The sequence below is a fragment of the Phenylobacterium montanum genome, assembly GCF_018135625.1.
In the GTDB taxonomy this organism is placed as follows: domain Bacteria; phylum Pseudomonadota; class Alphaproteobacteria; order Caulobacterales; family Caulobacteraceae; genus Poindextera; species Poindextera montana.
Genome location: NZ_CP073078.1, coordinates 1,129,213 through 1,186,883 on the forward strand (window position 1 = coordinate 1,129,213; position 57,671 = coordinate 1,186,883).

The 57,671-nt window shown below is 64.8% G+C and carries 45 protein-coding genes (1 of these 45 running past the window's edge); 25 read left to right on the forward strand and 20 right to left on the reverse strand.

What is annotated here, in order from left to right; all coding sequences use genetic code 11:
• The 3 genes from ligD to KCG34_RS05155 all read left to right on the forward strand — a co-directional run.
• A protein-coding gene (gene ligD, locus KCG34_RS05145; RefSeq protein WP_211939319.1) for a DNA ligase D crosses the window boundary here: on the forward strand, positions 1-2,518 show its 3' portion. It extends 92 nt beyond the left edge of the window; only the last 2,518 of its 2,610 coding nucleotides appear in the window; the start codon falls outside the window, past its left edge; it ends in the stop codon at positions 2,516-2,518.
• A gap of 55 nt (positions 2,519-2,573) precedes the next feature.
• A complete protein-coding gene (gene ku, locus KCG34_RS05150; protein WP_211939320.1) occupies positions 2,574-3,419 on the forward strand; it encodes a non-homologous end joining protein Ku in 846 nt (281 codons plus the stop codon).
• Between the two features lie 167 nt (positions 3,420-3,586).
• Positions 3,587-4,153: a ferritin-like domain-containing protein gene (locus tag KCG34_RS05155; RefSeq protein WP_211939321.1), complete on the forward strand. Its 567-nt coding sequence runs from the start codon at positions 3,587-3,589 to the stop codon at positions 4,151-4,153.
• Positions 4,154-4,368: 215 nt separating this feature from the next.
• Here KCG34_RS05155 and KCG34_RS05160 read toward each other — a convergent pair whose 3' ends face one another.
• The 4 genes from KCG34_RS05160 to KCG34_RS05175 all read right to left on the reverse strand — a co-directional run bounded on the left by KCG34_RS05160 (position 4,369) and on the right by KCG34_RS05175 (position 6,862).
• On the reverse strand, positions 4,369-4,533 hold the full coding sequence (locus KCG34_RS05160) for a hypothetical protein (protein ID WP_211939322.1): 165 nt from the start codon (positions 4,531-4,533) through the stop codon (positions 4,369-4,371).
• A gap of 601 nt (positions 4,534-5,134) precedes the next feature.
• Positions 5,135-5,707, reverse strand: a complete 573-nt coding sequence (locus tag KCG34_RS05165) for a hypothetical protein (protein WP_211939323.1) — start codon at positions 5,705-5,707, stop codon at positions 5,135-5,137.
• Positions 5,688-6,425, reverse strand: coding sequence for a hypothetical protein (locus tag KCG34_RS05170; RefSeq protein ID WP_211939324.1), 738 nt, complete (start codon positions 6,423-6,425; stop codon positions 5,688-5,690). The genes KCG34_RS05165 and KCG34_RS05170 overlap by 20 nt, the downstream gene beginning before the upstream one ends.
• A 161-nt stretch (positions 6,426-6,586) precedes the next feature.
• The gene (locus tag KCG34_RS05175; protein ID WP_211939325.1) at positions 6,587-6,862 is read right to left on the reverse strand and encodes a hypothetical protein; all 276 of its coding nucleotides are present in this window, start codon (positions 6,860-6,862) and stop codon (positions 6,587-6,589) included.
• A gap of 236 nt (positions 6,863-7,098) precedes the next feature.
• On the opposite strand from KCG34_RS05175, the gene KCG34_RS05180 reads away from it, so the two are divergent.
• The 4 genes from KCG34_RS05180 to KCG34_RS05195 all read left to right on the forward strand — a co-directional run bounded on the left by KCG34_RS05180 (position 7,099) and on the right by KCG34_RS05195 (position 11,012).
• Positions 7,099-7,578, forward strand: coding sequence for an Hsp20 family protein (locus tag KCG34_RS05180; protein WP_211939326.1), 480 nt, complete (start codon positions 7,099-7,101; stop codon positions 7,576-7,578).
• Positions 7,579-7,655: 77 nt separating this feature from the next.
• On the forward strand, positions 7,656-8,159 hold the full coding sequence (locus KCG34_RS05185; RefSeq protein ID WP_211939327.1) for an Hsp20/alpha crystallin family protein: 504 nt from the start codon (positions 7,656-7,658) through the stop codon (positions 8,157-8,159).
• Positions 8,160-8,211: 52 nt separating this feature from the next.
• Entirely contained in the window at positions 8,212-8,505 is a 294-nt protein-coding gene (locus KCG34_RS05190; protein WP_249138227.1) for a hypothetical protein, read from the forward strand.
• Positions 8,506-8,819: 314 nt separating this feature from the next.
• Positions 8,820-11,012, forward strand: coding sequence for a PQQ-dependent dehydrogenase, methanol/ethanol family (locus KCG34_RS05195; RefSeq protein WP_211939328.1), 2,193 nt, complete (start codon positions 8,820-8,822; stop codon positions 11,010-11,012).
• Positions 11,013-11,277: 265 nt separating this feature from the next.
• Here KCG34_RS05195 and KCG34_RS05200 read toward each other — a convergent pair whose 3' ends face one another.
• Positions 11,278-12,513, reverse strand: a complete 1,236-nt coding sequence (locus KCG34_RS05200; RefSeq protein ID WP_211939329.1) for an acyl-CoA dehydrogenase family protein — start codon at positions 12,511-12,513, stop codon at positions 11,278-11,280.
• Between the two features lie 135 nt (positions 12,514-12,648).
• On the reverse strand, positions 12,649-13,593 hold the full coding sequence (gene lhpI, locus KCG34_RS05205) for a bifunctional Delta(1)-pyrroline-2-carboxylate/Delta(1)-piperideine-2-carboxylate reductase (RefSeq protein WP_211939330.1): 945 nt from the start codon (positions 13,591-13,593) through the stop codon (positions 12,649-12,651).
• 155 nt (positions 13,594-13,748) lie between these two features.
• Here lhpI and KCG34_RS05210 point away from each other — a divergent pair, with 155 nt between their 5' ends.
• From KCG34_RS05210 to KCG34_RS05240, 7 genes are all read left to right on the forward strand, one after another.
• Entirely contained in the window at positions 13,749-15,032 is a 1,284-nt protein-coding gene (locus KCG34_RS05210; RefSeq protein ID WP_211939331.1) for an NAD(P)/FAD-dependent oxidoreductase, read from the forward strand.
• Between the two features lie 149 nt (positions 15,033-15,181).
• Entirely contained in the window at positions 15,182-15,973 is a 792-nt protein-coding gene (locus KCG34_RS05215; protein ID WP_211939332.1) for a DUF2306 domain-containing protein, read from the forward strand.
• A 233-nt stretch (positions 15,974-16,206) separates the two neighbouring features.
• Positions 16,207-19,296: a hypothetical protein gene (locus KCG34_RS05220; protein WP_211939333.1), complete on the forward strand. Its 3,090-nt coding sequence runs from the start codon at positions 16,207-16,209 to the stop codon at positions 19,294-19,296.
• Between the two features lie 31 nt (positions 19,297-19,327).
• A complete protein-coding gene (locus tag KCG34_RS05225; RefSeq protein ID WP_211939334.1) occupies positions 19,328-21,418 on the forward strand; it encodes a TonB-dependent receptor in 2,091 nt (696 codons plus the stop codon).
• Between the two features lie 67 nt (positions 21,419-21,485).
• The gene (locus KCG34_RS05230; protein WP_211939335.1) at positions 21,486-24,656 is read left to right on the forward strand and encodes a VPS10 domain-containing protein; all 3,171 of its coding nucleotides are present in this window, start codon (positions 21,486-21,488) and stop codon (positions 24,654-24,656) included.
• Positions 24,657-24,756: 100 nt separating this feature from the next.
• Positions 24,757-25,311: a cytochrome b gene (locus KCG34_RS05235; protein ID WP_211939336.1), complete on the forward strand. Its 555-nt coding sequence runs from the start codon at positions 24,757-24,759 to the stop codon at positions 25,309-25,311.
• Positions 25,312-25,494: 183 nt separating this feature from the next.
• A complete protein-coding gene (locus tag KCG34_RS05240) occupies positions 25,495-26,175 on the forward strand; it encodes a hypothetical protein (RefSeq protein WP_211939337.1) in 681 nt (226 codons plus the stop codon).
• Between the two features lie 15 nt (positions 26,176-26,190).
• On the opposite strand, the gene KCG34_RS05245 is transcribed toward KCG34_RS05240, so the two are convergent.
• Both KCG34_RS05245 and KCG34_RS05250 read right to left on the reverse strand, forming a co-directional pair.
• Positions 26,191-27,486: an MFS transporter gene (locus KCG34_RS05245; protein WP_211939338.1), complete on the reverse strand. Its 1,296-nt coding sequence runs from the start codon at positions 27,484-27,486 to the stop codon at positions 26,191-26,193.
• Positions 27,487-27,601: 115 nt separating this feature from the next.
• On the reverse strand, positions 27,602-30,568 hold the full coding sequence (locus KCG34_RS05250; protein ID WP_211939339.1) for a TonB-dependent receptor domain-containing protein: 2,967 nt from the start codon (positions 30,566-30,568) through the stop codon (positions 27,602-27,604).
• A gap of 459 nt (positions 30,569-31,027) precedes the next feature.
• Between KCG34_RS05250 and KCG34_RS05255 the strand changes: the two genes are divergently transcribed.
• The 3 genes from KCG34_RS05255 to KCG34_RS05265 all read left to right on the forward strand — a co-directional run bounded on the left by KCG34_RS05255 (position 31,028) and on the right by KCG34_RS05265 (position 35,041).
• Positions 31,028-31,696, forward strand: a complete 669-nt coding sequence (locus tag KCG34_RS05255; RefSeq protein WP_249138228.1) for a response regulator transcription factor — start codon at positions 31,028-31,030, stop codon at positions 31,694-31,696.
• The gene (locus KCG34_RS05260) at positions 31,693-33,567 is read left to right on the forward strand and encodes a sensor histidine kinase (RefSeq protein WP_211939341.1); all 1,875 of its coding nucleotides are present in this window, start codon (positions 31,693-31,695) and stop codon (positions 33,565-33,567) included. The genes KCG34_RS05255 and KCG34_RS05260 overlap by 4 nt, the downstream gene beginning before the upstream one ends.
• 505 nt (positions 33,568-34,072) lie before the next feature.
• The gene (locus tag KCG34_RS05265; RefSeq protein ID WP_211939342.1) at positions 34,073-35,041 is read left to right on the forward strand and encodes a sterol desaturase family protein; all 969 of its coding nucleotides are present in this window, start codon (positions 34,073-34,075) and stop codon (positions 35,039-35,041) included.
• A 111-nt stretch (positions 35,042-35,152) separates the two neighbouring features.
• Here KCG34_RS05265 and KCG34_RS05270 read toward each other — a convergent pair whose 3' ends face one another.
• The gene (locus KCG34_RS05270) at positions 35,153-36,046 is read right to left on the reverse strand and encodes a class I SAM-dependent methyltransferase (protein WP_211939343.1); all 894 of its coding nucleotides are present in this window, start codon (positions 36,044-36,046) and stop codon (positions 35,153-35,155) included.
• A gap of 141 nt (positions 36,047-36,187) precedes the next feature.
• Complete coding sequence (locus tag KCG34_RS05275) at positions 36,188-36,715, reverse strand: cupin domain-containing protein (RefSeq protein ID WP_211939344.1); 528 nt, start codon at positions 36,713-36,715, stop codon at positions 36,188-36,190.
• 419 nt (positions 36,716-37,134) lie between these two features.
• Between KCG34_RS05275 and rfbC the strand changes: the two genes are divergently transcribed.
• From rfbC to KCG34_RS05300, 5 genes are read left to right on the forward strand one after another with little or no spacing between them, the layout of a single operon-like run.
• Positions 37,135-37,719, forward strand: a complete 585-nt coding sequence (rfbC, locus tag KCG34_RS05280; protein WP_249138229.1) for a dTDP-4-dehydrorhamnose 3,5-epimerase — start codon at positions 37,135-37,137, stop codon at positions 37,717-37,719.
• Positions 37,719-38,771 carry a dTDP-glucose 4,6-dehydratase gene (gene rfbB, locus KCG34_RS05285; RefSeq protein WP_211939346.1) on the forward strand — a complete coding sequence of 351 codons (1,053 nt, stop codon included), beginning with the start codon at positions 37,719-37,721 and terminating at the stop codon, positions 38,769-38,771. Before rfbC ends, rfbB begins: the two co-directional genes overlap by 1 nt.
• Positions 38,768-39,685, forward strand: coding sequence for a dTDP-4-dehydrorhamnose reductase (gene rfbD, locus KCG34_RS05290; protein WP_211939347.1), 918 nt, complete (start codon positions 38,768-38,770; stop codon positions 39,683-39,685). Before rfbB ends, rfbD begins: the two co-directional genes overlap by 4 nt.
• A complete protein-coding gene (rfbA, locus tag KCG34_RS05295; protein WP_211939348.1) occupies positions 39,682-40,557 on the forward strand; it encodes a glucose-1-phosphate thymidylyltransferase RfbA in 876 nt (291 codons plus the stop codon). The genes rfbD and rfbA overlap by 4 nt, the downstream gene beginning before the upstream one ends.
• Positions 40,541-42,361, forward strand: coding sequence for an endo alpha-1,4 polygalactosaminidase (locus KCG34_RS05300; protein WP_211939349.1), 1,821 nt, complete (start codon positions 40,541-40,543; stop codon positions 42,359-42,361). The genes rfbA and KCG34_RS05300 overlap by 17 nt, the downstream gene beginning before the upstream one ends.
• A gap of 402 nt (positions 42,362-42,763) precedes the next feature.
• On the opposite strand, the gene KCG34_RS05305 is transcribed toward KCG34_RS05300, so the two are convergent.
• Complete coding sequence (locus KCG34_RS05305; protein ID WP_211939350.1) at positions 42,764-43,540, reverse strand: WecB/TagA/CpsF family glycosyltransferase; 777 nt, start codon at positions 43,538-43,540, stop codon at positions 42,764-42,766.
• An 824-nt stretch (positions 43,541-44,364) separates the two neighbouring features.
• Between KCG34_RS05305 and KCG34_RS05310 the strand changes: the two genes are divergently transcribed.
• Entirely contained in the window at positions 44,365-46,134 is a 1,770-nt protein-coding gene (locus KCG34_RS05310) for an alpha/beta hydrolase (RefSeq protein ID WP_211939351.1), read from the forward strand.
• Positions 46,135-46,157: 23 nt separating this feature from the next.
• On the opposite strand, the gene KCG34_RS05315 is transcribed toward KCG34_RS05310, so the two are convergent.
• From KCG34_RS05315 to KCG34_RS05350, 8 genes are all read right to left on the reverse strand, one after another.
• Entirely contained in the window at positions 46,158-47,492 is a 1,335-nt protein-coding gene (locus KCG34_RS05315; protein ID WP_211939352.1) for an O-antigen ligase family protein, read from the reverse strand.
• Positions 47,493-47,617: 125 nt separating this feature from the next.
• Positions 47,618-48,376 carry an FkbM family methyltransferase gene (locus tag KCG34_RS05320; protein WP_211939353.1) on the reverse strand — a complete coding sequence of 253 codons (759 nt, stop codon included), beginning with the start codon at positions 48,374-48,376 and terminating at the stop codon, positions 47,618-47,620.
• Positions 48,377-48,410: 34 nt separating this feature from the next.
• Entirely contained in the window at positions 48,411-49,577 is a 1,167-nt protein-coding gene (locus KCG34_RS05325) for a glycosyltransferase (protein ID WP_211939354.1), read from the reverse strand.
• 63 nt (positions 49,578-49,640) lie between these two features.
• Positions 49,641-50,870, reverse strand: coding sequence for a glycosyltransferase family 4 protein (locus tag KCG34_RS05330; protein WP_211939355.1), 1,230 nt, complete (start codon positions 50,868-50,870; stop codon positions 49,641-49,643).
• A gap of 8 nt (positions 50,871-50,878) precedes the next feature.
• Positions 50,879-51,757, reverse strand: a complete 879-nt coding sequence (locus KCG34_RS05335) for a hypothetical protein (protein ID WP_211939356.1) — start codon at positions 51,755-51,757, stop codon at positions 50,879-50,881.
• Between the two features lie 26 nt (positions 51,758-51,783).
• Entirely contained in the window at positions 51,784-52,869 is a 1,086-nt protein-coding gene (locus KCG34_RS05340; RefSeq protein WP_211939357.1) for a Gfo/Idh/MocA family protein, read from the reverse strand.
• Positions 52,870-52,906: 37 nt separating this feature from the next.
• Positions 52,907-54,064, reverse strand: coding sequence for a glycosyltransferase family 4 protein (locus KCG34_RS05345; protein WP_211939358.1), 1,158 nt, complete (start codon positions 54,062-54,064; stop codon positions 52,907-52,909).
• A complete protein-coding gene (locus KCG34_RS05350; RefSeq protein ID WP_211939359.1) occupies positions 54,061-54,981 on the reverse strand; it encodes an SDR family oxidoreductase in 921 nt (306 codons plus the stop codon). The genes KCG34_RS05345 and KCG34_RS05350 overlap by 4 nt, the downstream gene beginning before the upstream one ends.
• A 203-nt stretch (positions 54,982-55,184) precedes the next feature.
• Between KCG34_RS05350 and KCG34_RS05355 the strand changes: the two genes are divergently transcribed.
• Complete coding sequence (locus KCG34_RS05355) at positions 55,185-55,481, forward strand: hypothetical protein (protein ID WP_211939360.1); 297 nt, start codon at positions 55,185-55,187, stop codon at positions 55,479-55,481.
• Positions 55,482-55,487: 6 nt separating this feature from the next.
• Positions 55,488-56,315, forward strand: a complete 828-nt coding sequence (locus KCG34_RS05360; RefSeq protein ID WP_249138230.1) for an exopolysaccharide biosynthesis polyprenyl glycosylphosphotransferase — start codon at positions 55,488-55,490, stop codon at positions 56,313-56,315.
• A gap of 30 nt (positions 56,316-56,345) precedes the next feature.
• Here the strand turns inward: KCG34_RS05360 and KCG34_RS05365 are convergent, their stop codons facing one another.
• On the reverse strand, positions 56,346-57,458 hold the full coding sequence (locus KCG34_RS05365) for a glycosyltransferase family 4 protein (RefSeq protein WP_211939361.1): 1,113 nt from the start codon (positions 57,456-57,458) through the stop codon (positions 56,346-56,348).
• Positions 57,459-57,671 lie beyond the last annotated feature (213 nt).

A 57,671-nucleotide genomic window follows, 5' to 3' on the forward strand; every position in this document is an offset into this window, starting at 1 on the left:
CGCCTTGCGGTTCGTGGTGCAGAAGCACGATGCGACCCGTCTGCACTACGACCTGCGCCTGGAAGTCGACGGGGTGTTCAAATCCTGGGCCGTCACCCGCGGCCCGTCGCTTGATCCGCATGATCGGCGCTTGGCGGTCGAGGTCGAGGACCATCCTCTGGCCTATGGCGACTTCGAAGGGACGATCCCCGAGGGGCAATACGGCGGCGGGTCCGTGCAATTGTGGGACCGCGGCTTCTGGGCGCCGGAAAAGGGCTTTGACCCCGCCAAGGCGCTGAAGGCGGGCCACCTCAAGTTCGTAATGGAAGGCGAGCGGCTGCACGGCGGCTGGGCGCTGGTGCGGATGAAGGACGACCGCCCAGGAGGCCGACGCCACAATTGGCTCCTGATCAAGCATGCCGATGCCGCGGCCCGGCCTGGCGACAGCGAGCTTCTCGCCGAGGACCGATCGGTGGCCTCCGGCCGGACGATGGCGCAGATCGGCGCCGGAACCGGGTCCGCCCCCAAGCCTTTCATGATGAAGGCGCCTGGGAGGGCGGACGCCGTCTGGTCCAGCGACAAGGATCGAAGCGGAACAAGCGCCGCCAAGCGTCCCCGACAGCGGTCCAAGCCAGCGCAGACGCAGCTCCCCGATTTCATCGCTCCCCAATTGTGCAAGGCGGTGGAGACGCCGCCGTCCGGTCCGGGCTGGGCGCACGAAATCAAGCTCGACGGCTATCGCATGCAGCTCAGCGTCGAAGGCGCCGCCGCCATCTTGCGGACCCGCAAGGGCCTGGACTGGAGCGATCGCTTCGCCGCGATCGCACAGGATGCCAGCCCCCTCCCCGACTGTGCGATCGACGGCGAGATCTGCGCAGTCGATCCGGACGGGCAGCCGGACTTCGCCGCGCTGCAAGCCGCGCTCGCCGACGGCGCCACCGCCGATCTGATCTTTTTCGCCTTCGACCTTCTGCTACTGGAGAGCTCCGACCTTCGGCCCCAACCTTTGACCGAACGCAAGGCGCGGCTGAAGGCGCTGCTGGAGCAAAACGCCAGTCAGCGCATCCGCTATGTGGAGCATTTCGAGACCGCCGGACGCGCAGTGCTGGAATCGGCCTGCCGGCTGGACCTGGAGGGCGTGGTGTCCAAGCGCCTGGACGCGCCCTATCGCTCCGGTCGCAGCGAAACCTGGACCAAGTGCAAATGCAGGGCCGGCCATGAGGTGGTGCTGGGCGGCTGGACCACCACACAAGGTCGGTTCCGGTCGCTGATCGGCGGCGTTTATCACGGAAAAAAGCTGATCCATGTGGGGCGGATCGGGACCGGCTTTGGGGCCGCCAAGCTGGAAACGCTATTGCCAGAACTCACGGCGAACGAAGCCAAGACCTCGCCCTTCTCCAGCGCCGCTGCGCCTAGGAACGGGCCGGAGGTGCATTGGCTGAAGCCTGTCTTGGTGGCGGAGATCGAATATGCTGGCTTCACGGCCGATGGCCTGATCCGGCAGGCGAGCTTCAAAGGACTGCGCATGGACAAGCCCGCCCGTGAGGTCGAGGCGGAAGAGCCGGCGCCCGCGACCGAGACTGTCCTGAAGCAGCCTGGACAACGCGTTAGCGCCAAATCTCAGGCGGATCTGCCGGGCGGCCTGCGCCTTTCCCACCCCGACAGGGCCCTGTGGCCCGCTCAGAACGGAGAGCCGCCCGTAACCAAGCTGGAACTCGCCCAATATTTCGCCGCCGTTGGCGAGTGGATGCTGCCGCACATCCAGGGACGGCCATGTTCGCTCGTCCGCGTTCCGGACGGCATAGACGGCGAACGCTTCTTCCAGCGCCACGCCATGAGGGGCGCTTCGGCGCTGATCCGGCTGGTCAAAGTCGACGGCGATCGCCAACCCTATCTGGAGATAGACACTGTCGAAGGCCTGATAGCCGCGGCCCAGATCGCGGCGGTCGAACTGCACCCCTGGAACTGTCGCGCCGGAAGCCCGAACAAGCCTGGCAGGCTGGTGTTTGACCTCGACCCCGCCCCCGACGTCGGCTTCCCGGCGGTCGTGGCGGCGGCCCTGGAAATCAGGGACCGGCTCGAGCGGCTCGGCCTCGTAGCCTTCTGCAAGACCACCGGCGGCAAGGGACTGCACGTGGTGACGCCGCTGGCCGATAGTAATCTGGAATGGCCCCAGGCCAAGAGCTTCGCAAAGGCGGTCTGCGCCGAGGCCGCCGCCGACAGCCCCGACCGCTTCGTGTTGAACATGGCCAAGGCTCACCGCGCTGGACGCATCTTCCTCGACTATCTGCGCAACGACCGCATGGCGACGGCGGTGGCGCCCCTCTCGCCCCGCGCCCGCCCTGGCGCACCGGTCTCCATGCCGCTGACCTGGAATGAGGTTCAGCCGAAATTGGACCCGTCGCGATACGCCATCAGGACCGCTCCCGCTTTGCTCACGCGGACCAAGGCCTGGGCCGATTGGCCGAACGCCGAGCGGCCCCTGGGAGAGGCCATTCGGCGGCTCGAGAGCAGGACACGCCCCCGGCGACGCCAATAGGTCCTCCGCGCGTTGATAGGGTACGACACATCGAAGACATCCAGTGGAGGTCACCATGGCCCTCAGGCCCACCTGGCAGGGGCACCTTCGGCTCTCGCTGGTCACCTGCCCGGTTTCGCTCTACGCCGCGACCACCCGGGCGGGCGACGTCCACTTCCACCTGATCAATCCGAAGACCGACAATCGCATCCGCATGACGCCCACCGATCCCGACACCGGACCGGTAGAGCGGGCCGAGCTGGTGAAGGGATACGAGGTAGACCGGGATCAGTATGTCCTGCTGACCCCGGAAGATCTCGATTCCGTCAGGCTGGAGAGCACCAGAACCATCGACATCGAGCGCTTCGTGCCGGCAGCGGACATCGACCGGCTCTATTGGGACGCCCCCTACTTCCTGGTTCCCGACGGTGACCTAGCCCAGGAAGCCTTCAGTGTGATCCGCGAAGCGCTGAAGGCCTCCGAGAAGCTGGCCCTCGGCCGGGTGGTTATCGCCAGTCGCGAACGGATGTTGGCGTTGGAGCCGCGGGGACCGGGGATGGTCGCCTCCACCCTTCGTTCCGCGGACGAGGTGCGCGAGTCCAGCCCGCTGTTCGAACCGATCAAGCCCGTGAAACCAGATCCGGATATGATCGCCATAGCCGAAAAAATCATCGACCAGCGATCCGGGCCCTTCGATCCGAGCCAATTCGTCGACCGCTACGAAGAGGCTTTGAAGGAGCTGATCGCCAGGAAGAGCAAGGGCCGGCGGCCGGTCTCCGCTCCCGAACCCGAAGACACCAATGTGGTCGACCTGATGCAGGCCCTGCGCCGAAGTCTCAAGAGCACCGCAACCACTGGCGACGCCCGCCACCGCGTCGGCGAGCGATCGAAACGCAGCGGGCGAAAGCGGAGCTCAAAGTGAGCCGATCGGGCCGCTGGAAGGCCGCATGACGCCAAGGCCACCCGGCGCGAAGAGCGCAACGCTCGCTACCGGCTTGAAACCAGAATCCTCCGCCGAGACGGGATCGATGCGCCCCGGCGGCACGTTGAAATCGGCGATCAAATTGCATTGTTGTCGGAGCCAGCGCGATGACCACTTCCAGCGAGCACACACCTTTTCTTAGCGACGTCGCCGCCTTGCGCGATCGGGCGCGCCGCCACCTGGAAAAGGGCGCGGTCACCGAGGCCTATGGCGGCGATGCGGAAAAGACGGTGGAGATATTGCAGTCGGTCCTGGCGACGGAGCTGGTTTGCGTCCTGCACTATACGATGCACTCGGTCGCCGCATCGGGGCTTTCCAGCCAGGGGGCCAAGTCGGAGTTCGCCGAACATGCTCAGGAGGAGCACGAGCACGCTTTGGCCGTGGCCGAGCGCATCTCCCAGTTGGGCGGCGTTCCGAACTTCAACCCCGATGGCCTCGCCAGCCGCTCGACCTCTGAATACGGCGTGGCCGCCGATCTGGTCGACATGATTAAGGAAAACCTGGTCGCCGAGCGTATCGCCGTCGACCACTACCAGGAACTGGTTCGGTATTTCGGCGATCGGGACCCGACCACGCGTATCATGCTCGAAGGCATCCTCAAGACCGAAGAGGAGCACGCTTCTGACATGCACGACCTGCTGGTCGCTCACGAAGGGCGACCGATGCTTCCGTGAAGACCTTGGCAGAGGAACCAGCGCGCATGTCCGCGTGGATTAGGCAGACAATATTGATGCTGCTCATGGCGCCCATTCTTCTGGTGGCGTTGATTTTCGACCTTGCATGGCGCCTGGAAATCCAGACGCGGGAATCAGCGGCGAACGTGCGAGGGCGTCTTCATCCGCCGGTCGCAAAGCACCAATGGACGGGTTCGATCCGGCTCGATTGGCGATTACCGAACACCGACCCCAAATAGCCAGATCAACCCAAGAACAACGATAGCCAGACCGAGGGAAATTCCCAAAACAAATACCAAGCCGCGATGCTCGGCGCCGCGAGCTTTCGTTGCAGGCAAATCGATTCCGTCACCCGCAGGATTTTTTTCCAGGCGCGCCATCGGACATACCTCTCACGCATAAAGCATATGATTCCTAAAGCTTAAATTCATGGATTCGGTTCCGGCGAATCCGGGCGCTCGCGTCAATCGGATCGGACGCAAAACCAGATTTGGATTTCGGTAAAACGCGGAAGGAAACTATTACGTTCTCAGCGCATTAAATATGTTCGCTTGAGTTACCGCAAGGAGCCAGAAGATGCGCTCGATATTGCTTTATGCTTTGGGTATTCCCATCCCAATCATACTTCTACTCGCCCTCTGCACACACCACTTTTGACGTGTAGGAGGGCGCGCCTCATGGCCGAGTTTGCGCTCCATCCAACGCGCCGATAGTGACGACTCTTCCCGTCTCGTGGCCGGCGCCACCAGTGTGCTCCTGACCATTCTCTTTCCCGGATTGGAACATGAGCTGGCGGGCGGTCTGTTCGCAGCGCGGCGATTGTTGACCACCCTTTACGCCTGAACTCGCCGCCGCCGTAGCTATCCAGATCTTGTCCATGTGGCCCGGAGACAAGTGGTTAGCAGCTCAGATTTGGCGAGGGCGCCCGGTCCCTACGTCCGCAGCGGCCAGAAGAATTGGCCGCAGCGGACGCGCGCTCCGTCAATTCCACCAATGGTGATGATGATGGTGGTGGTGGTGGTGGTGATGATGGTAGTAGGCTCGAGGGGTCCACGCCCAGCCGTTCCAGTAATATCCCTGATCCCGATACCACTGTGAGGCATGGTGGTGATGATAACGGGGAATGAGCGCCCACCCCCCACCGTTCCAGTAATAGCCGTTATCTCGATACCACCGCCAGGAGTGATGGTGGTGGTGGTGATGGTGATGATGATGGTGCGCCCAGTATTGCACCGGCTGTAAGCTCAGCGCCGGCTCGCGCATAGCGTCGTCGGCGGCCAGGCGGGCGCTAGCGTCAGGCACAGGGTCCAGCAAGTCGGCGTAGCTGAGGGCGGGCGGGATCGGATCTGCGGCTGCGATCCTGGGCGCAGCTGCGCTAACCATCAGGGCGGCCGCGGCCACGCCGGTCAGCCAAAAAGTCCTGATTTTCATACGTAACATCCTTTCGTTCAGCTTCTGCCGCCCGGCGCAAATCGCCGAACGTCCGCCCGCCTCTTGCAAACGCCCAAAACGGCCCTGGATCGGGCTCGGGCGTTCAATTTTCGCCTCGCTCACTTTTCGCCTTCACGCGGGCTGCGCGAGCGAGGTTGCGATAGGTTCCATCGAAGATGGTCCTGGTGTCGGAGGTCCATCGTGTGCCTTCCGCAAGGCGATCGCGGCTGACCGCCAGGCGGCGGCTGCGCATTTCGCGCTGAGCGGCGCTTTCGGCGTCCATCGGCTCCAGCGTCAAGTCTGGATCGGCCGGCACGATCGTGAAGGCCATGAACGGCTCGCCCTTGCGGAACACATGAGTCACGCCCGGCGGCGGCGCACGAAAGATGCTGAAGAAGATCATTGGCCACCATTCGCTCCGGATCAGCGCGGGAACAGCGAGCGGCGTCGAATGGGTGGGATCGGTGAAATAGCGCGGGTGCGGCTCTGTGCGCACCGCAAATCCCGGCGGCGCATGGAGGTCGAGGGAAAGTTGGTAGGAATAGTAGTCGTCGCCAAACGGCCGAAACGGCGGCCATACCTCGACCGATGGCGGGGGCGCACCCCAATCGGCGTCCAGGCGGACCCTTCCGTCGACCGAGGTGACGCGAAGCTCGACGTCGTAGGGATAGACCAGTTCGACCCCATAGCGCGCGCTTTCCGAAAACGGAATGCAATGCCAGGGCTGTTCATGTCGCCCATCCGCACGGGGTTCCTTGGCCCCGGCCCAGCCGGGCACCTCGATACGGATCAACTGCGGCGCCGGCCGCTCGCCGAACTGACGGAATTTCACGACCGGCATGACATACCCTCACCACGCAATCGCCTTTAGCCGCTTGGATGATGCAGGCCTGGTGAACCTGGCATGAACGCGGCGAACCGACGGCAGTTCATCATCCGGAGGTTGGATCGACGATCGAATTCCGGGCGGGCGCGGCAGTCAAAAGCTCGATCTGGCTTGGGCTAAGCCGGCTGCAGACCCCGCAATGGAGCCGCCGGCGGCTCCCAGAAAAGCTTGGTTCGGGCGTGCGGGGAGCACACAAAGCGGGCAGCGACGCCGCCATCTTTCAGATGGATTCTGATCTCGGCGGCTTCGCCCTGATCGGCTCGGTGCTCGCCGATCCGTCTGGCTTCGAACTCAGCCGCCGCGCCAGTGGCGAAGCGTTGCTTCACGCCAAGGCTCGGAGCCAAAACAATCCAGCCCTTTTCATCAGGCTGGACGGAGATCGCATGCAACACGACACCCTCCTGTCTGGTGATGGAACAGCCGCGATTTAGTCGCCATCGGGTCTGCCGCAAGGGTTGCTCTTTCATTCGATCCGGCCTCGACAATTTTTTTTCGACGACCCCTTGAAGGCCCAATCCCGCCTCCTAAATCGTTCGCCGTCGAGCGCCGATTGGGCTCGGCGGGTCAGGGGGCGCCGGGATGCTTCCAGGCGCCTCTCAGCTCCAACTTGCTCAGTGAGGAGATGGAAATGAGAACCGCGATCGACTTTTCACCCCTGTATCGGTCGATGATCGGCGTCGACCGGATGGCCAGCCTCATGGACGCGGCGATGAAAAGCGATGGGGATGTGACCTATCCCCCTTACGACATCGAAAAGACCGGCGAGGACAATTACCGTATCAGTCTGGCTGTCGCCGGATTCGCCCTGAGTGAACTGCAGGTCACCGCACAGCCGAACCTTCTGACGGTCGCAGGCCGCAAACCCCACCGTGAGGAAAAGACAAGCTTTCTTCACCACAGCATCGCGACCCGCAGCTTCGAGCGCCGCTTCGAACTTGCCGACTATGTGGTGGTCAAAGCGGCGTCGCTTGAGCACGGCCTCCTCGTGATCGACCTCGCGCGCGAAGTTCCGGAGCCGCTGAAGCCGCGGCAGGTCGAAATCCAGACCAGCCCCCAGACGGCCCAGCCTGAACGGCTGAAGGATCACGGCGCGCGCCGCGCTGCCTGAACCATCCACGAATCCAACCTTGGCCGGAGCCCGATCCGGCTCCGGCCCTTCTTCGCACGCAGGAAAGGAGGACGACCGTGAACGTGCGTGATCTTGTACCCTGGCGCCGCAACAATGAACGCGGCCGCAATCTGGCGGTCCTTGGTGAGGAAAGCCCATTCCTCGAGCTTCACCGCGAGGTGAACCGCCTATTCGACGAGGCCTTCCGCGGCTTCGACGCAACGCCGGCCTGGAGCGGCGCTTCGCACTGGCCGCAAGCCGAAGTCGAAGAGAGCGAGAACGACTATCGTATCAGCGTAGAGTTGCCCGGCGTCGATGAGAAAGATGTCGAGGTTGTGATGCATGAAGGCGTGCTGGTGGTGCGCGGCCACAAACGCTCGGAAATCTCAGACGCTGGCCGCGCGGTTACAGAACGGACCTACGGCCGCTTCGAACGTCGCTTCGCGCTACATGACGTCGATGAGGACCGCCTGTACGCGAAGTTCCACAACGGCGTGCTCACCATCATCGCACCCAAGGCCCCAGATTCCCGCGATAAAGCCCGCCGGATTCCGATCAATCAACCGAGCCTGACCCACTGACCAGTGCAGGGCCGGCCCACACGCGCCGGCCCTCCAGATTGAAGAGGGGCCAATGCAAACCCTGGCGACTTCCGAACTTCAATTTCCGTTCCGACGGCTTGCAGACGTTCGCGAGCGGCTCTTGAGGCCAGCCGTGGGCTTCAACCATCCGCTGGACGTGCTCAAGGATCCAGACCTGGACCATCGGGAAAAGCGGGCGATCCTTTCCTCCTGGGCCAGCGACGCCTGCGCGGTCGAAGGTAGGCCTGATCTGCGCTGGCCTTTGGGCGCCGAGGCGCCGATCCCGATCGACCATGTGATAGAGGCGCTCGCCCGGCTCGACCGGGCGGAACGACCTATCAACTGATGCGGCGGACTGTCGTGTTAGGCCCAAGGGACCCCTCCCAACCATCGCGACGAAAGCAAGGCTCGCCCCCCGCCGCCCGCTTGCGACCCCCATGTAGAAACAAGCCCCGCTTTACGCAGCGTCCCGCTATGTCTGGATAAGGCGAGCACGCCGCAACTGCGTGCGCCGCGAGCTGCACAATGGGGTTCTCAGAGCCGGATTTGAGGGCGAAGCTGCAGGCGGTAGCCGGTCCGAACGCTCAATGATCCAAGCGGCCAATTCGGCATCGGCGTCAGGGGGAGGCAGACGTGGCCCACGATCGACTTTTAGCCGTCTTGGCCCTGGTCGCGCTCGCCGCGGCCACACCACTCTGGACCGGCGGAGCGTTCGCCGCCGGCGGGGTTCCGGCGCCCTTACCGCAGCAGGCGGGCAATGTGGGAGAAGATCGGCTGAAACAGGCCGACAGCGAGCCGCAGAACTGGTTCACCGGCGGCCGGGACAGCCGCCAGACCTACCATTCCCCGCTCGCGGCCATCAACGACAAGACCGTGGGTCGGCTCGGCTTTGCGTGGAGCTACGACCTCGGCACGCATCGCGGCCAGGAAGCCACCCCCATCGTCGTCGATGGGGTCATGTACACGTCAGGCTACAAGGGCCTGGTTTACGCGCTCAATGCGGAAACCGGCGTCGAGCTTTGGCGGTTCGATCCCGACGTGCCGGACATCGCCTACCGCGAACCCTGCTGCGACACGGTCAATCGGGGCGTCGCCGTATGGAAGGGCAAGGTCTACGTCGCCTCCGTCGATGGCCGGATTCACGCCCTGGACGCCGCGACTGGCAAAGAGATCTGGTCGGCCGACACCATCACCGATCACAGGCAGCCCTATTCGAGCACCGGCGCGCCGGTCATCGCCCACGACGTGGTGGTCATCGGCAACGGCGGCGCCGACATGGAGAAGGGCGGCGTGCGCGGCTACGTGTCCGGATACGATCTGGATTCGGGCAAGCTGAAGTGGCGTTTCTTCACCGTCCCTCCAGCCCCAGGGGCCAGGCTGGAGCACCCGGAACTTGTGGTCGCGGCCCGGAGCTGGGGGCCGCATCGCGCGGCGGTCTATGCCGGCGGCGCGACGGCCTGGGACGGCATGACCTACGACCCGGAGACGAACCTGGTCTATATCGGCACCGGCAACGCCGCGCCCTACGACCTTCGCAAGCTGGGCAAAGGCAATGGCGACGACCTGTTCGCCTGCTCCATACTGGCGATCGACCCCGATACGGGGCGCATGGCCTGGTACTATCAGACCACCCCGGGCGACCACTGGGATTTCGACGCTGTTCAGAAGTTGGTTGTCGCCGACCTGCCGGTGGCGGGAAAGCCGCGCCACGTCGTCATGCAGGCGTCAAAGAACGGCTTCTTCTACGTGCTCGACGCCAGGTCGGGAAAGCTCGTATCTGCGGACCCCTATACCTATGTGAATTGGGCCAAGGCCGTCGACATGAAGACGGGACGCCCTGAAATCACCACCCAGGCCGACTATTACAAGCACCCGAAGAACATATATCCTTCCTGGTCGGGCGGGCACACCTGGCCGCCGATGTCTTTCAACCCCCAGACCGGGCTTGTCTATATTCCAGTCATTGATGTGCCCAACATCTGGGTCGACATGGAACACAACGGCGGGCGGGTCAAATACGTCAACGGGTTTTTCAGTATCGAGGGATTTTTCCCCGACGAAAACTACTCGGCGGCCGATCTCAAGTCGCTTTACGGAACGCTGCCGGAATTGAAGCAGCTTCAGTCGGAACGATCGGGAAAGCTGGTCAGGGAACTCATACGGGCCTGGGACCCGGTATCGCAAAAGGTCGTCTGGGAGCACGAAACCTCCTCCGGCGTCCGCGGATACGATGGGGGCGTCCTCAGCACGAACGGCAACCTGGTCATCCAGGGCCGCGGCAGCGGGCAGCTCTTCGTCTATGCGGCGGACACCGGCCGGGTGCTGAAGACGATCGATACGGGAAGCCACATCATGGCGGCGCCCATGACCTACGCCGTCAATGGCGTCCAATACGTGGCCGTTCAGACTGGCTATGGCGGAGCCGCGATCACTGTCGGCCCCATTCCGGCGTCCAGCGCCGCGTCCAGGTTCGACAATGAGAATCGCATTCTCGCCTTCAAGCTGGACGGCGGGGAGACGCCGAAGCCGGCGCCCAGGCCGCAGGAGCCGTTCCCGGCCCCGCCCCCGAGCAAGGCCAGCCTGGCCAGTATCCGCCGGGGCGAGGTCAAGTTCACCGAGCAGTGCAGCCGCTGCCATGCGCTAGGCCCCAGCGTCACGCCCGACCTGCGCAAGCTCTCGCCACAGATGCATCAGGCCTTCGAAGACATCGTGCTGCATGGAGTTGCAGGCCCACTTGGCATGGAACGGTTCGACGACCTGCTGAAGCCAGCCGACGTCAAGGCGATACACGCCTACCTGATCGACCAGCAAAAGCAGGGCTACCAAGCGCAACTGGCTGCCGCGCGCAAATAGGCCAACGGCGCCGCTTGAGGCGCCCTGCCGGCATGTCTGCACATGGCGATCGTCAGCCCGCGGCGCGAACTGCTATCTGTTCCAACGGAGTATAGTCGAGATCGAACCCGAAGCACCGCGGTCCCACCGCCTTCAGCGCCTGTTCGGCGCAGAGGTAGGCGATGTGCGGATCGTCCCCGCCGACGGTCGCAAGGAAGGCGGCGCCGACCGACAGGTCCGGCTCCGCCCCCCGGCCGCGGCCTGCGCCCGTCGTCAGTTCCCGGACTTAGAGCAAGTCCCCGCCGCAGGCGCCGGCCGTGGTTCCATTGGCCAGGAATTCTTTGATGACGTTGCGGCCAGTGGTCCACCGATGCACCTCGTCCGGCCCGTCTACCAGCCGCTGAGAGCGGATGTGGGTGTACCAACGGGCCAGCGGCGTATCCAGGCTGTAGCCCAGGGCTCCGTGCAACTGAATGGCCGTGTCGACCACCTGGTGCACCATGTTGGCCAGATAGACCTTGGCGATGCCATTCTCCTGCCGAAGGTCCATCCCCTTCTCCGCCTTATAGGCGATATGCAGCAGCATAAGGCGGGCTATGTAGAGCTGGCTGGCGCAGTCGGCGAGCATGAACTGAACGCCTTGGCGCTCTGACAGAAGCTTGCCGAAGGTTTCCCGCTTGGTGACATGGGCCGCAGCGAGATCGAGCGCCCGCTGGGCCATGGCGACATTGTGCATGCCATGGCGCAGACGACCGTAGGCCAAGCGGTGCTGGCCCATGTTGAAGCCGTTGCCCTCGCCGCCCAGTAGATTCTCGGCCGGGACGACCAAGTCCCTGATCTCCACCTCGGAATGGCCGCCGCCCATGATGTGGCTCAACGGCCCTTCCGCGGCCATGGTCGGGATGTCACGCTTAATGTTGTAGCCGGGGTTCGGCAACTCGACGATGAAGGTCGAATAGCGCTGGTGGCGCGGAGCGTCAGGATCGGTCATGGCCATGATCAGGACCATGTCGGCGACGCTGGCGGCCGAGGAGAACCACTTTTCGCCGTTCAAGACATAGTTCTCGTTGCCATCCTTGACGGCGCGCGTCTGCATGCCGGTGGCGTCGGCGCCGGCGGCCTTCTCGGTCATCGAGTAACAGACGCGCTTTTCGCCGTTCAGCAGCGGCTTGAGGAACTTCTCCTTCTGATACTCCGTCCCGTTCTGCAGGATCGTCAGCATCGTGGCGTCGTCAGGACCTTGGGTGTTCATCGACAGGGCGCCCAGGGGGCTTTCGCCGAGCTCCATCTGCACCAAGGCGTTGGCCAACGGTCCAAGGCCCATGCCGCCGTATTCTTTGGGGATGAAGGGACACCAGAGGCCTTGGCTACGGGCCTTGACCCGCAGCTCGTTCAGAACCGTCTTGTAGTCGTCGCCCTCCAGCAGCCGCTTCTCCGCCGGGATGCATTCGTCATGCACCCATTGGCGCACGCGCAGGCGGATAGCCTTGGCATCCGGTGGAATCTCGAAGTCGATGGACATGGCCGCCCTTCCTGTCTTGCTTCCTGAAATTCGATCGTGCGACGGCGACCGTACGGCAAGCAAGGGTTCGTCGCCTTGCACGCCATGCCCTCCCGATCCGCCTGTGGGAGACCAGAAGCCGGGCAAGCCCGGTCGTTAATATCCACGAAGCGAGGACGCCGGCGGAGCCAATCCCGCCAGATGCTCGGCCACGGCGAGGTCGGCCAGCGCGACGCCGACGGCCTTGAACACCGTCACTTCGTCCGCCGCCTCGCGCCGCACGCCCCGCGCCAGGGCGAGGGCCAGATCAGGAACGTCCTGCTCCAGCAGGCCGGCTTCAATCGGGCCGATGATGTCGCCGCTCTCGATGAGGGCGGCGCGGGTGTCGACGACCACGCGGGCAGCGCGGAAGAGGTCGTTGTCGGCCTCGCGCATGCTCGGCCTATAACTGCCGACCAGGTCCACATGCGTCCCCGGCCGGACGTATCGGCCGAGCACAAGCGGCGCCTCGCTCAAGGTGGCGCATGAAACGATATCGGCCCGCGCGACGGCCTCGTTCAGGTCCGGCGCAGCTTCGGCGACAATATGCGGCGCGCCGATCCCGGCCGCGACCCCCCTCGCCTTCTTCAGGCTGCGCCCCCATACGAGAACCCGCTCGATAGGACGGATGGCCGCGTGGGCGCGGATCAGGTGCGGCGCGAGCGCCCCGGTCCCGACCATCAGCAAGGTGCGGCTGTCTTGCCGGGACAGAAGGTCGGCGCCGAGCGCTGCGACCGCCGCTGTCCGCACCAGGGTCAGGGCGCTGGCCGCCAGGACCGTCCGCAGGGCGCCGGTCTGCCCATCGAGCAGAATATAGCCGCCGTCCACCGTCGGCCGGCCGCGCAATGCGTTTTCCGGGATCGCGGTGACCACCTTCACGCCGATCGCCTGGCGGTCGCGCCACGCAGGCATGACCAGGAGCGTCGCCGGCGAATCGCCCGGCAGGGCGCAGTGCATCCTGTCGGGCGCCACGGTGTCGCCCTGGAAGGCGTTGCGCAGCGCGCCAACCAGGGCGCGGGGATCGCTCAGTTGAAATATTTGCGCGTCGCTGATGAAGAGCATGTGGTGGCCCAGGATTAATGCCGGCGTCGGGGCGCGATCCGGCGAAAGAGAAATGTCAAATCATCATATTGCTCAGGCTGGGCCACCATACGATGGTTTGAAAAGCGAAGAGCCTGTGACCAGCCGGCAGACCAGAGAAGATGTTGAAGCAGAGCATGGCGCTAGCCGGCGACACGCACGGTCTCTGGTCCGCCTCGGCGCCGCCGGCTCCACCAACTCGGCCGCTTGACGACCACAGGACAGCCGACTTCGTCATCGTCGGGGCCGGCTACACGGGCCTCTCGGCTGCTCTCCACCTCGCAGAGCGCAAGGCGTCCGTGGTCGTCCTCGAAGCGCAGCAGATCGGCGCAGGCGGTTCGGGACGCAATGTGGGACTGGTCAATGCAGGCCTGTGGCTTCCGCCCGACGAGGTTCTGGCGGCCTTGCCGGAGCCGTTCGGCGAACGGCTCATAGAACAGTTGGGGAATGCGCCTGAATTGGTCTTCGACCTGATCGCCTGGCACGACATTTCATGTGAAGCCAGGCGCAGCGGGACCCTCCACTGTGCGGTCGGGGCTGCGGGGCTGAAGGAGCTGCAGGCCCGCGAACAGCAATGGCGCCGCCGGGGAGCGCCTGTGCAATTGCTGAATGCAAGCCAGACCCGCGAACGCATCGGCGGCGGCGACTATGCGGGCTCCCTGCTCGACCGGCGAGCCGGCACGATCCAGCCATTGGCCTATGCGCGCGGCCTCGCCGCCGCAGCAATCCGCGCTGGCGCACGCCTCCATGCATATACGCCGGTTTTGTCTCGCACCGCAGAGTGCGGAGCCTGGAAGTTGACCACGGCCCTGGGCAGCGTCTCGGCGCCGGTCGTGCTGCTGGCGACCAACGCCTATTCGGAGGGCCCGTTTGCCGATCTGCAAAGGGAATTGGTGCGGCTTCCCTATTTCAACCTCGCGACGGCGCCGCTGAGCCAGGCGCTGAGGCGACAGATCCTGCCGGGCGGCGAAGGATGCTGGGACACGCCCACCCTGCTCTCCTCGTTTCGTCTCGATGCTGCAGGGCGGCTCGTCTTCGGAAGCGTCGGCGCGCTTCGCGGGGCGGGCAGCGCGATCCATCGGCATTGGAGCCGGCGCGCCCTCGCCAGGATCTTTCCGGAGCTTCGCGACATCAGCTTCGACTACGCCTGGTATGGACAGATCGGCATGACGCCGGACGCCATACCCCGCCTGCACAGGCCGGACGACGGCGTGTTCGCGGTCGGCGGCTACAACGGTCGGGGCATAGCGCCGGGAACCAGCTTCGGCCGGGAACTCGCAAGGCTTGCCCTGGGCGAGACCGCCGTCGCCGATCTGGCTCTTCCACTTTCGAACCTCGCGAGGGCCCGCTTTCGAACGGTGCAGGAAGCCTACTATGAGGCGGGGGCCAGCCTGGCCCACCTCGTTGCGGAGCGCCTTTAGGTCATATTGCTCAGAGCGTCGAGGACTCAAACTGCGATCTCGAAGACCTCGCCGCTCGGTTCAGACAACCCGGTCCGCCGAACTTAGCTGGCCCAGAAGCGGATTGGCTGGCAGTATCGCCTCAAACATTGCTTTCCGGGGGGATCGCCATGACCGCTATCGCTGAACCGTTACCGTCCTTCTCCGGCCGCGACGACCGGGGCTTTTTCGTGCGCGGCGCCATCATCATGGCCGTGACCGTCGCAGCCGGCTTCACCTTCAATCTTGCGGCGGGGCGATCGAGCTTCGGCGCCCCACTGCTGATCCATGCCCACGCGATCACCTTCATGGGTTGGGTGACGATCTACCTGACCCAGAATATCCTGGTGGCGAAAGGCAATTTCGCCCTGCACCGCCGCCTGGGCTGGCTTGCCGCCTGCTGGGTCGGGCTGATGCTTGTGCTCGGCTGCGCGGTCACGATCTTCGACATCCGTGCGGCCCGTGTGCCGTTCTTCTTCCGCCCGGCGCAGTTCCTGGTCTTCGACCCGCTCACCCTGTTCGCCTTCGCCGGCCTGACCTATGCGGCGATCGCAATGCGCCGGCGGACCGACTGGCACCGGCGCCTGCATTTTTGCGCCATGTCCATGATGATGGGGCCGGCGTTCGGACGGCTCTTGCCCTCCCCGTTGCTCGCGCCGTGGGCTTGGGAGGCGGCCTTCGCCGCCTGCCTGATCTTCCCTCTGGCCGGCATAGTCTTGGACATTCGGCGCGGCGGCAAGGCGCACCCAGCCTGGCTCCTCGGCCTCGCCGTCACCTTCGGTGTCCTGATCGGGACGGAGGCCATCACCTACAGCCCGGCGGCAACGGCCCTCTACAACGCTGTCGCCGCGGGCTCGACGGGCGCCGCCGTCGCGCCATTGGCGTTTGGCCACCCGCCGGGCGCAAAGCCAGCGCCTCGGTGATCTCGAATTTGCTGCTTGACGCGGGTCGTCAGCATCCACTGCCGCATGCAGGTCAAGCACATGACCGCCCGGCGCCGCCACAGGCCCAGGGCGCCTGATAGCGGCGACTGACAAGCCCAGGAGATGTTGGCTGCGGATGGCGCTGCAGTCGAAATGGAGAGTCAAGGCGCAGCTGCCCGATTGACGCGCCTCGCCCCGCGCGGCCAAGCTCCCGTCCCGATTCCGGAGCGACCATGACCAGACGCACAACCAAGATCATGGCCGCGGCAGCGCTCGCCGCGATCGCCTCGGGCGGGCTTTGCGCCGCCCATGCCGCGGGCGTTGACCCGCCCCTGTTCCAGGACCTGCACTGGCGCTCGATCGGGCCGTTTCGAGGCGGGCGAGTCTTGGCGGTCGACGGCGCGCCGGACAAACCCCAGCGCTTCTACTTCGGGGCGGTGAACGGCGGTGTCTGGCGAACGGACGACGCCGGCCGCACCTGGGCGCCGATATTCGATTCGGCCCCGGTCGGCTCCATCGGCGCCATCGCCGTGGCCCCGTCCGCGCCCGGCGTGATCTATGTCGGCACCGGCGAAGCGGACATGCGCTCGGACATCGCCCAGGGCGTCGGCATGTTCAAGTCTGTCGACGGCGGCGCCAGCTGGGCCGCCATCGGCCTTTCCGACACCCAGGCCATCGGCAAGATCCTGGTCGATCCGCGTGATCCCGATGCACTGCTGGTGGCGGCGCTCGGCCATCCCTACGGCCCCAACGCCGAGCGGGGCGTGTTCCGCTCGACCGATGGCGGCAAGACCTGGGCCAAGACCCTGTTCAAGGACGCCGACACCGGCGCCATCGACCTGGCCTTCCAGCCAGGCCATCCGGACGTGGTCTACGCCGCCCTGTGGCAAACCCGCCGGCCGCCATGGAACGTCTATCCGCCCTCCAGCGGCCCCGGCGGCGGCCTCTACAAGTCCGTCGATGGCGGCAAGACCTGGACCGCGATCGGCGGCCAAGGCCTGCCCGCCTCGCCCGGCCGCATCGGCATCGCCGTCACGCCCGCCAAGCCGGACCGCCTGTTCGCCCTGGTCGACGCCGAAGAGGGCGGCCTGTTCCGCTCCGACGACGCGGGCGCCACCTGGGCCAAGGTCAGCGACGACAAGCGCATCTGGAACCGCGGCTGGTATTTCGGCGGCATTACGGTCGATCCGAAGAACGCCGACCGGGTCTGGGTGTGCGACACCATCGTGCTACGCTCGGACGATGGCGGCGCCCATTTCACCCCGGTCAAGGGCGACCCCACCGGCGACGACTTCCATGTCCTGTGGATCGACCCCAACAACACCGACCGGCGGATCCTGGGCGTCGACCAGGGCGCGCTGGTGACCATGAATGGCGGGGCGACCTGGAGTTCGTGGTTCAACCAGCCGACCGGCCAGTTCTACCATGTGGCCACCGACAATCGCTTCCCCTACCGGGTCTATGGCGCCCAGCAGGACTCTGGCGCCGCTGGCGTGCCCAGCCGCACCGACAGCCAGGTCGACGGCATCAACATGACCGAGTTCCACGAGGTCACCGCCGGCGGCGAAAGCGACGAAATCGCGCCCGACCCGGACGATCCGGACACCGTCTATGGCGGCCGGGTGGACAAGCTGGACCTGCGCTCCGGCCAGACCCGCAGCGTCGACCCGACCCTGGCCTTCCCGGACAACTATCGGGGGACCTGGACCCTGCCGCTGACCTTCGGCAAGCGCGACCACACCCTCTATTTCGGCAACCAGCGCGTCTTCGCCACCACCGACGGCGGCCAGTCCTGGAAGCCGATCAGCCCGGATCTGACCCGCCCAAATCCGCAGGTCCCCACGACCCTCGACGCCGCAACCATCGCCGACACCTCGGTGCGCGGGCCGCGTCGGGGCGTGGTCTACGACATCGGTCCTTCGCCTGTGAAGGATGGGCTGATCTGGGCGGGCACCGACGACGGTCTGGTCTGGCGCACCCGCGATGGCGGCAAGACCTGGGACAATGTCACCCCCAAGGCGCTCGGCGCCTGGTCAAAGGTCGGGACTGTCGAGCCGTCGCATTTCGACCCGGAGGTCGCCTATATCGCCGTCGACCGCCACCGGCTGGACGATTTCGCGCCCTATATTTATCGCACCCGCGACGGCGGCAAGACCTGGACTCCGATCACCGCAGGCCTCGCCGAGGGCGGCGTGCTGAACGCTGTCAATGTGGTGCGCGAAGACCCGGCGCAGAAGGGCCTGCTCTATGCCGGGACCGAGCGCGGCGCCTTCGTCTCGTTCGACGACGGCGATCACTGGCAGCCCCTGCAGAGCGGCCTGCCGCGGACCTCGGTGCGCGACATCACCCTGCACGATGCGGACCTGGTGATCGCCACCCACGGACGCGGCTTCTACGTCATGGACGACATCGCCCCCCTGCGCGCCCTGGCTGCGGACGCCTCCGCCGGCGCGCGCCTGTTCACTCCGGCGCCGGCGATCCGCCTGCACGAGCCGCCGTTCGTCGGCACGCCCATGCCCAAGGACGAGCCGATCGCCCAGAACCCGCCCGACGGCGCCTATATCGACTATGTGGTGGCCGCCGGAGCCTCGCCGGCCCATGTGACCGTCGCCATCCTCGACGCCCAGGGGACGCCTGTGGCGCGGTTCGCCAGCACAGACCCGGCCCCGGCGCCGGACCTGGCCAAGATCGATGCGGCGCCGGAGTGGGTGGTTCGCCCCGGCTCGCCATCGGCCACCCCCGGCCAGCACCGCTTCGTCTGGGACTTGCACTACGCCAAGCCCGACGGCCTTGGCGACGAGGACGAAGGCGTCTGGGCGCCGCCGGGACGCTACACTGTAGAGCTGACGGTGGACGGCAAAAGCTGGCGCCAGCCTCTGGAAATCCTGCCCGATCCACGCGTCAAGGCGACGCCCGCCGATCTCCAGGCCGAATTCGCCCTCGCCCGCCAGATCGAACAGTCGCGCCTGCGCATCCACGCCGCCTTGACCGAGGCGGCCAAGCAGCAGGCCGCGCTGAAGGTTCAGATCCAGGCCGCCGATGCGACCCACCAAGCTGGCCTCCTGGCCAAGGCGGCCCAATTGGACGCCCTAGCCGACATTCCGACCGACAGTCCGCGCAAGATGGTCGGCCGCGCCAGCCCGTCCGTCGACGGCCTTGCAGACATCGCCGAACAGCTCGACAAGCTGGCCACGGCCGTGGACGGGGCTGACGGCGCCCCGACACCCGACGATCTGGCCGGCTTCGCCAAGACCAGCCAGGCCCTCGAAGCGGCGCTGGCCCGGTGGTCCGCCTTGAAGGCGTCGCTATCGCCGGCGGCCTGAGCCGGCCGATGGTCATAGTGAGTCGAGTAGCATGATGCGTTCTGTTTGGTTGGCGGCGGCTTCGGGCGCCGTATTGGCTGGAGCCGGGCTGCAGGCGGCGCCTGCGCTCGCCGCGTCGGCCCCGATCGACACCGTGGTCGTCACGGCGACCCGCACGCCGGAGCCCGCCGATCAGGTTCCCGCCGACATCTCGGTGATCACCGCCGACGAGTTGAACGCGCGAAAGCCCTCGAACATGGCCGAGGTCCTGAGCCTGACTCCGGGTGTCGAAGCGCCGCCCGGCGGGGATGCAGGCCCGTCCAGCGCCGTACCGTCCTTCTGGGGCCTGCACGAGTTCGACGCCTTCCTGCTGGTCGTCGACGGCGTGCCCTGGGGCGGCGCCTTCAACCCCATGATCACCACCCTCGACTTCAACGACGTCTCGCACGTCGAGGTGCTCAAGGGCGCAGCCCCGGTCATGTACGGCGCGACCTCCTTCGTCGGCGTAGTGCAGGCGCTGCATTATCCAGCCGGCGAAGCGGCGAACCAGGTCGACATCGCCTACGGAAGCTACAGCTCTGCGCGAGGGTCCGCCTCCATGGCGTTGCCCCAGTTGGGAAACCTGCGCCAGTCGCTCGCTGTGGACGGCCAGAGCCTCGGCTCCGCCGACAAGCGCGAAGCCGCCGCCAATGGCCATGCGTTGTATCGCGCAGCCCTGGATGTCGGCGGCGGCAAGCTGACCTTCGACGGCGACATCACCTTCGTTCGCGACACCCCGACGAGCCCGGTGATCCGCGAGGGCCAGAGGCTGACGACGCTGACCCCGGTCAACGCCAACTTCAATCCGGCCGACGCCCGCATCGACCAGAACCAGTATCATCTGGCGGTCGGCTATTCGCAGCCAACGGCGTGGGGAACCTGGGACAGCCTGGTCTCGCTTGCGCACTCGGACATCACCGACATCCGCGCCTTCCTGCATCCTGACCTCAGCGGCGACGCCGACACTCAAAGCCAGCGCCGCCACATCGACGACGATTACGCCGACACCCACCTGACCCATGCCTTCGGCGGGGACACGACCCTGGTGATCGGCGCCGACCTTCTCTACGGGCATGGCTGGCAGACCACCCTGAACGGCAACAGCGCCTATAACGTGCCGCTCAGCGGGGCGGTGACGCCGCCGCCGACCTCGCAGCTGGTGGTCAACGAGATCGGGGCGGTCAACGATCGCCGCCTGTTCGCCGGTCAGTACGCGCAAGTGGACTGGAAGCCGGACGCGCGTTGGGACGTGACCGCAGGCATCAGGATCAACGAAACTCGCGAGGCCAAGGCCTCCAGCGACCTGGTCCTGCCCCCGCCCCAGCTTGCGGCCGCATCCTCCAGCCGCACCGAGGCGCGGATCTCCGAAACCCTCGGCGCCAGCTACCGGCTGTGGAGCCAGGGCAAGGACGAAGCCGTGGCCTATGCCGATTTCCGCGACGCCTTCAAACCCTCGGCGCTCGACTTCGGCCCGGACTATACGCCGGACGTGCTGCGCCCAGAGACGGCCCAGAGCTACGAGGTGGGCTTGAAGGGCGCGCTCGCCGGCGGGCGGCTCAGCTATCAGGCCGAACTGTTCCTGCTGAACTTCCACAACCTGGTGGTCGCCACCAGTTCCGGCGCCCTGGTCAACGCCGGCGGCGAGCGGCTGAAAGGCGCCGAGTTCGAGTTGCGCTATCAGGTTACGCCCGATCTGGCTCTTGCCGGCAATTTCGCCTGGCACGACGCCCGCTACACCCGATACCTGTTTGTCGACGACGACACGGGCCTCACCGTCGATGTCGCCGGACGGCGGTTGCCGCTGTCGCCGCAGGTTCTGGCTTCCGCCGGCGTCCTCTACACGCCGCGCCACGGACTTAACGCGACCCTGGTCGCCAACTATGTCGGTCGCCGCTACCTGGACGAGGAGAACACAGCGCCAGTCGGCGGCTACGCGACCCTGGCGGGCAGCGTCGGCTATCGCTTCGGCCGCTATCTGGTGCAGGTCGAGGGCACGAATCTGACCAACCAGCGGCCGCCGGTGACGGCCAGCGAATTCGGCAGCGGGTCCTTCTATCTCCTACCGGCGCGGACGGTGTGGCTTCGCCTGAGCTACAAGCTCTAGGGGTGGACGGCGCTTCGAACGCCGCTATGGTCGAGCCAGACGGCGAAGCCGCGATGGAGGAATTTCTATGACCGCTCACCTCATGTGTTCCTGCTCGCGCCTCGCCATGCCCGGCCTCGCGGCGCTCGCGCTGATCGTCGCTGCTCCAGCCTTCGCCGCCGATCCGGCGCCGGCGCACGGCGCTCCGGTCGACCAAGCGCTGTTCAAGGCCCTGCAATGGCGCGGGATCGGCCCCTATCGCGGCGGGCGGGCCCTGGCGGTGACCGGCGTTCCGGGCGCCCCCGACACCTTCTATTTCGGCGCCGCCGCAGGCGGGGTCTGGAAGACCACCGACGCCGGCAACAGCTGGAAGCCTATCTTCGACAGCCAGCCCATGTCCTCGATCGGCGCCATCGCCGTGGCCCCGTCCAATCCCGAGGTGATCTATGTCGGCTCGGGCGAGGCGGCGCTGCGCGGCGACATCACCTATGGCGACGGGGTCTACAAGTCGGCGGACGGGGGCAAGACCTGGAGCCATATCGGCCTAACGGACAGCCGCCAGATCGGGGCGGTGATCGTCGATCCGACCAATCCCGACATCGTGCTGGTGGCGGCCATGGGCCACGCCTTCGGGCCCAACAGCGAGCGCGGCGTGTTCCGCAGCACCGACGGCGGCAAGACCTGGACCAAGACGCTCTACAAGGACGAGCACACCGGCGCCATCGACGTCACCTTCGACCCCAGCAACCCCAAGATCGTCTATGCGGCCATGTGGCAGGCCCAGCGCCAACCCTGGAACTTCTCCAGCGGCGGGCCCGGCAGCGGCCTCTATCGCTCGGCCGACGGCGGCGCAACCTGGACCGAGCTCAAGGGGCACGGCCTGCCGGAAGGGATGCTGGGCCGGATCGACGTCTCGGTCTCGGCGGCGGACCCGCACCGCATCTATGCGATGATCGAGGCCAAGGACGGCGGACTCTATCGCTCGGACGACGCCGGAACCAGTTGGAAGCGGATCAGCGAAGACGGCCGCATCCGCCAGCGCGCCTGGTACTTCTCAAAGATCTACGCCGACCCGAAGTCGGTCGACACGGTCTACGCCCTCAACACCGGCATGCTGAAGTCGACCGACGGCGGCAAAAGCTTCGGCCTGGTGTCGGCCACCCACGGCGACCACCACGGCCTTTGGATCGATCCGGCCGACCCGCGCCGGCTGATCAACTGCAACGACGGCGGGGCCAGCATCTCGCTCGATGGCGGCCTGACCTGGTCGACCCAGGACAACCAGCCCACGGGCCAGTACTACCACGTCTCGGTTAGCCCCGGCTGGCCCTACTGGATCTACGGCGCCCAGCAGGACAACTCCAACGTCGCCATCGCCAGCTATGACGACGAGGGCGTGATCACCGAGCGCGACTGGTTCGCGGCCGGCGGCGGAGAGAGCGGCTTTGTGGTCGGCGATCCGCGCGACCCCAAGATCATCTACAGCGACGCCGAGAACCAGTTCGCCCGCTACGACAAGGCCAAGGAGCAGGACCAGGACATCAGCCCCTGGCCGGTGGACAATTCCGGCCACCCGGCGTCGGAGCTGCTGCACCGGTTCAACTGGACCTCGCCGCTCCTGCTGTCGCCGCACAATCCGGACGTGCTCTATGCAGCCTCGGAAGTGGTGTGGAAGTCGACCGATCGCGGAAACAGCTGGACGATCGTCAGCGGCGACCTGACCCGCAACGACAAGACCAAGCAGATCGCCTCGGGCGGCCCGCTGACCAAGGACATCACCAGCGTCGAATATTACGACACCATCTTCGCCCTGGCGGAATCGTCGGTGAAGCAGGGCCTGCTCTGGGCGGGATCGGACGACGGCCTGGTGCACGTCACCTCTGATGGCGGCGCACACTGGAGCGACGTGACCCCCAAGGACCTGCCGGCCTGGAGCACGATCAGCATGGTCGAGCCTTCGCCGCACGACTCCGGCGTCGCCTATCTGGCGGTCGACCGGCACAAGCTGGACGACATCAAGCCCTATGCCTACCGGACCGCGGACGGCGGCAAGACCTGGACGGCGATCACCGCCGGCCTGCCGGACGGCGCCGTGGTCCATGCGGTGCGCGAGGATCCGGTGCGCCGGGGCCTGCTCTACGCTGCAACCGAAAAGGGCGTGTTCGTCTCGTTCGACAACGGCGGCCTTTGGCAAAGCCTGCAGCAGAATCTGCCGGCGACCCCGGTCCACGACCTCGCCATCAAGGGCGACGACCTTGTGGCCGCCACCCATGGCCGTTCGTTCTGGGTGCTCGACGACCTCAACCCACTGCGCCAGATCGGGCCGGACACCGACCGGCAGGCCGCGGTGCTGTATGCGCCGCAGACCGCGCTTCGACTGCACTACCCCGATCAGGTCGATTCCCGCCGGCCCGTCGGCGACAATCCTCCGGCCGGGGCGCTGATCGACTATGTGCTGAAGGCGGAACCCCAGGGCGAGTTGACCATCGACATCCTGGGCGCGGACGGCGCTGTCGTGCGGCACCTGTCGAGCGCCAAGAGCGACAAGGAGGTGCAGCCGCCGGAGTGGCCCGACCAGATCGTGCCCGACGACCGCATACCGGCCAAGGCGGGCATGAACCGCCTGGTCTGGGATCTTCGGATGAGCGATCCGGCCCAGATCCCCGGCGCCTTCTATTCCGGGCCGACCCCGCGCGGCCCGCTGGTTCCCCCGGGCCGCTATCAGGTCAAGCTCAGCGTCGGCGGCCAGACCCTGACCGCCCCCCTGACCGTGGTCGCCGACCCGCGGCTGCACGACGCTGACGCTGCGATCCGGGCCAAGACCGATCTGGCGGTCGCGACCGAGGCCGACATCGACCGGCTGCACAAGGCGGTCAACGCGGTGCGCAAGACGAGAACCGACCTGGCTGGGGCCAAGCAAGCCATGGCCGGCAAGAAGTCGGCGCCGGCCCTGATCGCCGAGGCTGACCGGCTGAATAGCGCGCTCGATCCGATCGAGCAGGCGCTGATGCAGGTCAACATGAAGGGTTCGGAAGCCAATCTCGCTTTCCCCGGCATGTTGAACGAGCAGTTCGCCTCCTTCGCCCTTGCCCTGGAGGACGCCGACACCGCGCCCACCGCTCAGCACAGGGCGATGTACCAGTCCCTGCACGCCCAGTTGGACGCAGTGCTGGCCAAATGGCAGGCCCTGCAGGCGAACGACCTGACCAGATTCAACGCCAAGCTCGAAGCGGCCGCCAACACGCAGGCCGGCGAATGAGCCAAGCCTCGAATGGCGGCGCCCTCAGCTAAACTGATCGAATTCGAGGCTGCGCCGGAAAAGTCAGGTTAGTGTCAGAATAGCGCGGCAGTGTGCTCCCATGAACGAATCCGAACGCTATGACGCGACCACGATTGCGCTGCACTGGTTGGTCGCGGTTCTGATTGTCTGCCAATGGGCGAGCGGTCAGACGATCGACTGGTTCGCAAAGGGCGCTCCGCGCGTCGACGCCCGTTCGATGCACCTGGTGATCGGCGCTGCGATCCTGTTCTCCATGGCCGTTCGTATCTGGTGGCGGCTCCGGTCAGGCCGGCGCCTGCCTCCGGCGAACCAGGGAATCTGGCGCGTCACGGCGCAAGCGATGCATGGATTTCTCTACGCTGCTGTCGTCGCCGTCGTCGCCGGCGGCGTCACCACCGAGCTGCTGCGCGGCGACAGCTTTTTTGGGCTGATCCATTTGCCAAAGCTGGGCGGCATGTCGCCGTCTTCTGAGCACGAATGGGCCGAGCGCCTTGGCGATCTGCATGGGCTGGGCGCGGATCTGATCATGATCCTGGCCCTGCTCCATGCGCTGGCCGCCCTGTTCCACCACTACGTCAGCAAGGACGGGGTCTTGAGGCGCATGGCGCTTGGGCAAGACGCCCGCCAGCCGTGACGCTGGAACTGCCGCCCTTTCTGCAGGAGTCCTCCTTTGGTGAGGCTTGACCGCACCGCCGACCTCGCCGGGCGGGTTCCAACACAGCATTGCCTTCTGGCCCTCGCGGCGATGCTCGGGATTGCTGCGCCGTCTGCGCGCGCATTCGCAGCGCCTGAAGAAATCCAAGTCTATGAAGATGATATGGACAAGCCTGGCCAGTTCGGCCTGGACATCCACAACAACTACGTCTGGGGCCAGGCCTCGCCGGTCCAATATCCTCAGGAGCAGCAGCCCGACTATCGCTACCGCGTCACGCCGGAGTTTTCCTACGGCTTGACGCCCAATGTCGAACTGGGTCTGTACTTGCCGCTGGGAACCATCGCCGACCGGCAGTTCCGCATGGATGGCGTAAAGGCGCGGATCAAATACATCGCGCCGCGGCCGGCAAATCAGGATTGGTACTGGGGCGCGAACTTCGAGATCGGAGCCGTGCGGCCTTCGCTGGACGTCAATCCGTGGAACGCGGAACTGAAGGGTATCGCGGGGTGGCGGCACGGCCCATGGGACCTGGCGGTCAACGCCAATCTCGACTGGGTTGTGAGCGGACCTCATTCGGAGGCGCCCAGCCTGCAGCTTGCCACCAAGGCCAGCTACAAGGTCTCGAACAATCTCGCCCTGGGGGTCGAGAGCTATAACGGCGTCGGGGACTTCCACGCCCTCAAGACCGTCCTATCCCCCGCCGGCCAGGGCCACAGCACATTCCTCACCGCCGACACCAGCCTCGGCAAGTGGGACCTGAACCTCGGAATCGGACGTGGCTACTCCGGCGAGCCCGACCAGTGGATCTTCAAGTTCATCGTCAGCGTTCCGATCGACGATTGAACCCGCCTCGTCCCGTCAGGCCGGCCGCGGCTCTGCGCTGGCTTGCGCGGCCTTGAAGGTCTTGCTCAGCATGAGCACCGCGACCACCGCGCAGACGGCCGCCGACGACATCCACAATCCCGGAGCCGCCTTGTCGTGCGTCGCCTGGATCAGCCAGGTCGACACCGCCGCGGTGAAGCCGCCGAAGATCGCGGTGGCCAGACTATAGGCCAGTGAAAAGCCGGTGGTCCTGAAGTCCTTGGGCATGATCTCGGTCAGGGCGACCACCAGGGCGCCGTTGTAGCCCGCATAGACGAAGGACAGCCACAGCTCGACGACCAGCATCTTGGAGAAACTCGGGGCATGCGCCAGCACGGTCAGCGCCGGATAGGGCGTCACCACCGCAAGGCAGGAATAGAAAAGCAATATGGGACGTCGCCCAATCGCGTCGCTGAGAGCGCCGATCACCGGCAGCCACAGGAAATTGGAAAGGCCGACGCAGACCGTGACAATCAGGCTGTCCATCTCGCCGAGCTTGAGCACGGACTTGCCGTAGGTCGGCGTATAGACGGTGATCAGGTAGAATGACACCGTCGTCATCGCGACCAGCATGGCTCCGCCGAGGACGAGCCTCCAGTTCTCCCTGATCGAAGCCACCGCCTCCATGAAGGTCGGATGGCGCGCGCGCGCGAGGAACTCGGGGGTCTCCTGCAGTGAACTCCTGATCACGAGCAGAAACGGGATCAATCCGCAGCCCAGGGCGAACGGGATGCGCCATCCCCAGGCGGCTATGTCGTGACTGGACAACACCCGGTTCAGCGCGAAACCGAGGCCCGCGGCGGCGATGATAGCCACCTGCTGGCTGGCGGACTGCCATGAGACCATGAAGCCCTTGCGGCCTGGAGCCGCGATTTCCGACAGATAGACCGAGACTCCGCCCAGTTCGACGCCCGCCGAAAACCCTTGCAGAAGCCTGCCAATGACGACCAGAACCGGAGCCAGCAGCCCGATCTGGGCATAGCCGGGCACCAGCGCGATCAGCAGTGTCCCAGAGGCCATGAGGCCCAAGGTGACCACCAGGCCCTTGCGACGGCCCACGGCGTCGACATAGGCGCCCAGCACGATCGCCCCGAGAGGGCGCATGAGGAAACCCGCTCCAAACGCCACAAAGGCGCTCAGCAGGGACGCCAGTTCGTCCTTGGCTGGAAAGAAGGTAGCGGCGATGTGATAAGCATAGAGTCCGAATAGGAAGAAATCGAACATTTCTATAAAGTTACCACTGACGACCATGATAACTGAATAGATCGACCCGGCTCTCGAGGCGGACTTCATTTCATCTCGCAAGGAATTCACACCAACAGGGCAGGTCGAACAACAAGGCGTTCGCGTTTCACATCGCCGTCAGCAAGGGCGCCCGCCGAAGTTCCGGCGGGCGCCCTGCCACGTGTCAGAATTTCACCTTGGCCGCGACATACCAGGTCCGTCCGATCACGTCATAGGTGGCGGCGTCGGTCCTGAGCTCCAGCGTGCTGATGAAGGGCGGGCCCTGGTCGGCCAGGTTGTTGATCCCTGCACTCAGCACCCAATCCTTCTTGACGGCGTAGTGAGCGTCGATGTCGAAGTAGTTCACCGCCGAGACCCTCGAACCCGGCAGGTCGAGATTGTCCATACCGCCGATGTAGCGCCAGCGCAGCGAGCCGGTGAACGGCCCCTTGTTGTAGGTGATCGAGCTGTTCGCCTTCCAGTGCGGGTGGCTGTAGAGATTTTCGCCGTCCGAGGTCACCAGCCCGTCGGTCACCTTGCCGGAGTATTCGACCGCGCCGGTGCCGTCGGACGGGGTGACGGTGAAATGGTTCAGGTACGAGACGATCGTGCCGACCGTGACCCGTCCGGAGCCCTCGGGCAGTCCCAGATCGCCCAGCTCGAATGTGTAGTCGACCTGAGTATCGACCCCGTCCAGCTTGATGGTGTTGAAGTTGAACGTGCCCGAAGTCAGCAGCGCGATGGTGCCGGTGCTGGAGTCGCGCTGGATCCGCTGGCAGAACGCGTTGCTTGCGGACAAGGACGGATTGGCGGCCGTGCCATAGCAGTCCGTCAGGATCTGGTTCGGCGAGAGGCTGGCGATCGCGCCCGAAATATCGATGTTGTAGTAGTCGACCGAGATGTTCAGCCCATGGATGGGTTGCCACACAGCACCCAGGGACCAGGTGTCGGCGGTCTCCGGCTGCAGCAGGCTGTTGCCGCCCGACTGGATCGGGATCGAAACCACCCCGCCGTTATAGGTATAGCTCGACGCGCCGGCCGCGGCTGCTTGCGCCGCGCACAGGGACTGGATCTTGGCCGCATTCGCGCCGGTGCGATAGCTGCTCTGGGCGTCGCAGGGATCGCTGGTGACGTTCTCGTTGCTCACCGATTGGCCGACATAGAGGTCGGCCAGGCTGGGCGCGCGAATGGCGACCGAGTAGCCGCCGCGCAGGCGGAAGCCGTTGACCACGGTCCAACTGCCGTCGGCCTTCCAGGTGCTCTGGCCGGAGAAGCTGTTGTACTTGGAGTAGCGGTAGGCCACGTCCACCGACACGTCCTTGGCGAAGGGCTGCTCGCTCAACACGGGGACCAGCGCCTCGAGGAACAACTCCTTGGCGTCCTGCTCGCCATGCGAAGGAGTGTCGCTGCCGTACGCCAGTGAATCTCCCGTCACGAACAGCGAGTCCGGCTGATAGCTGTATTGCGACTGGCGGTAGTCGGCGCCCAGGGCGACCTTCACCGCGCCGGCGGGCAGGTGGAACACCGGCCCCTGGATCGAGAACTCGACGTCCTTGGAGGTTAGCGCGTCGGTGGTGTTGTCGGTCCGCCCGGCGTAGTTCCGGCAGGCCGTGCTGACGGTCTGGACGCCGAACGGGTTCCAGTTGCAGCCATTGACGCCTTCGTTGGCCAGAATGTTGTTGATCCCGGCGATGCTGATATCGCCGTGCGCCTGGCCAGTATAGTCGCTTCGGCCGTAGGACGTGTAGAAGTCCCAGGTGAACGGGGTGCCGGGAATATCGCCCTTCAGGCCGCCCAGGGCCTGCCAGACCGAGTAGTGGAAGTCCTGGACCCGGTCGCCCCAGCCATAGAGCAGCTTGGAGTAGTAGAACGACGACCCTGCCGGCGGTGCGCCGCCATAGGCTGAATTCAGCAGCGACATCAGCGCGGCGTTGGACTGGACGTAGGGATTGCTGACCGGGATCTTCAGCACCTGGGAGGCCGCGGCATTGGTTTTAGAGCTACCGGGGCTGGTCTGATCGAGCGCAGTCGAATCCGAGTAGTTGAACTGAATGTATCCGGTGATGTGCGGATTGAATTCGTATTCAGCCTTGGTGAACAGGTTATATTTGGTCAGCGGCACCTGGACGGCGAAGTAGTTACCCAGCACAACCCCGGCCGTGGTGCAGTTCGGATTGACGGTGGCGCCCTTTTCAGAGCCCACGCCCTTGTAGTTCTGGGCGCACACGCCATGGAGGGCGCTGGTGTAGAGGGACTGGTCGGTATTGACGCCGATGGCCCCGTTATAGGCGCCCGAACCCGGGATCGGCGTCGTGCCGGAATAGCCGGCCAGGACCGCGTTCACCGCGGCGATACTGGGCGCCGTCGCGCCAGAGCCCCAGCCCCCGGCGAAGATTATCCCCTGGGGCGGACGCCCGAGGAAGCGGACGGAGGGCTGGGTGAAGAACGACCTGGCTGAGCCGGCCACGGCGTCACGATCGGAATACTCGAAGTCGACCATGGCCTTGCCCTTGTCGTCGTCGAACTTGCCGCCGATCAGGGCCGAGAATTGATTGGTAGCGCCATCGCCCTGGGTCGAGGCGCCGTGCTGCACGCTGAGCTGCACGCCTGAGAAATTCTGGCGAAGCTTGAAGTTGGCCACGCCAGCCACCGCGTCCGAACCATAGGCCGTGGATGCGCCGCCGGTGATGACCTCCACATTGTCGATCATCGCCATCGGGATGGTGTTGAGGTCGATAGCGCCGTCTGGCGTCGACGGCATCAGCCGGCGACCATCCACCAAGACCAGCGAGCGGTTACGCCCGATGCCGCGCAGGTCGCTGTACGAGGCGCCGCCACCGAAGCCGATGCTGCCCTGGACGTCGCCCACCTCCGCTGCGCCCTGCGCCGCCTCGAACTGAGGCATTTGCCCAACGACGCGGTCGAGCGAGGGCTGGCCGGCTGACGCGATCGTCGCGCTGCTCAAGGTCGAGACCGGGCTTTCGGCCTTCAGATCGGTCCGGCTGATGCGCGAGCCGGTGACCACGATTTCACTGACGGCTTGCGGCGCCGAATTGGCCGCGGCTCCAGGCTGAGCCGTTTGGGCGTGCGCTGAAGCGCCGGCTGCGAGCGCCAACAGCGACGCGCCGCCCAGAAGAAAGGACGATTTCATGATGCCTCCCCATCGTTTCCCGCGTCTATTGCGCGTGTAGAAACATTCGTATCCAGAATTTGGCGCCGTTCAGTTTCTCATCGGCGCGAATAGATTGCCTTCGTGTGCGCCTTTGGGCGCTCGATTGTATTCGCCTTGCCCCTCCCCCGAGCTCGCGGCGACTTTCTGGGCTTGGAACCGCTTGACGCGGCGCCTGTAGCAGCCGCTCGACAACCAGCCCGCCAGCACCGCGAGTGCACTCTGCACAGGCAAGCTTTCACCAACCTGTCACGATGTGGCGCGCCAGAAATTTTCTCTTTGTACGGCCAGACGCCGACTTGCCGCGGGCGGCGTTCTGCCTGATCCCGGCTCGCCAATTGACGGCGCAGGGGCATTAGCGTTGGCTAGGTGCGCGCCGACGCTGCGCCGACCGGCTGGTTCAAGGCCCAAGGGAGCGGCAGTGAAACCAAGGGAGCGATGGTGTCCAGGATTCTGCTGGTCGAGGACGATGCCGCCCTGTCCCGGGGCGTGGCGGCGCTGCTCAAGGCGGGCGGGCACACTCTGGACTGTGCGAGCGACGGCGAAACCGCCCTCGCCTACGCCGCCGACGAGCCCTATGGACTGATCATCCTGGATATCGGCTTGCCCGGCATATCGGGGTTCGAGGTCTTGAAGGCGCTTCGCGCCCGGCGCTGCACGATCCCCATCCTGGTGCTGACCGCGCGCGACGGCGTTTCGGACAAGATCAAGGGGCTCGACCTTGGCGCCGACGACTACCTGCTCAAGCCGTTCGACGCCGGCGAACTGGAAGCCAGAGTCAGGGCCTTGCTCCGGCGCAACCACGGAGACCCCACGCCGGTCCTGGTGTTCGGCAACCTGACCATCGACCGGTCCAAGGCCATCGCCACGGTCGGAGGACGAATCCTGGACCTGCGCCGCAAGGAATGGGCGGTGCTGGAGGGCCTGATCGGCAGCGCGGGCGGCGTCCTGCCCAAGGAGCGGCTGCTGTCCATGATCTACGGGTTCGACGGCGAGGTCACGCCGAACGCGCTGGAGGTGCACATCGCGCGGCTGCGCAAGAAGCTCGAGCCCGACGGGCCGTCGATCAAGACCGTGCGCGGCCTTGGATACATGATCGAACTGACGTGATCTTTCGCTCTTCGGTCACCAACTACCTGACCTTCCTGATCGGCGTCCTGCTTTCAGGCCTGTTCGTCGCTACGACGATTTTGGCGGTCCAGGCCTGGAACGTTCACGCCCAGGCCCTGGCCATCGCCCGCTACACCAACACCGACCGTACTTTGATCGACGCCATCGTCGCCGTCCGGGCGCAAATCCCCCAGGACGCGACCGCGCTGATCACGCAGGACGATCCGCGCGCAACAATGGATCAGGCGGGCCGAAAAGCAGGCAAGGAAGTCGCCGAAGCCCTCGCGGCGCTGCAGACGCTGAACCTGACGGACGGCGGCCGGTATGCCGCGCTGATCCGCAAGGCGCGCCAGGAGGAAGCCCAGGCGCGATCGGCCCTGTTGCTGCAGGCGGCCCGTCCCAGGGTCGAGCGCGACCTTTCCGCGGTCGACGGATGGCGGGCGGCGGTCCACCAGTCGATCGACGCCCTCGACGCGGCGTCTGTGGCGGTCAACAACACAGTCCGGATCGACGATCCCAGAGTGGCCGAACTGGTTCAGATCCGGCGAATTTCCTGGTCCATTCGCGACAACTACGGCTTTCAGTGCTCCGCCTTGCGCGCCAGCGTGAACAGTGGGTTGCGACCCGACGCCCGGTTGCGCGAAAGCTTGGTCGGGCATCGCGCCATCTACGCCGCAGACTGGGGCGCGCTGGGCGAAATTCTCATGCGCCCGGGACTTTCCAGCGAACTCCGCCAGGACGTCGCATTGGCGCAGCGGGCGACCGGACAGGCCCAGGCCAATGTGGATTCGGTGGTCGCCAGCCTGGACGGGAACAACAGGCCCGCGATCGCTGGCGGCGACTGGACCACGCTCTGCGACAGCCCCTTCGGCTCGATCCTCGCTATCGGCCAGCAGGCGCAGGCCGAAGCCTACCGCTATGCCGACGACCTGCGCGCTGCGGCCCTGCGGAACATGCTGCTCTCGCTCTTCGGTCTCGTGCTGGTGGTCGCCTTCGGCGGCTATGCCGTGATCAACGTCCGTCGACGCCTGACCCGCCCGATGCGAGCCCTGACCGAAACCATCGCGCGCCTAAGCCGTCGGGAACTGGACGATCCCGTCGAGGCCGCTGGCGGTCCCGACGAACTCGACAGCCTGGCCAGGGCGCTGGAAAACCTGCGGCTGAGTGAGTTGGAGGCGCGCCGACTGCAACAGGCGATGAGTCAGTTCACCGCCAACGCTTCGCACCAGATGCGCACGCCGCTCTCGATTCTGCGCGTCCATATCGCGGTGCTCTCGAAGCGCCTCCCACGCGATATCGACGCCTTCGCGTCCCTGAAGGATATCGAAGAGGCGGTCGAGCGGCTGCAGAATCTCCTGATGCAGTTGCTTGTGTTGGCCCGGGCAGACGCCGGCGAGCCGGCAAGCGCTGAGGTCGAGACCGTCGATCTGCGCGATGTGATCGAAAGCGTCATCGATCACCACACGCCCCAGGCCGCCAAGGCCGCTGTCAGCATCCATTTCGAGGGGGCGTCGTCGCCTCGCCCGGCTCACCTGAACACGACCTTGCTGGCAGAAATCCTAAAGAACCTCGTCGACAACGCCATCACCTACAACAATCCCGGCGGATCAGTGATTGTCAGACTGACCCATGGGGATGGCCAGACGATCGTCGAGGTCGAGGACGACGGCCCTGGGATCCCGAACTCGGAACTCGGCAGTGTCTTCCTGCGGTTCTACCGGCTGAAGCGGGATTCAGGCCGGCCTGGCAGCGGACTGGGCCTAGCGATCGTCCAGGCCGTCGCCGCCAAGCTGAAGGCCGAAATTCAAGCCGGCCCCGGCCAGGGCGGAAACGGCCTTCGCGTCCGCATCGCCCTGCCGCGGGCATCGTAATCGGCGGGCGGGTCGCTCTCAGGCCGGGCGAATATCTCGCGCGGCCTTGTCCGGGCAAAGCCGCATCATTGCGCGACGCCCCATAACGGGTCGCTATAGACGAACTGACCAACCCCGTTTCCGCGTTTCAACTCGTCTCGCGAGGTGATAGGCCTCCTAGCTAGGAGGCACGCGGAACAACTCCTGCCCCTCCGAAACGTTGAAGACCTGTCAACTGAACAATGGCGGTCAAAGCGACCAACGGTACGCTTAGAGATATTTCCTGATCACCGTCACAGCGCTTCGATCCGGGTCACAGTCGGTTAAACAACTTGCTGAATAATTCAATTCACGACCTATCGGATGGTTTTGGTTAATTAGATCGACAAGGTTCTCCCTAACGTTGAAACTTGTTTGCACTGAACGCTGGCCGCCGTACAACTGAAAATTCGAGTCCATGGCTGCGGCCAGCGCAGCGGCGAGTGCGGCGGCCTCAGGCCCCGCGAATTGGAGATGCTCCGAGGGCATGATCGAGGGAGCGATCAGTTGGTTCAACCAAGCGAATCCGTTCCACGGCTTCATCGCCGGAACGGGTCTGCTGGTCTATCTGATCGGGTGCCTGGCGCAGTACGCCCTCAATGCTCGTCAAGTCGGCGAGCGGATTTCGCTGTCTGGCCTGGGCCGGTTCCTGTTCCCCTGGGACAAGCTGCTGACCCATTCCACCCGGATCGACCTGTTCTTTTACGTGGTCAATCGGCTCAGCAACCACCTGCTGCTGATCACCAATGTCGTGCTGGCGGTATGGCTTTCGCACGTGCTGGCCACCTGGCCCGGCGGTGAGGCGACCGTGAGGCCAGACCTCGTCGCTCTCGTGCTCGCCTACATGCTGGCGTTCCTGCCCCGCGACCTCGCGCACTACGCGATCCATCGCCTGCATCACGAGGCGCCGTTCCTTTGGGAATTGCACAAGGTCCATCATGCGTCGACCTACCTGACGCCATTGACCACCTTGCGGACCCACCCAATCGAAGACCAGATTTTTGCGGTGGGTGAAGGCTTGGCCATGGGGGTGGCGCTCGGCCTCCTTCGCCGTCACTACGCGTTCGGTGATGGGGATATGCTGATCATCATTCCGACCGCGTACAAGGTCGCCCAGGCGCTGGTGCTGGTGCCCCTGCAACATTCGCAGGTGCGGCTACACTTCGGGCCGCTGGATCGGGTCTTCTACAGCCCGAGCCTGCACCAGGTGCACCACAGCTCTGAGACGCACCATTGGAACAAGAATTTCGGCGAATGCCTCTCCCTCTGGGATAGCCTGTTCGGCTCCTACCGGTCGCTCGGTTCCGATGAGGTGACGCCGGGGCTGACGGGAGATGAACATCTGGCGTACCGGACCCTGGTCGCCTGCTATTTTCGGCCGCTCGCGCGGCAGGCGCGCATGCTCCGCGGGGAACGACCGGTTGGGCCGATCGCATCGAAATCGGCTTTCCCCTGAAGCGGGATGAGGAGCGGCGCGAAGCGGCTTTCCGCCAGCATTCCGCTCCAAAATTTCGGAACCAATGATGCTTTATGAGTTCGGATCGGATCGATTCGAACTCGTCGCGATCTAAGCGTGCGCCGCAATCCAGATGTTGCTCGGGGGTCCGATCTTCATGAACAGCGCCGAGTTGCGAAGCGCACGCTCACGCGCCGGCGAAAGTTTCAGTCGCTTGATGATCCTGTCGATCAGGACATAGAACCAAAACATCCAGGCGCTCAGCACTACAACACCCTTTTTGACCACGACGGCCTGCAGCTTGCGATACCCTGCAGCGCGCAAGAGGCTTTGCATTTCCTCGTAATCATACTCCCGCAAATGCATGAACACCGGGCGCTCCGCCTTGATCACTTTCGAAAGATCGTGGGGGCCGGTGCCAATGTGCGGCGTGTCGAAGATGTAGCGCCCACCTGGCTTCAAGATCCTGCGCGCGGCCGCAAAGTGCGCCGGCAGGTCGTCAGGGTGCAGATGTTCGAGAACCTGAGTCGAGACCACCACATCGTAGGCGGCGGCCGGCTCGAAGTTGTCGAGATTGACCCCGTCGGTCCGATGCCAGCGTATGCCGTCGACATCGGCGATATGTTTCTCGCCCCGCTCCCGAGTGATCTCGGTGGCGGTGCAGTCATAGCCGTGGCGCACCAGAAACCGCAGCAGCATCGCCCGGCCGCTGCCGACCTCGAAAACCTTCGAGTTCGGCTTCAGTATCTTCAGCCAGGGGGCAAAGTCCGGTGGCGTAAAGACGCCCTCGTTGAGCCAGGGCAGCTCGGCATAGAGCCGCGTATAGGCGCGCTCAAAGACCGCCCAGCGCTGTTCCGGCTCAGAGCCGAGAAGCTCCTCGGTGAGAGCGCCTTCAAGGTCCAGATGCTTCTGAACATGGTCTTGCGTAATATCTTCGCCAAGACCGTAGGTCAGCCGATAGGCGCTGACCGCCGGCTCGTCAGCGATATAGCTGATCCGATCCACGCTAAACTCCGCAGGGCTTTGCGAGCCGACCCCCAGTAGCAAAACAACACGCGCCCAGGATCAACCGGCCGTATGGTCGATGCTCTTCATTCGAGACGATAGATGAGTTCCCTTGCCCCGCAAAGGGTTTGCGCGGTCGGGTCAGGCTTCGAGACTGATCCCGAGACGGCGGCCTTTTCCGGAAAGTGCGCGACGAATGGCGTCGACCGTCCTCATCACCAGCCCAGCTGCGCGCGGCATCGGGCGACGGAAAATCGCGACCTTGCGCACGGTGTCATGCACTTCCCAACGGGCCTGACTTCCGGCCGGGAAATAGACGATGGAACCGGGGCTGATGTAGTGCGTCGCCCCGTTGGGCTCCGTGAGCGTCGCGCTTCCGCTGACAATGTGAATGGTTTCATCGACGCCGTAGAACCAGTTGAACGCCCCTGGCGTGCATTCCCAGACGACCGTGGTCGCCGTTCCGTCTTTGCTGGTCGAATGAATCAGCCGCGTGGCGACGGGATCGCCTTCCAGCACCCAATCGACCGGAATCGGCGAAGCTGTCAGACCCGCGTCGGCGTGACCGACGACCAGCAGGCCGCGGCCAGTGCTGGATCGCCCCCCGACATCACGGCCCAATCCCTCGATATGGCGGGCCTCTCCGGCCGATCGGTCGAAATTCTTCATCGATGTAAACGGCATAACATCTGCCATTGTATCCGTCGATTCCGCCGCAAGTGACACAGTTCAGCTCCTTTTGGGGCACTAGCGCCGGTTGTAGGCGCGGACATGGACGAGCCAGCAAGATCCGGGCCAGTTCCGGTCGTCGGTTCAGCTCGCCAACGACGGCCCCAGCGAAAGCCATGGCGCGGCTTGTTCCAGCTGGCGGTTTGCAGGCCACCGCTCCAAGAGATCCGGGAAGCTCAATGGCGTGGCTTTTGCAGACCAAGCGAGAGCGCGAGCGACCTGGGCGCGCACAACTTGCCCACGATCAAGCTGGCGCTTGCGCAATTCTGATTTAGTGCAGGCCGATCGTTGCTATGCTTGGAGCGGCGGCCGGGCTTTGGGGAACCATCGGGACGATGACGCGGATTGAGCGCCTGGACATGGACGGTTTGGCCCTTGTGACGCCATCGCGGTACGGCGATGAACGCGGCTACTTTTTCGAAGCTTTTCGCGCCGAACATTTCGAAGCGCTCGAACCGGGCCTGGCCTTCGTGCAGGACAATCAGGCCTTCTCAGCCCAACAGGGTGTCGTACGCGGTCTGCATTTCCAGATCGGTCCGGCCGCGCAGGGCAAACTCGTTCGCTGCCTGCGCGGGTCGATCCTGGATGTCGCCGTCGACATCCGGCGGGGCTCGCCGAGTTTTGGCCAGCACGTCGCCGTCACGCTTTCGGCAGAGAATGGCCGGCAATTGTGGGTCCCGCCCGGCTTCGCCCACGGCTATGCGACGCAGGAACCGGACTGCGAGGTCTTCTACAAGGTGACTGCCTATTACGACCGCGAGCGCGAGCGCGGGCTGGCCTGGGACGATCCGGACCTGAACATCGATTGGGGCCTCGCCGGCGCCCAGGCGATCCTTTCCACGAAAGACCAGGCCCAGCCTCGCCTCGCCCAATCGCCGGCCTACTTCGACTATCGAGCTTCGGCCCTCGCCGTGGGCTTGGCCGGCGACCCGGAGGGGATCTGATGCGCATCTTCGTGACCGGCGGCGCAGGCTTCATCGGATCGGCGGTATGTCGCCACTTGATCGGCGACCTCGGCTGCGAAGTGATCGTCGTCGACAAGCTGACCTACGCGGCGAGCCTCAGCTCGCTCGCACCGGTCAGCCAAAGCCCCCTGTTTCATCTCGAAACAGTCGATATTTGCGACGAGGCGGCGATCAACGCCCTGTTCGACACTTATGATCCGGACGCGGTGATCCACCTCGCGGCGGAAAGCCATGTAGACCGGTCGATTTCCGGGGCTCGGGTCTTCGTCGACACCAACATCGTCGGGACCTTCACGCTCCTGGAGGCGGCGCGGCGACGCCTGGCCAGGGCCGAACCCGGCCGGGCGGAGCGGTTTCGCTTCATTCACGTCTCCACCGACGAGGTATTCGGGTCTCTGGGCTCTGACGGCCGCTTCACCGAAACCAGTCCCTATGATCCGAGTTCGCCCTACTCGGCCAGCAAGGCGGCTTCGGATCATCTCGCCATGGCCTGGCGCCGGACCTACGGGCTCCCGGTGATCATCACCAACTGCTCGAACAACTACGGCCCCTACCACTTCCCGGAAAAGCTCATTCCGCTGACGATCCTCTCGGCTCTGGATGGCCAGCCCCTGCCGGTCTACGGAACCGGAGAAAACGTGCGCGACTGGCTCTATGTCGAGGACCACGCCAAGGCGCTGGTCAGGGTGCTGGAGCGCGGCCGGCCGGGCGAGACCTACAATATCGGCGGCGGCAACGAGCGGCGAAACATCGACGTGGTGCGTCGGATCTGCGCCCTGATGGATGAGATGCGTCCGCAAGGGGGGCCGCACGAGCGATTGATCACCTTCGTCACCGATCGGCCGGGGCATGACCAGCGCTACGCTATAGACGCCGCGAAGATCGAGACCGAGCTGGATTGGCGCGCCGAGGAGACCTTCGAGACCGGCATCGAGAAAACGGTCGCCTGGTATCTGTCACGGCGCGATTGGTGGGAACCGCTTCGGCGCGGTGTCTATGCGGGCGAGCGCTTGGGCCTGCTGCCGGCATGAAGCCTCGGCTGCTCGTGATCGGGGCGCAGGGCCAGGTGGCGACGAGCCTGAGGCAGGCCGCCGCGCGCTACCCGAACCTGACTGTGATCGCCAGCGATCGGAGCCAGATCGATCTTGCGCAGCCTGAGCATATCGCAGCGTCCATCGCCGCCATCCACCCCGACATCGTCATCAATCCCGCCGCCTACACCGCCGTCGACCGCGCCGAAAGCGAACCGGACCTGGCTTTCGCGATCAATCGTGACGGCGCAGCCCAGGTGGCGCGGGCCGCCGCGGCCATCGGCGCGCCGGTCATCCATCTGTCGACCGACTATGTGTTCGATGGGACCAAGCCTTCAGCCTACGTTGAAGACGACCCGCCTGGACCGCGCAGCGTCTACGGGCGGTCCAAGCTGGCAGGCGAACTCGAGGTCGCCGCAGCCAATCCGCAGCACATCATCCTGCGCACCGCCTGGGTCTATTCGCCCTTTGGCTCCAATTTCCTGCGGACGATGGCGCGATTGGCCAGCGAGCGGGACCTCGTGCGCGTGGTCGATGATCAGATCGGATGCCCGACCTCGGCCGACGACATCGCCGACGCCGTCCTGGCCTTGGCGGAGCGGATCGCCAGCTCGGGCTGGGATCCAGCCTTCGCCGGCGTCACCCATTTGGCCGGGCCGGACGCCATGTCATGGCGCGCGTTCGCCGAGGAAATCATGCTGGGCCTGGCTGCGCGGGGCCAACCCAGCGCCAAGGTCGAGCCGATTCCCAGCTCGGCCTATCCCACCGCCGCCGCCCGCCCCGCCAATTCCCGCCTCGCCTGCGACCGACTCGCCGACATATTCGGCCTTCGAACCCCGCCGGCGAGCATCTCGATGGCCAGATGCCTGGACCAGCTCTTCGGACCAAAGCCCACGCTCGGAGGTCGACCTTGAAAGGAATCATTCTGGCTGGCGGCAGCGGCACGCGTCTCTATCCCATGACGCTGGTGACCTCGAAGCAGCTGATGCCGATCTATGACAAGCCGATGATCTACTATCCGCTGTCCACCTTGATGCTGGCGGGGATACGCGACGTTCTGATCATTTCCACGCCCTCGGACCTGCCGAATTTCCAGCGCCTTCTGGGGGACGGATCGGCGCTGGGCATGAACTTCAGCTATGCCGAGCAGCCGCGCCCGGAAGGCTTGGCGCAGGCGTTCGTGATCGGGCGGACCTTCATCGGCGAGGACCGCTGCGCGCTGATCCTGGGCGACAACATCTTCTACGGCCATGGCTTGCCGCAGCGCCTGAGCGCGGCGGCCACCAGAACCGAGGGAGCCACTGTGTTCGCCTACCGCGTCGAGGATCCTCAGCGCTACGGCGTGATCGAGTTCGACCGCGATTTCCGCGCCTTGTCGATCGAGGAAAAGCCGGCCCAGCCAAAATCGAACTGGGCCGTGACGGGCCTTTACTTTTACGATGCGTCGGTCGTGGACATCGCAGCAAAGCTTCGCCCGTCTGCGCGCGGCGAGTACGAGATCACCGACGTCAACCAGGCCTATCTGGAAGCCGGACAGCTGAACGTCGAGATCATGGGGCGCGGCTTCGCCTGGCTGGATACCGGAACGCCCGACAGTCTGCTCGAAGCCGCTGAGTTCGTCAGCACACTGGAAAAGCGGCAGGGCTTCCGAATCGCCTGCCCGGAAGAAATCGCCTTCAGACAAGGCTTCATCGATGGGGAACAATTGGTGCGGCTGAGTCAGGCCATCGGCAAGTGCGACTATGCGCGCTATCTCCTGGGCGTCGCTCATGAAGCGCAGCCGTGACGGAGCCGCCGAGATCGGCAAGGGCGCACGCCGGCGGCTTGCTTTTTTTTTCGCCCTCGCCGCAGGGCTCGTTGGCTGGCTTGCGATCGCGCCGGTCAGCGCGGCCCCTCCGACCAGCCTGAGGGATGTCCGCTCGTTCCTCTATTTGGTCGACACCAACACCAAAACGCCTGGGCTCGAACACGCCATCGCCTCGGCCCCGCAGGACCTCATCATTCTGGGCGGGGTTACGGGCGCTCGACCGTTCGACAGGAAGCTCGCCGACCCGCAGGGGCGAAAGCTGATCCTGGACTATCTGGATCTTACGGAGGCCTCCCCCTGGGAAACGCCGGAGCTCTTCGACAGGACCCACCCCGACTGGTTCGGCGGGCGGAACCCGGACTGGCCGAACATCTATTCAGTCCGCTACTGGACGCCGGCCTGGCGGCAGGCCCTGTTTCGGCGGCTGGATGAGATCAAGGCGCAGGGCTATGACGGCGCCTTCCTCGATGTCGCCAGTGGTGACACCGAGTGGTCAAACGGCAACCCATTTGGCAATCCGCCCTACCCCGACGCTGCGCAAGCCCTGGCTCGATTGCTCGGCGAAGTCAGGGCTCATGTGGACTCCTGGCGCCTGGGCCGGCCCTTCTTCCTGCTGGCCAACAATCCGCAGGGCGTCGCGCTTGCGGCGCCCGAAGCCCTGTCCTCGCTCGACGGCATTTTTTCAGAATGCCTCTATCACTGTCTGACCGCGTCGAAGGATGTAGCCCTACCGGCGGCCAGTCGGCGCTTCATCCTGGAGACGGTCGCGCCGGCCTACGCGCGTTCAGGCCTTCCCGTTTTCGCCAGCGAATATCTGGCGCCGACAGATCCCACGGCGGCCGAAGCCAGTTTCCAAGCCTACGCCGCGCTTGGCTGGATCCCCTCCGGCGTCATCGCACGAGGCGGGCTGCAGACGATCTCGCGCGGCCCCTACATCGCCACCGCCAAGCCCACACGGCCACAGATCGAGGGCCGGGCTTCGATCAAGAATTATCTGTCAGGCGGCTCGGCCGCCAGCGCGAGCCTTCGCGGCGGCGACCAGGGCGACGTCCTGATCGGCGGCCCCGGCGCAAATACCATCGTCGGCGGGGCGGGCGATGACCTGATCTTCGCCCATCCTGCTGCGGCCGCCGAGCAGGGGCGTCTCTCGATCTCCCTGAAAGTCGTGAAGAGCCCGAAGGCCAGGCTTCCGGGGATCAAGGTCCTTATAGACGGCAAGCCCTCTCGCACCTGGAACACCTTGGCCGGAACAAACCCGACCCAGCCTGAAGAGGTCGACCTGGATCTCGCGGTCCCGCCTTTGACCAGGCTGAAGTCCCTGAGGCTTGAAGGTGTTGGAACCTACTACACCAGCGCGCAGGACTTCGCCGTCGTCACCCTGAGGCGCGTCCGATATGAGGGTCTCGACGCCGACCTGAAACAGGGAGCCTATTCCACCCACAGCGGCTATTTCGGCGGGGTGCGCGAGCCCTACCTCAGCGGCGGCGGGAGCGCCGAATTCGGCCGAGCCGCATTCCCGGCCAGCCCGGCGATCATGGCGGGGGCGCAGGACGAGATCGATGGCGGCGGCGGGCGCAACACGGTCGTCTATGGCGGTCCAGCCTGCAGCTATCGCCTGCAGATCACCGGCGCCGGCTCAGCGGTCGTAACCGGGTTGAAGAGCGGCGAAGGCCCTGACCGGCTCATCCACGTAGCGCTCATCCGGTTTTCCGACCGCACCGTCGCTGTCTCGCCAGGCCGGACCGTCGGCTGCGACGCCTCGGAGCGGCCGCACGCCCGCTAAGGCCCAGACCTATCTGCGAGCGGCTTTGGCGCCAGTCCCGTCTGCGGCAATTTATCCTGGTTCGGCGCACCCCCATATCTGTTCAACTGAAGGCGCAGGAGAAGAATCGAGGGGTGCTGAGCACCCGACGATATCTGACCCGCCCATTTGCGCCCCTCTCGGGCGAAAATGGATGATGGCCGGGGCTTAACCTTGGCGGTCGTGGAGGATGAACCGAACGTGCGTCATCAACTTGAGCGACGGGTTCACATCTCAGCCTTGAGGCTTATTGCCTTGGCTGTCGATCTGGGCTTCTGGATCGCGATCATCAGCGCGATTACGCGCCTGTGGGCCCACCACTAGCGACATCTTTCGCGGCGCATCACCCGCCTGCCCCTCAGTATCCGTCGCAAGGGCTCGGCGTCATCCGAGCTCAGCCCCGACATCCAGCGCTTCGGCGAGCCGGCTCCATCCAGCTTTGACAAGCCGCAGCACATCGCGGCCGGCCGGACCGATCAGCCACCAGGGTTCGACGCAGTAGCGCACGAACAGTCGCTGCGGGTCCATGCAAAGGCGAAACAGCCCTTCGAAACCCAATCGACCGAGCCAGCGCGGACATGGGACCTGTTCGCCGGCTTCATAGTCGAACGCTCCCCCGATCGGCAGCACCACACGCCCACCCAAGGCCCCGGCGTTCGCCAGGATCCATTTTTCCTGACGCGGCATACCCATGCCGACCAGTACGATATCGGCGCCACTGAGTTCGATTTCACGGAGTAGCGCCTTGTTCTCTGCGCTTCGTGGCTCCGCGTCGAAAAAGCCATGACGAACCTGTAGGCGCGCCTGGGGCCATTGCGCCAGAATCTCAGCACGCGCCCGCTCGGCCACGCCCGGCTGGCCGCCGACGAAGAAGACCCGCCAGCCCTTTTCCGTCACTGCGTTCCAGAACAGCGAGCGCCAATCCAGATAGGTGCAGCGATGAAAGGTTCGGCTGCGCCGGCCGACCAGACGGGCCCAGCCGATCACCGGAACGGAGTCGACTTCGATCAGGTCCGCGCGGCGGAAAAAGCGGCGAAATTCTTCGTCCTGCCGGTAGAGAAAAAGGCTGTGGAGGTTGTGATTGGCGACCCAAAATCCTCGGCGCTCGTCGATCGCTCGCGCGATTTGGAATAACACCTCCTCGGGCCGCACCAAGTCCATCTCCGCCCCCAGCAACGACACCCGCTCATCGGAGCGCCGTCGACGGCGAAAGGGGCGGACTCGCTTCGTACGCGGCTTGCGGGGGGCCATTGGCTCGACAGCGCCGGAATCTGGCTCGTCCGCAGGCCCGCTCAGTGGGGCGTCTGCGCTGCCCGGCGATTTGGCTCTGTCATCTTGCAGCACTGAGGCGACCTGAACGCTGCAAACTAGAGCCGGTGGATCATGAACAACCCAGATCCGATGATGCCCGCCCAAAGGCCGAGCGACAGGCAAGCCGCGGCTACCCAACTGGGTCCAGGCGGCAAGGGCAGCGGCCTGACGTCGGCACGCGCCGCAAGCGCCCGCTCGCTTTGGGTTATGACCAGCATCGACCTACGCTCACCCACTATGGCAACGCCTCACCATCGCGCGGTACGATAAACAAAGCCTTAGAAGCGACCCAGATTGTGTTCGGTTCCCAAGCTGAAGCTGGCTTCTGGCGCAATTAACTCTGGACCCACCCGGTGCGGCGCAGATAAATTTTGCATATCGTGGCGGTTCGGGGGGACAGCCGACAATGATCTTTTGTCTAGCGCGGCGGCTTTCCCGGCCCAGCAGCCGAGCGCGTCGAGTCTATGTTCCGGGCCGACGATCAGGTCAGATGGCCAAGTTCACGATCGATCGGCGGATTGGCCCCCGGGGCGCGGCTCGCGGCCCCGCAGCGCGCTCGATGCGTCACAACCTGAAGAAGGAAATATGGCGAAAGGTTGTTGACCAGGCGTCGATGACCGGGGCTACGGTGTAGGATCGCCGCCTGGATTGGAGCGGGCTCGCGGGAGGCAAGGTTGGAGCCAGTCCTTGTTGGACGCTGCGCTGGTTGGTGGAGCAGGGGACGGAGCGGGCGGGCTGTTCTGCTCTGCCCCGCCCTTGGCCGGGAGGGCGAGTTTGCGCACCGATCCTGGCGGCGCATCGCCCAATCCTTGAGCGATGCCGGACACACCGTATTGTGTTTCAGCTATCGCGGCGAGGGCGACTCTGGAGACCTCGCAGACAACGAAGACAGCGTGCGAGCCTGGGTCGATGACGTAAAGGCCGCCATCGCGTGGTTGAAATCGCAGGCTCCGCGCGAAGACCTCGTCATTGTCGGCCTGCGTTTCGGCTGTCTGGCCGCCGCCGCGGCCGCCGCTGAAATCGGCGATATCGACGGCCTGGCGATGATCGACCCCGTCGTTTCCGGCCGGGCCTACCGGCGTCATCTCGTAATGATCGCCAAGCTCACCCAGCGCGATCCGATCGTGGGCGGCGCAATCAGCGTCAGCGGGATCGATCTCAACGCCCCGGCCCTCGCCTCACTGGAAAAGCTGGAGCCATTCAAGGACGCCGTTCCTCTCCCGGAAAGAATACTGCTGATCACCCCGCAAGGCGCCCAGCCCGACAAGGTGCTGGCCCAGCGGCTGGATGATCCGGCCCTCGCCGTTGAACGCGCCGATTTTCCAGACTACGCCAACTTTCTGGTCGACGCTGATTTCTCCGTCATGCCGCCCTCCATCGTAGAACTCATCGGTCGCTGGGTCGGTGAAGCGGCGCCGGAAGCGCCGGAAGAGGCCCCATCCGGAAGCGAGCCATGGTTGGGCGCCTGTTCGCTACCGACACCCGGCGCAACCGAGACGCTTCAGTTCCTCCCCGGCCCGAGCCCGCTGTTTGGCGTCGTCTGCCAGGCCGACGCAGCCGTCCCAGGCGACCCGGCGGTCGTCCTGGTCAATACCGGCTCCACCTCTCACGTCGGCACCGGCCGCCTATGGGTCGCACTCGCCCGTCAACTCGCCCTGCGTGGGCTGACATCCTTGAGATTTGACGTCGCAGGCGTGGGCGACAGCCCCGATCGGCCTGGCCAGCGCCCGCCCATCGAGCACCTGTCGGATGGGTTCGCCGACGTGACCGCAGCTTTGGATCATCTGCAGAAACTCGGCCATGATCGCTTCGTGCTCGTCGGCTTTTGCCGCGGCGCCCAATTGGCCTTCAACATCGCCCAGCGGGACCCTCGCGTCGTCGGCCAGTTCCTGATCGGCACGCCTGAGCTCTTCTGGACCGACAGGCCGGCGCATAGGGTGGCGACCCAGACTTGGCGGTATCTGCGCCTGGTCCGCGATCCGCAGAACTGGCGGATGACGTTCACAGGGCGAATGACACCGCTCCGCCTTGTGAAGGCGATCGTTCGGATCGCGATGCGAACGAGCTTCACTCCCGTCGCCCGTGTCAGGGCCTGGTTTGTTGCGCGTAGCGTGCGCGCAGTCACGCAGGGACGCGTGCAGACCTGGATGTTCTTTGGCGACGAGGACGAGTTCATCAAGGATTTGGAAGAATATTTCGCGACGCCTCGCACCGAGTTCGAACGGTTGCTGGGGGTCAAGTCGGTCTTCATGGCCCAGACCGCCCATCTGTTTGTCCGCAAGACGGACCGGGAACGGCTGATCGAGGCATTGATCGAGCGATTGCAGCCCGCCAATTCTCTCGCCGATCGCCTGAGCTGCAATCTTTCCGCCCATATCGAGCCTGCCCGCATCAAAGCCGAGCTGCCGAGCCGGTCTGCGCCGGCGGCTGGACGGGCCGGCTGAGTCGAGCCAAACAGGGCAGAAAGCTACGACAACAAGGGGGGCTCGGCGGCCAGCACGGGCTCAGGCGAGATCGGTTCGACCAGCCTGACCGGCGATGACTTGAGCCGGGAGACCGGCCGTCGCCGAAGGGCGTCCAGTTGCGAGAGCGCGGCCAACGCGAGGAAAAAGCTAGCAGCTCCATCGCCATCGACGCGCAGGGGCGCGGCCTCGCCCATGGCCATGGTCAGGCTCGCCACGATCATGGAGACATAGCAGATGGCGATGCGGCGTTCGCGACTGTGACCGTGCAGAATGAGCCGGTACGCCCTGAGCAGGATGACCGCGACGCCCCATAGGAGAGCGATCAGGCCCGCGGCGCCCAGATCGAAGGCGAGGTCCAGATAGCCATTGTGCGGGTTCACGGCGTCGGAATGCAGGGCGACGATGCTGCGCGACTTGAAGGCGCTATCGACCGTGCCGTAGCCGTGGCCCAGCAGGGCCTGCTTTTGGATCAGGCGCAGCGCGTAGCGCCAGATGTCCGTGCGGCCGCTGAAATTCGAGCTACGGCCGAGTGCGCGGGCCAGATCGTCGACATTGATGGCGAGGCCGAAAGCCAGCAGGCAGATCACCAGGCCCAGAAGCGCCAGCGCCCAGGGGCGCCGTGTCACGCGCCCGCTCAGGGCGACATAGGCGATCAGGCCGGCGCCAAATCCGAGGACCGAGTTGGATGAGCGCGAAAAGACGAGGCAGATCGCGGCGCTGGCGGCGAACAGCCACCACAGCAGGCTTCTGGCGCGGGGTTGCTGAATCAGGATCAGCAAGGCCACGCACGAGGCTTGGCCAAGAACGTTCTTGTGGATCAGCACGCCGCGCCAGGCGCCGGCATATTCCGCCCCAACGATATTGGAGGCCTGAACCACGGCCCGGGCTGGATAGACGAGGGCGGCGACGAGGCTAGCCACGACGATCAGGCCGTTGAGGAAGCCTGTGGTGCGGAGCCCGCGATGTTGGCCGAGCCAGGCATAGATGGCCGGCAGAACGATCACTGCGCCGAACACCAGCTCAAAGCCCGCCCAACTCAGCTTGGGGTCCGCGCTCCAGGTCATCGAAGCGAGTGTCAGTATCACAAAAGGCCACATGGGCGCTGTCGTGCGCAACGCCTGCAGCGTTCGCGGGCTCAACAGGATAAGAACGAAAACGCCGAAGATGAAGGCCTGGTGCACATAGCTCCAGGTGGCCAGCAACTTGTCGTTGGTGAAGGCGTCGATGCCGTTGTTGTAGATGAGCGCCAGCCCGACCGGAATGTAGAGCACCATATAGGCGGCCAGCAGCCAGGGCGCCGGCCTGCGCAGATCCAGCCTGAGTTTCCCGCGCGCCATGTCGTCCTAGGCCCTCGGCGCCGCCGCGGGCGCCTTCGGAAGGCCGGTCACGGGATGACGGACTGCGGCCGCAAGCGGGCTTGTGATGCGGATGTCTTCAGATCGTCTGGGGGACGCGCACATGGTCACGCTACGAACAGGAAGTTGTTGATATAAGGCAGGGCCCTGCGATTGTGGAACGCCGCATCCTGCAGATTGGCGGGATCCTGGTGGCGTGCAAGATCGAACTCGGCGATCGGCCTTTGGCTTCCGTCGAGGAAGAAATATCCCTTGTAGTTCAGATCGGCCAGCCGCTGGCGGATGCGTTCGAGTCCCCCCGGATTGTGCCGCTCCTCGATCTCGATCAGAAGATTGGGGCGCTCGCGCCGGATGGTCTCCATCGCCCCGGCCAGCACGCTCTCCTCGAAGCCCTCGACATCGATCTTGATGAACCCGACAGGGCTTAGGCTATAGTCGTCGAGGCGGGCCATGCGCACATGAATGGTGCGCAGACAGGCGCCGTCCGGCACGGCCATCTCACTCAGGCTGGCCATTCCAGGCGCCTCTCCGCCCTCGAGCGCGGGAATGCGGAGCTCCGCCTCGCCGGCCTGTTCGGAAAGCGCCACCTGCTCGATCTCGCCATTGCGCACGCCGAGCGCCTTGATCTGGGACACATAGTCCGGGTTCGGCTCGAAGGTGATCACCTTGCGCGACAGCCTGCCCAGATGGAAGGTGTAGACGCCGATGTTTCCCCCGACATCGACGGAGACAGCATTGCGCCGAACATAGCGGGGCAGCTCCCGCAGCTCATACTCCCCGGTGACCCTGTAGTGGCGCCACATCAGGCGCCGCGACTGCAGCCACCGGACCTGGGCCGGGAACAGGGATTTGACGAGCTTTTTCATCGTGGCGCCAATGGTCCTGAACGGTCTGCGGGTCTCAAGGCGCGGATGCAAGAGCCGCGCCGGCTCGGTCGGAAGCGTTGCCAGCCTGGAGGAGGCCGCAGAGCAGGTGGTCATAGGCTTCGATCATGTTGGCGAGATCGTATCGCTCCACGGACGGCCTGGCCTGAGCCTGCAGGCGGGCCCGCACCTCGGGATCGGCGAGTGTGGCTAGGCTCTCCGTCAGCCCAGCGATATCGCCGTTTTCGAACAGGAAGCCGTTTTCGCCCGGGGTGACGATCTCCGACGCGCCGCCGATATCGCTCATGACCATGGGCGCGCCGCTGGCCAGCACTTCAAGCGCCGCCAGCGAGAATGTCTCTACGCCCGAACTGCAGATCACGCCGACATCAAAGGCGGCGATCACCGGCCGCACATCTGCGTGCTCACCGGCGAAAATCACCCGCCCTGTCAGTTCGAGTTGCTGAACCAGCGCCTCGATCGCCCGGCGACGTGGTCCGTCACCGACAAAGAGCAGTTTCAGGTCGACGCCCGTCTCGATAAGGCGCCTTGCAGCCCGAAGCAGGAGCTCATGGTTCTTTTCGGGACGGAAGCTGGCGAGGACGCCGACGACATAGTCTTCGGGCTTGAGTCCCAGCCGCTGCTTCGCGATGGCGCGCGGCTCGCCGCCATCAAAGCGCTCCAGGTCGACGCCGTTTGGGATGGCGACAGCCGTAGGCGTGCGAAGCCGGCGACCGCGCCAGTGGGCCATCTGGTTGCGGCTGACGAAGACCAGCGTATCCAGCCACCTGACGGCCAAGCGAAACAGCGGCAGTCGGCGCTCGTCTGCCGGCAGCAGCAGGGTGCTGTGAAAGGTGCACACCAGCTTGGCCCGGGTGGCGCCCAGCGCGCGCAACAGTACAGCGCGAATGGCCATGGCCTCGTTGACGGCCACAATGATGTCGGCGTCCGCCGCCCGGAACGCCTTGTAGGCCATCACCCAGCTTCGCAGACTGGTCATGCCCCGGAGGCCGAGCACCCGCACGCCTTCGCCGTCTGCAGCGTCCCGCAGGCCCTCGGCGACATGGCCGCCGTGAGCCAGCAGCAGGGTTTCGAAGCCACGGGCGCTCAATCCGGCGCACAGCTGCAGGGTATGGCGCTCGGCCCCGCCCATGAAGAAGCCAGGCAGGTAGAAGGCGACCTTCGGCTTGGCGCGCACCTGCATCAGTCGGCTCCCCGCGCCCATGACGGGTCATGGCGAGTTCCAGAGCGCCAAGTCGGACCTAAGTCAGGCTGCAACCCCGATCTCCCGATAGAGGGCGCTCATGGCGCCGTAATAGGCTTCTCGCGAATGGTGCTTCAGCGCAAAACTGCGCGTGGCGAGCGCCATGGCCTCGAGTTCGTCGGCTTTGGTCCGGCTCACGCGATCGAGCTTGTCGGCAAGATCGTCGATATTGCCCGACTCGAACGACCAGCCGGTCTGGTCTTCGACGATCAGCTCCGGAATGCCGCCGATGCGGGCGCCGATCAGGGGACGGCCGCGAACGAACGCCTCGATGACGCTCATCGGGCCGTTCTCGTACCATTCCGAGGGCAGCACTACCGCCCGCGCCTCTTCGACTTCCGCCCAGAGTGCGGCGCCGGCGAGAAATCCGAGAAACGTCACCGGCGCATCAAGGGTCATGGCCAGGTCCCTGAGCGGCTCCTCGATCGGCCCGGTTCCCGCCAGCCGCACCGGGCGCCTTGAACGCGCGGCCGCCCTGATCAGCGTCTCAAGGCCCTTTTCCGGCGCCAGGCGGCCGAAATAGAGCACGTGCTCTCCCCTCCCCGGCTCCAACCGATCGGAACTCGGCGCATCGACGAAATTGGGGATGTGGACGATCTGCTCTTCAGGCCAGCCCCATTCGATGAGCTTGGCGCGGTAGAAGCGGCTCGGCGCGATGATGCGATCCAGGTGGCGGCCATAGAGGTTGAGCGCCTTGTGCACGGCCGATTCGACCGCGATCACGCTGCTCGCCAAGGCCGAATCCTTGATGCAGCGGTAGCGAACGGCGTTCCAGACCCGCCCACCCTTGCAGCGTTCGCAAACACCGCCCGCGTTCAGCATCTTGTTGTTGGGGCAGGCCAGCTTCAAATCGTGCGCCGTCATCACGACCGGCAACCGCCGCTGTTTGAGTTCGGCCAGAACCGACGGCGACAGGTGATGATAGATGCTGTGAACGTGCGCGACATCGACCGCATCTCGATCCAGCAGCCTGGCGAGATTGTCGCGCGCTTCCTGCGACCAGATGATCTTCAGGGCGTTGCCGAGATTGCGCTTCGAGCCGCCGGCTCCGCCATAGTCGATGCACTCCGGGAAAAACGCCTCCTCCGCACAGGGAAGATTGTCCGGATGGCGCATGGCGTAGGAGCGCGTGGTCCAGCCGTGATCCGCAAAAAGGGCGGCGTGGTTGAAATAGACGGTCTCGGAGCCGCCGCGCCGATAGTGGTAGCTGTTGAGGGACAGAAGCGTCGGCATGACCGCGCCTAGCGCGCGCGCTCTTCTGACGGCCAATAGCGATCCACCAGCTGACGAGTGCTCCTGATATTGCCCCGGCTGGAGGCGCCGAAGACGATCGATCGCATATTCGGCAGGTCGCAGGCCCAGGCGATGGCTTCCTCAGGCGCGATAGCGCCCGAAGCGAAGACCGACATGGCGATCGCCTGAAAGCGCCGGCCCTTCAGGGCGGCTTCATAGGCCTCGAGGCCGCCGCACATGCGGAACCCGATCTTGTTGATGTTGGCGCAGACGATGGGGTTCTCCAGCCCGGCCTGGTCCAGAGCATCCAGCAACAAAGGCAGGTTCATGGTGATGAAGCCCGGCTCGGCGCCATAGCGATTGCGCACATGCCGGTCGAACACCGCGAAGGCCTCGTACGCCCCAAGCCCCAGGATGAGATCCACCACCACGTTCTGCAAGAAGATCACCGGCGTCTGAAGGCCCCGGAACATCTTCATTTCGGCGTCGATCAACAGGCCGGCGAGGCCCTCGATATCGCGGTTGGCCAGGGACAGGCCGCCACGGATGGCCGCATCGAGCAGGCCCTGCTCGGGCATGAACCGGCGCAGGGCTCCGATCGGGCCGTCTTCCGTGACCGCATTGGCGTACTTATGCGCATAGGGCATGCACGGATAGAACTTGAAATCCGCATAGCGGTCCGGATGGGCCCGGACGTGGTCGCAGACCTCTTCGATCCGCTCGTGCGTCGTGCACATGAAGGTCTTGACGCCCTCGTCGTAGGCGGCGTCGAGCACGTCGATGATCGCCTGGGTGTCCTGAAAGCGGATCGACTGGGCGCGCGCCTTTTCCTCCGACATGTGGTTGACGCCGAAGAACTGGTTGTCACCGAACAGCAGTTTGTCCATGGCTATGCGACTATCCCTGGCCAGCGTCAGCGGCCGAACAATGAGAAACGACGCCCAGGCCGGGCGCGCCCGGCGAGCGGAGGACTTGACTGACGGGGGCCGGCCTGCGCGTCGGCGATCATCATACCGATCACCCGATCCGTCTCGGCCGCGCTGGCGAAGCTGTTTTGAGCGGCTGTGCGGGCCTGGATGGACTTGATGAAGTGATCGATCTGGCTCGAGTACTCCTCGCCGCGCAGATAGTACCAGACGGGCTCGGTCAGATCGGTCGTGTAGCGGATGGTCCAGCCCTCGCGATAGCCTTCCGGGGCCGCCCGGGCGTCGCGCAGGAAGGTCTGGCACTCTTGCCGGTCAGCGGAAATCTTTCCGTTGGCGCCCCAAATGGTGACCTTGGTGCTCATCTTGCGTTGGGATTCGTCGCTCCAGTTGACCGAGAGCTGGGCGCTGATACCCGGGTCGAACAGCAGGGTCGAGGAGACCTCGTCCTCGATATCGTTGGAAAATATCTTGGTGAGACTCGTGCCCGCCGCGGCGACCGGCTCGCCAAAATACCAGTTCAAAAGGTTGATCGGGTGAGCGGCGTAGTCGTAGAGGCACCCACCGCCCTCATTGCGCTGCGAGCGCCATGTCGATCCCTTGGGCCTCAGGACGACGGGGCCATAGGCCTCGGCGAGCACGTGGCTGATCGGCCCCAGGACCTTCAGATCCAGCAGGCGCTTGACCTCCTGAAAGGCGCCGACGAAGCGGTAGTGATAGCCGACCTGATTGACCAGGTTCCGCTCCTCGGCGAGCGCGGCCAGTTCGGCGGATTCGTTCGGATCAAGGCAGAACGGCTTTTCGCAGAAGACATGCAGGCCTCTGTTCAAAGCCTCGCGCACGATCCCCGCATGCAGTCGCGTGGGGGTGGCGACGATCAGCGCATCGAGCGGCTCCTTGTCCAGGAGTTGCTGATAGTCCGGGTAGACCCGCGCGCCTGTGTATTTGTTCAGGACCTCGAGCAGATAGCCTGTGGTATCGCACACGCCGGCGATCTCGACCTCAGGGTGCGCCCTGACGATCGCATAGTGGGACAATCCCATCTTGCCCAGGCCGATGACACCGACGCGAACCACCTCTACCTCCTGAAGCCCCACTACCTGAAAGATCGGATCAGTGCGCCGCAGCGGCTGTCTGCCGCTCGCGCCTGCCCTCGAAGACCGACAAATGCTGGTCGGCCACACTGTCCCATGAATAGACGCGGCGCACATGCTCGCTCTGCCGCGCCGCGGTCTGCTTGAGCCCTTCGGGATCCGCAAGCGCCCCAGCGAGGACCCGGCGAAGATCGGCGATGTCGCCCTTCTTGAAATAGAGGCCATGCTCCTGAAGCACGTAGCGATTTTCCTCGATGTCGCTGCAGATCACCGGCGCCCCGAGATAGGCGCTCTCCAGGATCACCGGCGACAGGCCTTCCAGATCAGAGGGCTGAACATAGGCGAAGCAGTTCTTCATCAGGGCGTGCGTCTCCGCCCCATAGACATAGCCAGGAAAGCGGATGCGCGGATCCTGGGTGGCGCGAAGCGCCTTGTCGTAGTCGCTGGGGTGAGGGCTGCCGCCGACGAGAACCAGCGCCTTGTCCGTCGGCAAGCCCTCGAACGCCGGGATCAGATAGTGCAACCCCTTGTCCGGAATGAAACGACCGACGAACAGGAAATATTCTCCACGCTTCAGGCCCAGGCGCGACAGGACGTCTTCAGCCTTCGCGTCGTATTCGACGTCAGCGCCAAAGGGAATGAAAGCGTATTTACGCTTGAAGCGTTTTTCGAAGAAAGCGCGCGTGAAGATGTTATCGAAAATGATCTCGTTGTGCACGAACGCCGAAACAAACATGGTCATTTTCAGATAGGATTTGCCGAGCCACGACCATTTTCCGCGTTGCCACTCGTTTCCGTCTTCACTCAGAAAAGTTTTCTTCCCGAACAGCCGCAGCAGCAGGGCGAAAGGGCTGTTGCCTCCGTTCTGCATGTGCACGACATCGGCGCGATTGTGCAGGATGATGTCGAGGGTCACTTTGGCCGAGTGCAGCAGCGCCTCCAGTCCTGAGCGCCGCGTCGTGCGAACCGCGCGCACGGTGACCCCCAGATGTTCGTGCGGAGGCGGCAGGGCTTCGCCGGGGTAGGCGCGTTCATAGGCTGTCACCTGGCAGCCGCGCGCCACGAGTCGGGGCAACAATTCCAGCACGTATTTTTCGGCGCCTGCGCTTCCGTCCCGCGGCGGAAACCGCCGAAAGCCGAATGCGGCGATGCGCAGGGGACGCGAGGACTGGATCATGCGCCAGCGTAGATCTTGGCCAGCCGCTCAGGATAGTCGGGGAAGTAGTCGGCGATATAGTCGGCCAGCGCCATGCGCCAGTCGCGCATCATGTCCATGTCCCTCAGCCGGAGGCGATAGTTGGTCAGGCGCTCCGAAGGCGGCCGTGGGGCGAAATATTCGCTGGCGAAATGGTCCGAGGAGACCCGCTCGATCGCCACCACCTCTTTCAGGCCAAGCACCTCGATCAGGGCTTCGGCCACCTCCAGGCGCCCGGTCTCGCCGCCGCAGACCATATTGTAGAGGCCATAGTAGCGGGTCTCGACCATGGCCGCGAGGTTGCGGGCGAAATCGACCGTATAGGTCGGAGTGCCCAGCCGGTCATCGACGATGCGTAACGTCCTTGAACCCGCCAGGAGCTGCTTCATCAGCTTGTTGATGAACTTCTTGTCCTTCGCGGGGCCGCCCCCCATCATCCAGCCCGCCCGGAAGATGAAGTGGTCCGGGACCCTCTGCACCGCCAGTTCGCCCAGATGCTTGGAGCGAGCATAGACGCCGAGCGGATTTGGCGCATCCCAGTCATCATAGAGCAGCTTGCCGCCATCGAAGATGCCGGCCGTGCTGATATAGACCAACGGAACGCCATGGGCGCGCGCCAGGGTGCAGGCGTGCTCCACCGACAACGTGTTGGTGCGATAGGCGTCGTCGGGATTGGTCTCGCAATATTCCAGGTCGGTGTGGGCCCCGATATGCATCAGGATGTCCGGCCCGAACGCCGAGACCGAGCGCTCATAGGCGGCGAAGTCGCGGAAGTCGCAGAGCTGCAGCCAGTCCACATTGAGATCGATGTCGGTGCAAAGCACCTCATGGCCCGGAGCGAGCACCCGATGGAGCGCCTCGCCCAACATGCCGCCACAGCCCGCCAGATAAATCTTCATGACGCCCCAAATTGAAACTTGCCGACTGTTCCAGAGCGGGAGCACACCCCGCCCTGAGGGACCTTGCAAGGTCCGTTCCTATGGAATTCCAACCTAGGCGGGCCATAGCATGGATTTGTGAACGCACCGGTTAAAGTTCGTCGAACGGACCTCCAGCGAGGAGGCTCGCGCCGAAATGCGCCAATTTCGCAGGCGCCGGCGGCGTGGATCGTTCCATTCTGGCGCGGATGACCCGGGCCGGACCGCAATTGATTTCGATCAATATCGGCATAGGCGACGCTGCCCTACAATTGCCATCCAACAAACCCTTGATTTTAGCCGAATTGTCTTGGATCAACTCGCGCCGCGTGAAAGAATTGGAAGCTGGCCCGATCCTTGCTGCACGCAGGATTGGTTCGGTGCTCCCCAATCATTGGGGACCCGCTCCTTATACTATGTATAAATTGGGTGTGACGCAGGTCGCACCTATTTTGGGCAGCTCGCACCATGTCGCGCTGTAGTCTGTTATGGCGTCCGCGAATCTTTCGCGGGTGCAAAAGTTTCACTTTTCATCTATCCCAAGTGATGGTTTCAATAGCTCGCTGATTGTGGCTTTGTCTCCGTACGTTGGGGGCCCCGGGGGCGCAGGTAAAATGCTGTCGCATACGAGGACATTGCAGCAGGGTGCAAAGTCGGGTCTCGACCTGCCGACGGTGTTCGAAATCGAACAGCCCGCCGCCTTCGAGGAAGGCTCTTCGGCCGCAGCGTCCAGTCGGGTCAAGCGCGCCTTCGACGTGGTCGCGGCCATTCTCGGCATCATCGCTTTCCTGCCCTTGCTGCTTCTCATTTGCCTGCTGGTCCGGCTGGAATCGCCTGGACCGGTGGTCTTCCGCCAAAGGCGCGGCGGGCTGGGCGGGCGGCCCTTCGAAATCTTCAAGTTCCGCACGATGAGCGTCGTCGAGCAGGACGGCCCGTTGGCTCATGCGACCAAGACCGATCCTCGCGTCACGCGGATCGGGGGGTTCCTGCGGCGCAGCAGCCTCGACGAGCTCCCCCAGCTCTTCAACGTCCTGCGTGGCGAGATGTCGATCATCGGCCCGCGCCCCCACGCCGTCTTTCACGACGAGTATTACAGCGAACGCATTCCGGACTACATGGATCGGCTGAAAACCCGCCCCGGGCTGACCGGCCTCGCCCAGGTGTCAGGCTATCGCGGCGAAATCCGTGACCTGGAGGATATGCAGCGACGCATCGACTGCGACCTCGCCTATATCCGTGACTGGTCGCTGACCTTGGATATGAGGCTTCTCGTCAAGACAATCATCATCGCGCCCTTCGACCCCATGGCCTACTAACGTCTGGTGCTGATCAGGCGCACGCGCCTATCATGCGCCTTTGGACCGATCAGCGAGCAGTCGCTCATAGGCCTCCGAAAGCGCCTCGGCGACATGGTTCCAGTCCAGCGTGGCCGCCGATTTCACAGCCCCTTCGGTCAACTGGCGTCGAAGCGCCTCGTCCGCCAGAAAGCGGTCGATCGCGCTGGCCAGCCCTTCCACGTCGCTGGGTTCGACCAGCAGTCCGTTGAGGCCATGCTGGACAATCTCTGGAAGGCCGCCGATGCGCGAGGCGATCAGCGGCCGGCCGTTGGCCAAGGCCGCGGCGGCGACGCCGCTCTGTGAGGCTTCAAGATAAGGCAGAATGACCAGCTCAGCGCGCTGGAACTGCTCGACCACCTCGTAGCAAGACAGGAAGTGGCTGACGACCTCGATATAGGACGCCTGTTCGGCGCGGGCGCGCAGCCGGTCCATCTCCTCCCCCCGCCCCGCCAGCACCAGCTTAAAGGCGCGCCCTTGCGCAGCGAGACGTTCGGCGGCGGCGATCAGCACCTCCAGCCCCTTGTAGGCTTCCATTCGACCGAAGAAGAGGATGCGCCCAGGTTCGCTGGCTCTCAGCTGACCGCTCTCAGGCGCATGCATCAGGCCATGCTCGGTGCGGACCATCGGCCTGTCGGGCCAGAGCGAGCGCAACCGGGCCAGTGTGAAGTCGCTCTGCACGTGGAAGAGCGCCGCGTCGGCCCGGATCATTTCGCGAAACGGCTTGCCCTCCGCCTCCAGGAATCGCGCATCGCTGCCGATATGAGGTTCGGCGTCGTGCACTGTCGCGACGACCGGCGCGCGGGCGCGAAAATACCTCGCCAGCCTTGCCGTGATAGCGTCAGCCTGCTCCTGCAGGTGGACGATGTCTGGTCGGAACAGCGTTCCCGCCATCAAGAGAATCGGCGTCCACAACAGCCTCCAAGGCCGCCGATCGGCCCGAAATTCGATGACTTTCAAATTGGCGGTCGCCGAGCGGAACCAATTGGGATCGACCTGGGCCCGTCTTTGACGGCCATCGAGGATCAAGAGCACATCAGCCCTCGCCGAAAGCGCCTCGGCCAGGCGGGTCGATATCTCCGCAAATTGGGGCGCAAAGAAAACTATGCGCCGCTTCCTCGCCATGCCGAGTTGTCCCACGTCACGCCAATCGCTTGCGCGATCACCAAACCGGCGTCGCGCACGAGCACCCCGCCCCTCTTGTGCCTAAGCCTGCGGTCCAAGCCAAGCCCAGTATCGACCTAGCGCTCCGCTTCCGCTGCGCCAGCGAAGCGGTCATGGCCAGGAGGCCCCGTTCACAATCGCTCGGCGCGCGAATTGCCCTGTTCTTATACAGTG

Excerpts from the sequence above, each read along its gene's own strand:
- ku (WP_211939320.1), top strand. The coding sequence starts at position 2,574 with ATGGCCCTCAGGCCCACCTGGCAGGGGCACCTTCGGCTCTCGCTGGTC.
- KCG34_RS05155 (WP_211939321.1), top strand. The coding sequence starts at position 3,587 with ATGACCACTTCCAGCGAGCACACACCTTTTCTTAGCGACGTCGCCGCC.
- KCG34_RS05160 (WP_211939322.1), bottom strand. The coding sequence starts at position 4,533 with ATGGCGCGCCTGGAAAAAAATCCTGCGGGTGACGGAATCGATTTGCCT.
- KCG34_RS05170 (WP_211939324.1), bottom strand. The coding sequence starts at position 6,425 with ATGCCGGTCGTGAAATTCCGTCAGTTCGGCGAGCGGCCGGCGCCGCAG.
- KCG34_RS05180 (WP_211939326.1), top strand. The coding sequence starts at position 7,099 with ATGAGAACCGCGATCGACTTTTCACCCCTGTATCGGTCGATGATCGGC.
- KCG34_RS05190 (WP_249138227.1), top strand. The coding sequence starts at position 8,212 with ATGCAAACCCTGGCGACTTCCGAACTTCAATTTCCGTTCCGACGGCTT.
- KCG34_RS05200 (WP_211939329.1), bottom strand. The coding sequence starts at position 12,513 with ATGTCCATCGACTTCGAGATTCCACCGGATGCCAAGGCTATCCGCCTG.
- lhpI (WP_211939330.1), bottom strand. The coding sequence starts at position 13,593 with ATGCTCTTCATCAGCGACGCGCAAATATTTCAACTGAGCGATCCCCGC.
- KCG34_RS05210 (WP_211939331.1), top strand. The coding sequence starts at position 13,749 with ATGGCGCTAGCCGGCGACACGCACGGTCTCTGGTCCGCCTCGGCGCCG.
- KCG34_RS05215 (WP_211939332.1), top strand. The coding sequence starts at position 15,182 with ATGACCGCTATCGCTGAACCGTTACCGTCCTTCTCCGGCCGCGACGAC.
- KCG34_RS05220 (WP_211939333.1), top strand. The coding sequence starts at position 16,207 with ATGACCAGACGCACAACCAAGATCATGGCCGCGGCAGCGCTCGCCGCG.
- KCG34_RS05225 (WP_211939334.1), top strand. The coding sequence starts at position 19,328 with ATGATGCGTTCTGTTTGGTTGGCGGCGGCTTCGGGCGCCGTATTGGCT.
- KCG34_RS05230 (WP_211939335.1), top strand. The coding sequence starts at position 21,486 with ATGACCGCTCACCTCATGTGTTCCTGCTCGCGCCTCGCCATGCCCGGC.
- KCG34_RS05235 (WP_211939336.1), top strand. The coding sequence starts at position 24,757 with ATGAACGAATCCGAACGCTATGACGCGACCACGATTGCGCTGCACTGG.
- KCG34_RS05240 (WP_211939337.1), top strand. The coding sequence starts at position 25,495 with ATGGACAAGCCTGGCCAGTTCGGCCTGGACATCCACAACAACTACGTC.
- KCG34_RS05245 (WP_211939338.1), bottom strand. The coding sequence starts at position 27,486 with ATGAAGTCCGCCTCGAGAGCCGGGTCGATCTATTCAGTTATCATGGTC.
- KCG34_RS05250 (WP_211939339.1), bottom strand. The coding sequence starts at position 30,568 with ATGAAATCGTCCTTTCTTCTGGGCGGCGCGTCGCTGTTGGCGCTCGCA.
- KCG34_RS05265 (WP_211939342.1), top strand. The coding sequence starts at position 34,073 with ATGATCGAGGGAGCGATCAGTTGGTTCAACCAAGCGAATCCGTTCCAC.
- KCG34_RS05275 (WP_211939344.1), bottom strand. The coding sequence starts at position 36,715 with ATGAAGAATTTCGACCGATCGGCCGGAGAGGCCCGCCATATCGAGGGA.
- rfbC (WP_249138229.1), top strand. The coding sequence starts at position 37,135 with ATGGACGGTTTGGCCCTTGTGACGCCATCGCGGTACGGCGATGAACGC.
- rfbB (WP_211939346.1), top strand. The coding sequence starts at position 37,719 with ATGCGCATCTTCGTGACCGGCGGCGCAGGCTTCATCGGATCGGCGGTA.
- rfbD (WP_211939347.1), top strand. The coding sequence starts at position 38,768 with ATGAAGCCTCGGCTGCTCGTGATCGGGGCGCAGGGCCAGGTGGCGACG.
- KCG34_RS05300 (WP_211939349.1), top strand. The coding sequence starts at position 40,541 with ATGAAGCGCAGCCGTGACGGAGCCGCCGAGATCGGCAAGGGCGCACGC.
- KCG34_RS05305 (WP_211939350.1), bottom strand. The coding sequence starts at position 43,540 with ATGGACTTGGTGCGGCCCGAGGAGGTGTTATTCCAAATCGCGCGAGCG.
- KCG34_RS05315 (WP_211939352.1), bottom strand. The coding sequence starts at position 47,492 with ATGGCGCGCGGGAAACTCAGGCTGGATCTGCGCAGGCCGGCGCCCTGG.
- KCG34_RS05320 (WP_211939353.1), bottom strand. The coding sequence starts at position 48,376 with ATGAAAAAGCTCGTCAAATCCCTGTTCCCGGCCCAGGTCCGGTGGCTG.
- KCG34_RS05325 (WP_211939354.1), bottom strand. The coding sequence starts at position 49,577 with ATGCAGGTGCGCGCCAAGCCGAAGGTCGCCTTCTACCTGCCTGGCTTC.
- KCG34_RS05330 (WP_211939355.1), bottom strand. The coding sequence starts at position 50,870 with ATGCCGACGCTTCTGTCCCTCAACAGCTACCACTATCGGCGCGGCGGC.
- KCG34_RS05335 (WP_211939356.1), bottom strand. The coding sequence starts at position 51,757 with ATGGACAAACTGCTGTTCGGTGACAACCAGTTCTTCGGCGTCAACCAC.
- KCG34_RS05345 (WP_211939358.1), bottom strand. The coding sequence starts at position 54,064 with ATGATCCAGTCCTCGCGTCCCCTGCGCATCGCCGCATTCGGCTTTCGG.
- KCG34_RS05350 (WP_211939359.1), bottom strand. The coding sequence starts at position 54,981 with ATGAAGATTTATCTGGCGGGCTGTGGCGGCATGTTGGGCGAGGCGCTC.
- KCG34_RS05360 (WP_249138230.1), top strand. The coding sequence starts at position 55,488 with ATGGCGTCCGCGAATCTTTCGCGGGTGCAAAAGTTTCACTTTTCATCT.
- KCG34_RS05365 (WP_211939361.1), bottom strand. The coding sequence starts at position 57,458 with ATGGCGAGGAAGCGGCGCATAGTTTTCTTTGCGCCCCAATTTGCGGAG.